General features: G+C 36.8%; 56 protein-coding genes and 1 riboswitch (2 of these 57 running past the window's edge). Of the genes, 36 read left to right on the top strand and 20 right to left on the bottom strand.

The window, feature by feature from the left end:
- A protein-coding gene (locus tag AB8P06_RS08540; RefSeq protein WP_369840479.1) for a TetR/AcrR family transcriptional regulator crosses the window boundary here: on the bottom strand, positions 1-468 show its 5' portion. The gene continues 117 nt to the left of window position 1, outside the view; the window shows 468 of its 585 coding nt (coding positions 1-468); its start codon is at positions 466-468; its stop codon lies beyond the left edge, outside the window.
- A gap of 93 nt (positions 469-561) precedes the next feature.
- Positions 562-1101 carry a GNAT family N-acetyltransferase gene (locus tag AB8P06_RS08535; protein WP_369840477.1) on the bottom strand — a complete coding sequence of 180 codons (540 nt, stop codon included), beginning with the start codon at positions 1099-1101 and terminating at the stop codon, positions 562-564.
- A gap of 144 nt (positions 1102-1245) precedes the next feature.
- On the opposite strand from AB8P06_RS08535, the gene pafA reads away from it, so the two are divergent.
- Complete coding sequence (gene pafA, locus AB8P06_RS08530) at positions 1246-2892, top strand: alkaline phosphatase PafA (protein ID WP_369840475.1); 1647 nt, start codon at positions 1246-1248, stop codon at positions 2890-2892.
- 120 nt (positions 2893-3012) lie between these two features.
- On the opposite strand, the gene AB8P06_RS08525 is transcribed toward pafA, so the two are convergent.
- Both AB8P06_RS08525 and AB8P06_RS08520 read right to left on the bottom strand, forming a co-directional pair.
- Positions 3013-4143 (bottom strand): tetratricopeptide repeat protein, encoded by a 1131-nt coding sequence (locus AB8P06_RS08525; RefSeq protein WP_369840473.1) that lies wholly within the window; start codon positions 4141-4143, stop codon positions 3013-3015.
- Entirely contained in the window at positions 4140-5687 is a 1548-nt protein-coding gene (locus tag AB8P06_RS08520) for a helix-turn-helix domain-containing protein (RefSeq protein ID WP_369840471.1), read from the bottom strand. The genes AB8P06_RS08525 and AB8P06_RS08520 overlap by 4 nt, the downstream gene beginning before the upstream one ends.
- Before the next feature lie 269 nt (positions 5688-5956).
- Here AB8P06_RS08520 and AB8P06_RS08515 point away from each other — a divergent pair, with 269 nt between their 5' ends.
- Positions 5957-7249 carry a T9SS type A sorting domain-containing protein gene (locus AB8P06_RS08515; protein ID WP_369840469.1) on the top strand — a complete coding sequence of 431 codons (1293 nt, stop codon included), beginning with the start codon at positions 5957-5959 and terminating at the stop codon, positions 7247-7249.
- A gap of 92 nt (positions 7250-7341) precedes the next feature.
- On the opposite strand, the gene AB8P06_RS08510 is transcribed toward AB8P06_RS08515, so the two are convergent.
- The 7 genes from AB8P06_RS08510 to AB8P06_RS08480 all read right to left on the bottom strand — a co-directional run bounded on the left by AB8P06_RS08510 (position 7342) and on the right by AB8P06_RS08480 (position 11082).
- A complete protein-coding gene (locus AB8P06_RS08510; RefSeq protein WP_369840467.1) occupies positions 7342-7644 on the bottom strand; it encodes a barstar family protein in 303 nt (100 codons plus the stop codon).
- A gap of 112 nt (positions 7645-7756) precedes the next feature.
- Positions 7757-7978: a GIY-YIG nuclease family protein gene (locus AB8P06_RS08505; protein WP_369840968.1), complete on the bottom strand. Its 222-nt coding sequence runs from the start codon at positions 7976-7978 to the stop codon at positions 7757-7759.
- Positions 7979-8053: 75 nt separating this feature from the next.
- Positions 8054-8560: a ribonuclease domain-containing protein gene (locus AB8P06_RS08500; protein WP_369840465.1), complete on the bottom strand. Its 507-nt coding sequence runs from the start codon at positions 8558-8560 to the stop codon at positions 8054-8056.
- 10 nt (positions 8561-8570) lie between these two features.
- The gene (gene nadE / locus AB8P06_RS08495) at positions 8571-9362 is read right to left on the bottom strand and encodes an NAD(+) synthase (protein ID WP_369840463.1); all 792 of its coding nucleotides are present in this window, start codon (positions 9360-9362) and stop codon (positions 8571-8573) included.
- A 15-nt stretch (positions 9363-9377) separates the two neighbouring features.
- A complete protein-coding gene (locus tag AB8P06_RS08490) occupies positions 9378-9905 on the bottom strand; it encodes a GNAT family N-acetyltransferase (protein ID WP_369840461.1) in 528 nt (175 codons plus the stop codon).
- On the bottom strand, positions 9902-10435 hold the full coding sequence (locus AB8P06_RS08485; protein ID WP_369840459.1) for a GNAT family N-acetyltransferase: 534 nt from the start codon (positions 10433-10435) through the stop codon (positions 9902-9904). Before AB8P06_RS08485 ends, AB8P06_RS08490 begins: the two co-directional genes overlap by 4 nt.
- A gap of 8 nt (positions 10436-10443) precedes the next feature.
- The gene (locus AB8P06_RS08480; protein ID WP_369840457.1) at positions 10444-11082 is read right to left on the bottom strand and encodes a leucine-rich repeat domain-containing protein; all 639 of its coding nucleotides are present in this window, start codon (positions 11080-11082) and stop codon (positions 10444-10446) included.
- Positions 11083-11134: 52 nt separating this feature from the next.
- Here AB8P06_RS08480 and gldB point away from each other — a divergent pair, with 52 nt between their 5' ends.
- The 11 genes from gldB (at position 11135) to AB8P06_RS08425 (ending at position 21352) form a co-directional block, all read left to right on the top strand.
- Positions 11135-12121, top strand: coding sequence for a gliding motility lipoprotein GldB (gene gldB, locus AB8P06_RS08475; protein ID WP_369840455.1), 987 nt, complete (start codon positions 11135-11137; stop codon positions 12119-12121).
- Positions 12122-12203: 82 nt separating this feature from the next.
- Positions 12204-13106 (top strand): ABC transporter ATP-binding protein, encoded by a 903-nt coding sequence (locus AB8P06_RS08470; RefSeq protein WP_369840453.1) that lies wholly within the window; start codon positions 12204-12206, stop codon positions 13104-13106.
- A gap of 9 nt (positions 13107-13115) precedes the next feature.
- The gene (locus tag AB8P06_RS08465; protein WP_369840451.1) at positions 13116-15317 is read left to right on the top strand and encodes a thioredoxin-like domain-containing protein; all 2202 of its coding nucleotides are present in this window, start codon (positions 13116-13118) and stop codon (positions 15315-15317) included.
- Positions 15318-15341: 24 nt separating this feature from the next.
- Positions 15342-15668: a gliding motility protein GldC gene (gldC, locus tag AB8P06_RS08460; RefSeq protein WP_007842349.1), complete on the top strand. Its 327-nt coding sequence runs from the start codon at positions 15342-15344 to the stop codon at positions 15666-15668.
- Positions 15669-15681: 13 nt separating this feature from the next.
- Positions 15682-16821 (top strand): cystathionine gamma-synthase, encoded by a 1140-nt coding sequence (locus tag AB8P06_RS08455; protein WP_369840449.1) that lies wholly within the window; start codon positions 15682-15684, stop codon positions 16819-16821.
- Between the two features lie 114 nt (positions 16822-16935).
- On the top strand, positions 16936-17412 hold the full coding sequence (locus AB8P06_RS08450; RefSeq protein WP_369840447.1) for a nuclear transport factor 2 family protein: 477 nt from the start codon (positions 16936-16938) through the stop codon (positions 17410-17412).
- A 12-nt stretch (positions 17413-17424) separates the two neighbouring features.
- Positions 17425-17889, top strand: a complete 465-nt coding sequence (locus AB8P06_RS08445; RefSeq protein WP_369840445.1) for a GNAT family N-acetyltransferase — start codon at positions 17425-17427, stop codon at positions 17887-17889.
- A gap of 79 nt (positions 17890-17968) precedes the next feature.
- Positions 17969-18472 (top strand): DinB family protein, encoded by a 504-nt coding sequence (locus AB8P06_RS08440; protein ID WP_369840443.1) that lies wholly within the window; start codon positions 17969-17971, stop codon positions 18470-18472.
- 102 nt (positions 18473-18574) lie between these two features.
- A complete protein-coding gene (gene tnpA, locus AB8P06_RS08435) occupies positions 18575-19000 on the top strand; it encodes an IS200/IS605 family transposase (RefSeq protein WP_369840441.1) in 426 nt (141 codons plus the stop codon).
- A 270-nt stretch (positions 19001-19270) separates the two neighbouring features.
- Positions 19271-19819 (top strand): L-threonylcarbamoyladenylate synthase, encoded by a 549-nt coding sequence (locus AB8P06_RS08430; protein WP_007842337.1) that lies wholly within the window; start codon positions 19271-19273, stop codon positions 19817-19819.
- A gap of 114 nt (positions 19820-19933) precedes the next feature.
- Entirely contained in the window at positions 19934-21352 is a 1419-nt protein-coding gene (locus AB8P06_RS08425) for a CCA tRNA nucleotidyltransferase (RefSeq protein WP_369840438.1), read from the top strand.
- Between the two features lie 154 nt (positions 21353-21506).
- On the opposite strand, the gene AB8P06_RS08420 is transcribed toward AB8P06_RS08425, so the two are convergent.
- The 3 genes from AB8P06_RS08420 to AB8P06_RS08410 form a co-directional block, all read right to left on the bottom strand.
- Positions 21507-22565, bottom strand: coding sequence for a DUF5074 domain-containing protein (locus tag AB8P06_RS08420; RefSeq protein WP_369840436.1), 1059 nt, complete (start codon positions 22563-22565; stop codon positions 21507-21509).
- Between the two features lie 19 nt (positions 22566-22584).
- Positions 22585-24411: a TonB-dependent receptor plug domain-containing protein gene (locus AB8P06_RS08415; protein ID WP_369840434.1), complete on the bottom strand. Its 1827-nt coding sequence runs from the start codon at positions 24409-24411 to the stop codon at positions 22585-22587.
- A 34-nt stretch (positions 24412-24445) separates the two neighbouring features.
- Positions 24446-24622: riboswitch (cobalamin riboswitch) on the bottom strand.
- A gap of 90 nt (positions 24623-24712) precedes the next feature.
- Complete coding sequence (locus tag AB8P06_RS08410) at positions 24713-25195, bottom strand: cytidine deaminase (protein WP_369840433.1); 483 nt, start codon at positions 25193-25195, stop codon at positions 24713-24715.
- Between the two features lie 101 nt (positions 25196-25296).
- Here AB8P06_RS08410 and namA point away from each other — a divergent pair, with 101 nt between their 5' ends.
- The 4 genes from namA (at position 25297) to AB8P06_RS08390 (ending at position 28199) form a co-directional block, all read left to right on the top strand.
- A complete protein-coding gene (gene namA / locus AB8P06_RS08405) occupies positions 25297-26349 on the top strand; it encodes an NADPH dehydrogenase NamA (protein ID WP_369840432.1) in 1053 nt (350 codons plus the stop codon).
- 35 nt (positions 26350-26384) lie between these two features.
- Positions 26385-26675, top strand: coding sequence for a DUF2752 domain-containing protein (locus AB8P06_RS08400; RefSeq protein ID WP_369840430.1), 291 nt, complete (start codon positions 26385-26387; stop codon positions 26673-26675).
- Positions 26676-26700: 25 nt separating this feature from the next.
- A complete protein-coding gene (locus AB8P06_RS08395) occupies positions 26701-27033 on the top strand; it encodes a CCC motif membrane protein (RefSeq protein WP_369840428.1) in 333 nt (110 codons plus the stop codon).
- A gap of 140 nt (positions 27034-27173) precedes the next feature.
- Positions 27174-28199, top strand: a complete 1026-nt coding sequence (locus AB8P06_RS08390; protein ID WP_369840426.1) for an NAD(P)-dependent alcohol dehydrogenase — start codon at positions 27174-27176, stop codon at positions 28197-28199.
- Positions 28200-28273: 74 nt separating this feature from the next.
- Here the strand turns inward: AB8P06_RS08390 and AB8P06_RS08385 are convergent, their stop codons facing one another.
- From AB8P06_RS08385 to AB8P06_RS08375, 3 genes are all read right to left on the bottom strand, one after another.
- Positions 28274-30073, bottom strand: a complete 1800-nt coding sequence (locus AB8P06_RS08385) for an endonuclease (RefSeq protein ID WP_369840424.1) — start codon at positions 30071-30073, stop codon at positions 28274-28276.
- A gap of 221 nt (positions 30074-30294) precedes the next feature.
- Complete coding sequence (locus AB8P06_RS08380; RefSeq protein ID WP_369840422.1) at positions 30295-30822, bottom strand: DUF4136 domain-containing protein; 528 nt, start codon at positions 30820-30822, stop codon at positions 30295-30297.
- 1 nt (position 30823) lies between these two features.
- On the bottom strand, positions 30824-31006 hold the full coding sequence (locus AB8P06_RS08375) for a C1orf53 family protein (RefSeq protein WP_048502239.1): 183 nt from the start codon (positions 31004-31006) through the stop codon (positions 30824-30826).
- Between the two features lie 40 nt (positions 31007-31046).
- On the opposite strand from AB8P06_RS08375, the gene AB8P06_RS08370 reads away from it, so the two are divergent.
- The 8 genes from AB8P06_RS08370 to AB8P06_RS08335 all read left to right on the top strand — a co-directional run bounded on the left by AB8P06_RS08370 (position 31047) and on the right by AB8P06_RS08335 (position 39448).
- On the top strand, positions 31047-31373 hold the full coding sequence (locus tag AB8P06_RS08370; RefSeq protein WP_369840420.1) for a hypothetical protein: 327 nt from the start codon (positions 31047-31049) through the stop codon (positions 31371-31373).
- 235 nt (positions 31374-31608) lie between these two features.
- A complete protein-coding gene (locus AB8P06_RS08365; protein WP_369840418.1) occupies positions 31609-32517 on the top strand; it encodes a 1-aminocyclopropane-1-carboxylate deaminase/D-cysteine desulfhydrase in 909 nt (302 codons plus the stop codon).
- Between the two features lie 16 nt (positions 32518-32533).
- The gene (locus AB8P06_RS08360; protein ID WP_369840416.1) at positions 32534-33586 is read left to right on the top strand and encodes a glucosaminidase domain-containing protein; all 1053 of its coding nucleotides are present in this window, start codon (positions 32534-32536) and stop codon (positions 33584-33586) included.
- A gap of 81 nt (positions 33587-33667) precedes the next feature.
- Positions 33668-34954 (top strand): glutamate-1-semialdehyde 2,1-aminomutase, encoded by a 1287-nt coding sequence (gene hemL, locus AB8P06_RS08355; protein WP_369840414.1) that lies wholly within the window; start codon positions 33668-33670, stop codon positions 34952-34954.
- A gap of 135 nt (positions 34955-35089) precedes the next feature.
- A complete protein-coding gene (locus AB8P06_RS08350) occupies positions 35090-36421 on the top strand; it encodes an amidohydrolase (RefSeq protein WP_369840412.1) in 1332 nt (443 codons plus the stop codon).
- A gap of 59 nt (positions 36422-36480) precedes the next feature.
- A complete protein-coding gene (locus AB8P06_RS08345) occupies positions 36481-37326 on the top strand; it encodes a helix-turn-helix domain-containing protein (RefSeq protein WP_369840410.1) in 846 nt (281 codons plus the stop codon).
- A 78-nt stretch (positions 37327-37404) separates the two neighbouring features.
- A complete protein-coding gene (locus AB8P06_RS08340) occupies positions 37405-38643 on the top strand; it encodes an amidohydrolase (RefSeq protein ID WP_369840408.1) in 1239 nt (412 codons plus the stop codon).
- 286 nt (positions 38644-38929) lie between these two features.
- Complete coding sequence (locus AB8P06_RS08335; RefSeq protein ID WP_369840406.1) at positions 38930-39448, top strand: hypothetical protein; 519 nt, start codon at positions 38930-38932, stop codon at positions 39446-39448.
- 221 nt (positions 39449-39669) lie between these two features.
- Here AB8P06_RS08335 and AB8P06_RS08330 read toward each other — a convergent pair whose 3' ends face one another.
- Together AB8P06_RS08330 and AB8P06_RS08325 are read right to left on the bottom strand one after the other, a co-directional pair.
- Positions 39670-40872 (bottom strand): beta-helix domain-containing protein, encoded by a 1203-nt coding sequence (locus AB8P06_RS08330; protein WP_369840404.1) that lies wholly within the window; start codon positions 40870-40872, stop codon positions 39670-39672.
- A gap of 23 nt (positions 40873-40895) precedes the next feature.
- A complete protein-coding gene (locus AB8P06_RS08325; RefSeq protein WP_369840402.1) occupies positions 40896-43364 on the bottom strand; it encodes a TonB-dependent receptor domain-containing protein in 2469 nt (822 codons plus the stop codon).
- Between the two features lie 189 nt (positions 43365-43553).
- Between AB8P06_RS08325 and AB8P06_RS08320 the strand changes: the two genes are divergently transcribed.
- The 10 genes from AB8P06_RS08320 (at position 43554) to AB8P06_RS08275 (ending at position 56308) form a co-directional block, all read left to right on the top strand.
- On the top strand, positions 43554-44231 hold the full coding sequence (locus tag AB8P06_RS08320) for a response regulator transcription factor (protein ID WP_007842309.1): 678 nt from the start codon (positions 43554-43556) through the stop codon (positions 44229-44231).
- 50 nt (positions 44232-44281) lie between these two features.
- A complete protein-coding gene (locus AB8P06_RS08315; protein ID WP_369840399.1) occupies positions 44282-45313 on the top strand; it encodes a sensor histidine kinase in 1032 nt (343 codons plus the stop codon).
- Between the two features lie 132 nt (positions 45314-45445).
- Entirely contained in the window at positions 45446-46042 is a 597-nt protein-coding gene (locus AB8P06_RS08310; RefSeq protein ID WP_369840397.1) for an IS1096 element passenger TnpR family protein, read from the top strand.
- A gap of 219 nt (positions 46043-46261) precedes the next feature.
- Positions 46262-47608, top strand: coding sequence for an alpha-amylase family glycosyl hydrolase (locus AB8P06_RS08305; protein WP_369840395.1), 1347 nt, complete (start codon positions 46262-46264; stop codon positions 47606-47608).
- Positions 47609-47746: 138 nt separating this feature from the next.
- Complete coding sequence (locus AB8P06_RS08300) at positions 47747-48187, top strand: hypothetical protein (RefSeq protein WP_369840394.1); 441 nt, start codon at positions 47747-47749, stop codon at positions 48185-48187.
- Positions 48188-48509: 322 nt separating this feature from the next.
- Positions 48510-51275, top strand: a complete 2766-nt coding sequence (locus tag AB8P06_RS08295; protein ID WP_369840392.1) for a M4 family metallopeptidase — start codon at positions 48510-48512, stop codon at positions 51273-51275.
- A 99-nt stretch (positions 51276-51374) separates the two neighbouring features.
- Complete coding sequence (locus AB8P06_RS08290) at positions 51375-52169, top strand: thymidylate synthase (RefSeq protein WP_369840390.1); 795 nt, start codon at positions 51375-51377, stop codon at positions 52167-52169.
- A 74-nt stretch (positions 52170-52243) separates the two neighbouring features.
- Positions 52244-53563 (top strand): serine hydrolase domain-containing protein, encoded by a 1320-nt coding sequence (locus AB8P06_RS08285; protein ID WP_369840388.1) that lies wholly within the window; start codon positions 52244-52246, stop codon positions 53561-53563.
- 4 nt (positions 53564-53567) lie between these two features.
- Positions 53568-53798: a hypothetical protein gene (locus tag AB8P06_RS08280; RefSeq protein ID WP_369840386.1), complete on the top strand. Its 231-nt coding sequence runs from the start codon at positions 53568-53570 to the stop codon at positions 53796-53798.
- Positions 53798-56308, top strand: a complete 2511-nt coding sequence (locus AB8P06_RS08275) for a M1 family metallopeptidase (protein ID WP_369840385.1) — start codon at positions 53798-53800, stop codon at positions 56306-56308. The genes AB8P06_RS08280 and AB8P06_RS08275 overlap by 1 nt, the downstream gene beginning before the upstream one ends.
- Before the next feature lie 55 nt (positions 56309-56363).
- On the opposite strand, the gene AB8P06_RS08270 is transcribed toward AB8P06_RS08275, so the two are convergent.
- A complete protein-coding gene (locus AB8P06_RS08270) occupies positions 56364-57095 on the bottom strand; it encodes a class I SAM-dependent methyltransferase (protein WP_369840383.1) in 732 nt (243 codons plus the stop codon).
- An 86-nt stretch (positions 57096-57181) separates the two neighbouring features.
- Here AB8P06_RS08270 and AB8P06_RS08265 point away from each other — a divergent pair, with 86 nt between their 5' ends.
- A protein-coding gene (locus AB8P06_RS08265; RefSeq protein WP_369840381.1) for a hydroxymethylglutaryl-CoA synthase family protein crosses the window boundary here: on the top strand, positions 57182-57671 show its beginning. 839 nt of this gene lie beyond the right edge of the window; the window shows 490 of its 1329 coding nt (coding positions 1-490); it begins with the start codon at positions 57182-57184; the stop codon falls past the right edge of the window.

Below are 57671 nucleotides of genomic sequence, written 5' to 3'. Positions count from 1 at the left end.
TTCAGCATCTGTGGTATTTTTAATTTCTCTGTTATATTGTGCTTTTCTGATGGCTTTTGCAAAAATCTGCTGTAGATTTTTTAATGATTCGGCAGAAATCTGTTTTACATTATTATCTTTTTCTGAAAGCTGTACGAGAGCATTTCCCAGATAGCAGCCGCGTTCTTGATCACAATCGTGAGCTTCTGCCAGCTTTAAAAAAAACTGTCTGATAAAGTCAATCTCATTGTCGGATCTGGAAAGCTGCTCTGAAAAGCTTTTATAGAAACTTTGTGAAAACTGTTCAAGAGACCGGATGTAGAGTTCCTGTTTTCCACCTTTAAAAGCAAGATAAAAACTTCCTTTTCCTATACCCATTGCGTTCAGCAATTCGTCTGCCGAAGCATTATCATAACCTTTATCCCTGAAAACCTGAGTTGCTTTCTCAATCGCCTGATGCTCGTCGAATATTTTAGGTCTTCCTGCCATGATCTTTGATTTTGATGAAACAAAGGTATATAATTGTACTATTCGGTACAAAATTAAATTTGAAATATCTTTGATTGATTTTGTCGATAAAGCTTAGATTTCAAAACTCATGTATAGGGCAGTTTCTACAGAATCATTATACAGTTTGGTATTGATTCCGGTAATATTGAATCCCACATTCCGATAAAACCTGATCGCAGGATAATTGGTGTTCTGGGTTTCGAGCTCAACGATTCTGCATCCGAGGTCTCTGGCTTCCCGGCTGATGCTTTTGATTAACAGTCTTCCGATATTCTGTCCTCTGAATTTTTCACTGACCAGTATATTTTCAATGAAAAGGCTGTTGTTCCATTCCCTGAAATCACAGATGATCCAGCCTATTAATTCATCATTGTTAAATGCTCCAAAGGAATGTCCTTGTTCAATGATTTCGTTAAGCTCTGCAATATCATCAGGCCTGGTTTCCCAGTTTTTTGTATACTTTTGGTTTTTCTCTCTTAATTTAAATTCAAAAGAATCAGCTGTTTCAATAGCGGAAACAACAAAGATTTTGTCAGTTTCATATCCGTTGAGGTCCCAATTGAGTGTTGGATTACCGGTAAGTTTTTCCAGTTTTCTGATCTCGATCATCATTCACAAATTAGACTGATACATATAGAATTATTCTGTAGTTTTTTTCAAAGAATGTAAAATATGAATCAATCTCAAATTTAAATAAAATTTCACATTCTAAAACTTTCAAAACATGTAAATTTGTGGTCAATAAAAATTTACCAGATGCTTAGGAAAATTTCAATTGCGGCGCTTACTTTTTTGTCCGTGGTTACAATCGATGCTCAGAAGAATAAAAATTCTCAATTAGAGAGGCCCAAATTAGTGGTAGGCTTAGTGGTAGACCAGATGCGTTGGGATTATCTGTACCGTTTTTACAGTAAATATGGGAATGACGGTTTCAAAAGACTACTAAATACAGGCTATTCACTCAATAATGTACATATCAATTATGTTCCTACGGTTACGGCTTTAGGTCATACTTGTATTTATACAGGTTCGGTTCCAGCTATTCACGGCATTGCAGGAAATGACTGGACAGATAAGGAGACAGGGAAAAATGTGTATTGTACGACAGATGAAAGTGTTCAGCCTGTAGGTACAACCAATACAAAAATCGGAAGCCATTCTCCGAAAAATCTCTGGTCTACAACAGTTACAGACGAGTTGAGATTAGCAACGAATTTCCAGTCAAAAGTAATTGGGGTTTCTTTAAAAGACCGTGCTTCGATTCTTCCTGCAGGTCATACACCGAACGGAGCTTTCTGGTTTGATGATTCTAACGGGAATTTCGTGACAAGTAGCTGGTATATGAATGATTTACCTCAATGGGTGAAATCTTTCAACGCCCATAAGCTGCCTGAAAAACTGGTTGCCAACGGATGGAATACTCTATTACCCATCAATCAATACACGGAAAGTTCACCGGATAACTCCGCCTGGGAAGGACTCCTGGGAAATTCAAAAACACCTACTTTCCCTTACAGTAACTTAGCAAAAGATTATCAGGAGAAAAAAGATAATATCCGTTATACTCCTTTTGGAAATACCTTAACATTGAAATTAGCTGAAGCTTCCGTAGAAGGAGAAAAACTGGGAAGCGATGATATCACCGACTTCCTTGCGATCAATCTGGCATCAACAGATTATGCAGGTCACAAATTCGGTCCGAATTCTATTGAAGTAGAAGATGTATATTTAAGATTAGATCAGGATCTTGCTGAATTTTTCAACTATCTTGATTCTAAAGTCGGAAAAGGGGAGTACACGGTTTTCCTTTCTGCCGATCATGGTGGAGCGCATTCTGTAGGATTTTTACAGGAACATAAAATTACCACAGGTTTCTTTGGTGAAGGAATGGAAAAAGATATCAATCAGAAGCTGAAAGATAAGTTCGGAGTAGATAAACTGATCAATGCTGTGGATAATTACCAGATCTATTTCGACAGAAAATTATTAAAAGACAATAAGCTCGAATTGGATGACGTAAGAGATTTTACCATCCAGGAGGTTGAAAAAGACCCGACTGTTTTATATGCCGTCTCTGTAAAAGATGTTCAGGAAGCAACAATTCCCGAGCCGATCAAGCAGAGAATCATCAACGGAATCAACAGACAGAGAAGTGGTGACATCCAATTGATCTCTCACGATTCCATGCTTCCGCCTTATGCAAAAACAGGAACAACACACAGCGTGTGGAATTCTTATGACTCTCACATTCCGTTATTGTTTATGGGTTGGGGAATTCAGCATGGAGAAAGCAATAAACCATATAACATGACCGATATTGCACCTACGGTTTCTGCATTATTGAAAATTCAGTTCCCAAGCGGAAATATCGGAAATCCGATCACTGAAGCAATAGGAAAATAATCCGGCATACAATAAATAGAAAAGCATTCCTGAGAAGGGATGTTTTTTTATTTGCTGTAACTTATAATAAATGATAAGCGGTGAATGATTTGAAATTATATACCGAAAATAATGATAACATCAGGATCTGATCAATTGTTGAATATCCTTCCTGTATTTCCCGTTCTGTTTCCTGATTTTCAAAATAAAGTATGACAGAATGATAATGATCACCATACCTGCTATAATCATTAAAATTGTAAGAGAATTGTAACAGGCTGTAAGTTCCTGAGCTTTCTTTAATGTCTCTTTATTGTGGTTATTAATGGAATGATTGATGGAATTTAATTCGTTCTGTTCCCGTTTAAAGCGCATTTCAAAATACTTTTTATTATATGCCTGATACAGCCCGGAATTACCCATAGCAAGATAATTATCAGCCATTTCTTTATAAATGCCTTCGTTGAGGATGATGTCGCCCGTATTTTTACAAAGGCTTTCGGCCCTGATCAGAAGGTTTAATGCTTCCTGATTTTTACGGTTTTGTTTATGCATTTCTGCCATCCCTTTTAAAGCAAATGCCTCAAGACTTTTAGCGTTTACTTTCTGAGCATAATCAACAGATTGTGTGAATGCCCGCTGTGCCTTTTCTGTTTGATTAAGATTAAGGTAGCAATAGGCGATGTTGTAATAGACGACGCTCATATTGGCATAGGTAGCCTTCTTTTTCTCTACTTTTTCAAAATTCTGAACAGCAAGTAAAAATTTTTCAAGGGCAATTTCCGAATTCGACTGACTTTTATAGATCATTCCGCGGATGGCATAGCTTCTGGCAGTTTCTATGAGCCTTTCCGAAGAATCTGCCGGAAGTTTTTTAAGGTAAATGTCTGCTTCATTAAGGGTTTCCAGGCTTTTGCTGAAAAGCTCCATCTGCTGATACTGGATGGCAACGGAGATCAGAACGTTGGTCTGCGTTTTTATATCATTGGTTTTTTGTACCAGTTCTTTTGCTTTTAAAATGTATTGCAACGATTGATCAAAATTTCTTTTGGCAATATTGGCTGTTGAGAGAAGCAAATAAATTCCGATAGACTTATTGATGTCTGTTTCTTTTTTAAGCAGGCTTTTCCCGATATCAATCGTATGATCCGGATTGTCATAAATTTCCAGGCGTGCTTTTTTCATCAGTGAATCATCTGAAATTTTCTGACCGTTTACCGACAACTGACAGATTAAAAACATCCATATCATTATTTTAGCGGTTATTCTCATACTGTTTTGTTTTTGCTGATTTCCTGGATATACGTGTTGGGTGACATTCCCGTTATCGATTTAAAGACCGTAGTAAATGCACTGTGCGAAGAAAACCCTGAAAACTCAGCAAGATAGCTTACTTTGTAATTAAGGTAGGCAGGCTCTGTCTTTAATAAGTGGGCGATATGGTTGATTCTTAACTCATTAATGTAACCGTTGAAATTTTTTCCTTTGGTATTATTGATGACTTCCGAGAGGTATTTTGTATTGACACCCATTTGTGCAGAAAGCATCGAAAGCGACATACTTTTATTTAAATACCGGTCAGACTGCTCCCATTCTTCCAGTTTAAGCAGAATTTCATCTTCTTTTTCCTTTGAGATTTTATTAGGTTCTTTATCAGTGTTTTTATCAGGGGAAATTTCTTCTTTTGACATAGGTACAGGATCAATTTTTTCTCTTTTATTTTGCTTTTCAAAAAATTCAAACTGTTTTTTTAAATCTTCGTTCCTGCTTTTTTCAATCAGGAAATAAATCACCAGGCTGATTATGAGAATGATAGCTACTGAGCAAAGGATCCAGAATTTCTTTGATTGATTTTGTCTCTGAAATTCAAGGCTGGTGTTCTGATTGGTTTCCACCAGTTTTACAATATACCGTATTCCGTCTTTTTTGTTGGTGTCTAGTTTTGATCTTGATTCCGTATAAATTTTGTTGTATTGATGGTATTGCGTGTCATCATTCAAAGCCAGATAGCTTTTTGCCAGGGATTCGTAAATTTTTGTCTTAAGGCTGTTATAGGGAAGGTTCTCAATAAATGAAAGGCTTTTTTCCAGGATTTCAATACTGGCTTTATAATCTTCTTTCTGGAAATAATATCTGGATAAATTTTCGTAGGCAAAAGCAGAAAGAAATGGTTGGTTTGAAGACTTTTTTAAGTCCGAAATGACCTCTTCCAGCATTTTTCTGGCTTCATCTGCCTGATTCTGTCTCATCAGGTAAGAAGAGCGGAAGATCTTATTTTCCAAGCCAATGATTTTATTTTCTGCATTATGACGGTCAATAAACTGATCACTTTTGTTGAGGTTTCCGATGGCAGAATGATAATCTCTTGTAATCCCGGAATTGATCGCCTGAAGCTGATAAAGCTTGGCAATGGTTATTTTTGATTTCGGATCATCATTTTTATAAAGCTTCTTGTCGGCCAAAAGAACGGAGATAATATTTTGCGACTGACTATACAATCCCAGGTTCTGGTACTGGTCTGCAAGATTGTATTCCCCGAAGAGCTGCATAAAATAAGACAGCTTTTCAGATTCTCCCGAGCTTTCTTTCTGTCCCGATGTATTTAAAGACTGTACATAATCTCCTTTCATCACGTAAGCTTGTGAAATGATGTTCTGCAAAATGATTTTATGCTCGGTATTCTGATCACTGATCAGCAGGCTTTGTGAATAATTGATACAGTCGTCAGGGTTCTGATATAATTTTTCAAAAGCCTTATCTGCAAGAATAGTAAAATCAGGACCGGATTGACCGTTAATAAAAACTGAACAGATCAATATGAACCCTATTGATAAGAAGCTGTCGAATACTTTTTTATGAAATAATGAATTTTTTCTTTGTTTTTTTTCTGGCGTCTTAAAATCTGTCCTCAAAGTTGAATTTTTGTAAAATGTTGATTTTTAATTATTTGTTTTTTTAATTCTTTTAAATTTCATGAATTATGTAAGTCAATTTCTTTTGAATAGGTAAATATAATATTAATATTGTTTTCGCCAATTCAAAATATTAAATCCAAAGAAATATGAAAAAGTTTTACAAAATTTCAATGAAAGCTATATACGTTTGTTCTTTGTTGAACTTATCTGTGCTGGCAAATGCTCAACTCACAGTGATGGGCATTGGAAATTATACGGTGGGTGCTGTTTCTGACAATGGGATTGTGAGTATGCATACCAGCGGTGGCGGAATTTTTAAATGGGATGCCGTAAACGGAATTGTTCAGATCGGAGCATTAACGAATGGGTATCCTGCAGCCGGCAGAACACTGGTTTCCAATGACGGGACAAAGATCGCATCTTCCACCACCAACGCGACCACCAATTTCAACGAGATTTCTACTTATGATATGGCAACTTCTACCTGGACAACGCAAGGCGGCCTTGTTCCTACAGGATGGGACGGCAGTGTGAGTTCTACCTGGGGAATGACACCCAATGGAAATACGGTGGTAGGGCTAGGTTGGCTGACTGCCGCAAATGCCCATGCCGTAAAATGGGATGCCCAGAATGGAGTAACAGATCTTGGAAGCAGTATTCAGGGGAGAAGCTCAAGAGCAAACGCTGTGAATGCAGATGGAACCGTTATCGTTGGATGGCAGGATGAATCAGACGGAACAAGAAGCGGTGCAAAATGGGTAAACGGAACCGAAAGTTTCATTACCGATGGCAACGGAAATAATGTTGGTGAAGCAGGAGCGGTTTCTGCGGACGGGAACACGATTATAGGATCAAGCATGCCCAACCCGTATGTCTGGAAAAATACAACGGGGCTTACATATATTACACATCCAAATTCCTCAGCCTTCTTCAGAGGTGGAGCAACCGGGGTTTCTGCTGATGGTGGAACGGTAATTGGTTACTTCAGGCCGTTCCCCGGGCCTCCGATGACTGGAGAAGGCTTTATCTGGACTGCCGCAGGCGGGCGGGTGAACTTAAATGATTATGCGACGGGATTAGGAATAAACACTCAGGGAGTAACAATGTCTTTGCCCTTGGCTATTTCCCAGGATGGAAAAAAAATGGCCGGAATAGGAATGAATTCTTCCAATCAGGTTGTAGCATTTTATCTTGATCTTACCCAATATCTCTCGAACCATGAAAATACTAAATATAAAACCTCAATAAGCATTTATCCTAATCCTGTAAAAGATATGATCTATATCAAAGGGACTGAAGCCATTGAGAAAGCTGAAATTTACAATATGGTCGGTCAAAAAGTAATTTCATCTGATGCCGTGAAGCAACAGATCAATGTATCATCACTGTCAAAAGGAAATTACATATTGCAAATTTTTGTGAAAGGGGAAATTTCACAGAATTTTAAATTCATAAAACAGTAAATAAAAAATTGGACACTTTTTAACACTGACACCGACCAAAAAAACTCGCAGATTTCTGCGAGTTTTTACTTTATAATAAATTTTTTAGATGTTTATTTTTCAGTTCCGTCTTCATCATCTTCATATTGCTCAAGATAGTAGGTAAACGTAAAATCTTCCAGCTGTTCTTCTGCATCTTCCAGAGTGGTCAGCAGGTCTTCGAAAATTTCAAGCTGATCTACGGTCATGTTTACAAATTCCAGATCTAAAGGCATTTCCAGATCTCCGGTGATCACATCATAAAGTGCATCCAGATTATCTCCGAAATGCTCCGGAAGAGTGATTTTTTCTTTTAACTGCGTATAGAAATCATCATAATCTCCGATCTCTGTAAAATCTATGTATATTGTTTTCATATTGAATTATTTATTTGTCATTGCGAGGAACGAAGTGACGAAGCAATCTCAATAAGATGTCGTCAAATCTTTAATATCCTCTGTTAAATCTTCCCATTCCGGATTCAAAGAATTAATCAGATTTAATTTTTTTTGTCTTGAACCTGCTTTTATTTGTTTTTCCCTGTAAATAGCATCTCCAATTTCCTGAAAGGCTTCCCAGTAAACGAGTTTCTGGAGATTGTATTTTGAGGTAAAGCTTTGCTGAATAATATTTGTCCTTATGCTGCAGAACGCGCTGATACAAATTTGAAGTTACCCCTGTATAAAGAGTAGTATTATTTTTATTGGTCATAATATAAATAAAACCGGCTTTCATTTATTGAGAGATTGCTTCGTCACTTCGTTCCTCGCAATGACATATTAACAGCTACTGCTTTTCAAAACTTTTATAATGGTTTTTAGTAAGATAAACATCTCCGTTTTTTGTGAAAATAATCCGGTCTGCATTTCTGTTGCCGCAATTGTAGTTGACATCGGCTTCGAAATAATGATCATCTTTAGGTAACTTGCCTTCGCGGTTACTAAAATGATCTCCACCAATGGCTTTTCCCGGCAAAACCTCACAAAGATTTCCTTTCGAAGGATTCCAGCCTTGCTTTCTGGCTTCGTTTTTTGTAATATAATAATCAGGAAGCTGATGATTTTTTTTCACATAACCGATTACGGTCTTTTCCGCAGTAAGCTGATCAATAGACTGCTGGTATGAAGAACTATTGGCAGCCGAATCAGAAGAAGTACTACCATATTCTACTTTGGGTTGATGGGCAGAAGTGTCCTTTTTTTCAGAAGTGAAATGATTATAGAGATTCATCACAAGCATTCCGAAAAGAAGCCCTAAAAAAGCAAAAAAAGCAGGTCTTAATTTATTATTCATAACTCTTGATTTAATCTCTCCACTCTTCAGGAATATCGCAAATAGGAATAGGATTTATTTTATGCTGTGCAGCTTTATTCATCCGCTCAAAAATTAAATACACTTCCTTATCACGGCCTTCATAATCGTCAGCTGTTTTGGTACCATATTCCTTTTGGATTTTTTCAAGTTCCGGATATGTAGCCCCGATCTGGTCTTCATCAGTCCTTTCAGCATCCCAGAGCCCGTCTGTAGGAATGGCTTTCTGAATACTTTCGATAAGGTTTAGTTCCTTTGCCAGTTCATATACTTCTGTTTTATACAGATCAGCGATGGGAGATACATCTACACCTCCGTCACCGTATTTGGTGTAAAATCCGATTCCGAAATCTTCTACTTTATTTCCGGTTCCGCAAACTAAAAGCCCGTGAAGCTGTCCGAAATAATATAATGTCAGCATTCTGAAGCGTGATCTGGTATTGGCCAGTGCAAGGTTGTTACTCCATCTCCCTTCAACATGATCATGTACGGTTTGCTCAAAAGTTTCGAAAACAGGCGTCAGGTTCACGGTTTCGCCCTGAACGTTCGGGAATCTTCTTTTAAGGTCTTCGATATGATCCTGGGCACGGTTGACCTGGTCTTCTTTTTGGCGGATAGGCATTTCAAGCAGCAAAACTTCAAGCCCGGTCATGGCACAAAGCGTTGAAACCACACCTGAGTCCACACCTCCTGAAACCCCGATTACATACCCTTTTACATTAGCCTTGATCGCATAATCCTTTAGCCAGCTTACAATATGATCAATTACTTTTTGTGTCTGCATTGTTTTATTATTTTTTTAGTCTGTTTCAAATTCTTTGGGATATTTTACAATCCCGGTTATGTTTTTTAATCCATCTTCTACCAGTTCTATGGCCATCCCGTTTTCTTCGGGAATGTCAAATGGAAATGAGATTCCAAAATTACTGCATTTTTCGTATCCAAACTTAGGATAATAGTTTTCATGACCAATTAAAATCACAGAATGATATCCCAGTCCCTTTGCAATGATGTGTCCGAAGATGATGAGCTGGGAACCGATTCCTTTATTTTGAAAGTCCGGCATTATGGAAACAGGTGCCAATGCCAGAGATTCGAAAGACTCCGAACCGTTTTCAATAGTGATTTTTGTGAATAAGATATGCCCGACAATCTTATCGCCGATTTCTGCAACGATAGATAATTCCGGGATAAATGCATCGGATTTTCTCAGCCTTTCTACCAGAAACTGTTCCCGGTGATCACTGTGTTCCATACTTCTGAAAGCTTCTTCAATAAGTTGAAATACTTTCTGATGATCGCGGTTTTCTTCCTGTCTTATTGTCATGAGGCAAGATAATTTTCACGTTTTAACTCATACCAGAAGCAGATTCCGTCAGGCTCAATAAATTCTCCTGTTTTCTGAAAGCCTAATTTTTTTAAAATATGATTGGAGCCCTCATTTTCAGAATGGGCATGTGCATAAATAGTTTCTGCATCCAGATCATTAAATCCGAAATCAAGAGAAGCTTTAGCCGATTCCAATGCATAGCCGTTTCCCCAAGATTCAGGTAAAAAACGGTAACCCAGATCATACACATTTACATAGCCGTTAATTTCCTGGGTAAGCAACTTTAAGCCGCTCCAACCGATCAGAAGACCACTTTCTTTTTCAACCACCGCAAGCCTGCCGACACCGTTGTCAGTATACTGTTGCTGAATCATTCTGATTACGTTTTCAGATTCTTTGATGTCGGTTAAAGGAGCCATGCCGATATATTTCATGACTTCAGGATCAGAGTCAAGCAGGAACATTCGCCCAACATCTGTTTCTTTAAATTTTCTTAAGATCAATCTTTCTGTTTCCAGGTGCATCATTTGTATTTTTAAGGTTCTGTTCCGAAAATGGTCACATCGGTTTTCATTCCTTTTTTAATATCGGTTTCTTTTATTTTATTTCCACCTACATTTAAGGTTTGCAGCGCTTCATTTCCGGAAATATCCAGTTGTTGTAATTGATTGTGTTCAAGATTGAGATGCTTTAAATTTCTCAACTCTTTTACCTCAATAAACTTTAATTTATTTAAAGATAATGTTAATTGGTCAATTCTTGGAATCGCTCTCAATGAAATTTTTTCAATAAGATTGTTGTCAAGATAAATTGAAGTAAGTTTTTTAAGATTTTCCGCGTTAAAAGTTGAAATTTGACAGCCGGTACATGAAAAAAATTCAAGTTGATTCATATTTTTCATGGAGATTCCAGGAATAGGATTGTCATCGGCAAGTACCATTTTTACATTCGGAAATAAACTTAAGTCCTCCAAAGTAGTAACTCCCTTTTTAACAATAAATAACCGGGTTAATTTTGAAGCTTCTTCTTTATCAATAAAACCGTTTTTATCAAGATCATGATTTTCAAGAACTGCTTTTTCAAGATTTTTATCCCTGAATTTCAAGGCCTGCCCCTGAAAAAATATACAGGTTATGAAGGTGGAAAGGATGATAAATATTTTATTTTTCACCATTACATTGTGTTTAAATTCTTATGTTTGTAAACTTAAATTTCATGTAAAAATAATGAAGATTTTTAGAATTATTGCGCTTTCTTCCATTTTAGTTGCAGGGCTGAATTCCTGTAAAAAAGAAACTCAGAACCCATGGAAGGTTGAAGTTAAAACTCCGGCAGAAAAAGTTGAGCTGACCGATATTTCCAAAGAATTTTATGATCAGAATATTCCGCTGGATCAGTTTAAAGCTAAATTTCCGTGGTTCCAGGGAACGGTTTCTGATGAAGATTTCGGGAAAAGGAGAGTGGATGCCGGTGAGATCAAAATTTATAAAGAAGCTGAGTCTAAAATAGACCAGCAGAAGCTTCAGAACGAACTTCAGGATTTGTTTACCCACATCAAATACTATTTTCCTAAATTCAAAAGTCCTAAAGTATACCTTTTTTCATCGGCTTTACAGATGATTCAGGATCCTATTTTTTATGACGAAAAAGGAAACCTTCTGTTTATTGATATTACAGGTTTTATGGGAGACAAAAACCCTAATTACAAAGGTTTGGAGCTGTATTTCCAGAAGTCTATGAACCCGAATAACATCGTTCCCAAAGTGTCTAGAATGTTTGCCGAGAACATTGCTCCGTTTTCCACAGATCATCAGAAATTTATCGATATGTTGATTTACCAGGGAAAAATTATGATTCTTCAGGATGCTTTTTTACCGGATACTCCGGATTATCTGAAAATGAATTATACCAAGCAGCAATATGACTGGGCGGTTTCAAATGAAGGTAACGTCTGGAATTATCTTGTAGAAAATGACCTGATTTTCGGATCTGATTCCAGGTTGTTGGAAAGATTTATCACACCTGGGCCGTTTTCTAAATTCTATACGGAAATCGATAACGAATCTTCACCGCAGATCGGTGTTTTTACAGGATGGCAGATTTGTAAATCTTATCTGAAGCAGAAGCCGGAAACCAAGCTGGTGGATTTCCTGAAATTAGATGCAACAGCAATATTTAATCAGTCAGGATATAAACCTGATGTAACAAAATAGAGTATTTTTCATACCAATAAAAGGTCTTTTGCAGTGCAGAAGATCTTTTTTGTTTTCAAAACCTGCAAGCACAATACATTATATGGAAAATTCAATTACTATCCGGAATTTAAACTTTGGATTCACTCAGAACAAACCCATTCTGAAAAACGTAAACCTTACGGTTCCCAAGGGAAGTGTCTTTGGTTTTCTGGGAGCCAACGGTGCCGGAAAATCAACGACGATGAAGCTGCTGTTGGGTAGCCTTCCTGACGACAACCATGCTGTTGAGATTTTTAATAAAAACCTGACCCGGCTTTATCCTGAAGGATTTCAGAAAATCGGCAGCCTGATAGACAGTCCTGCTTTTTATGACCATTTATCGGGCTGGGATAATCTTGTCATCCTTTCCAAACTGAGAAATCTTCCCGATTCGGAATGCGAAAGGGTTTTAAACCTGGTAGATCTCTGGGACAACCGGAAAATGAAGATGAAAAAATATTCTCTGGGGATGAAGCAAAGACTGGCCATTGCCATGACCTTATTGGGAAACCCGGAGCTTTTAATTCTGGATGAACCTGTCAATGGACTGGATCCTAACGGAATGCTCGAAATCCGGGAGCTGCTCCTTAAACTCAATAAAGAACAGGGAATTACCATCTTTATTTCAAGTCATCTGTTGCAGGAAGTGGAAAAAATGGTGACCCATCTGGCAATTATTTCCAACGGTGTGATTAAATTTTCCGGAAGTGTGGAAGAATTAAATGCTCATTACCGGTACAATCATATAAGAATAGGATTGAATAAGGCCTCACTTTTTATCAGCAATATTCCTGAGCATTATTCTGCGGTAATGATCGACGAAAACACGATAGAGGTAACGGTGCAGTCTAAAGAGGATATCATTAAGCTTACTAAAATGCTGGTCATGAATGAAGCTGAGGTTTTTGAGATAAAAAACAGTGCCGGATTGGAAGACTGGTTCATGGAAATAACAAAAAAATAATCAACACCAATGAAAAAAATGATAACATTAGTCAATACAGAATGGCTTAAAATAAAAGGCCTTGGATTGGTTTACCTGGCATTGATCTTAGGTGCTTTGATTCCGTTGTTGGGATTTGCGGGGCAGGTATTTAGTCCGCAGTTTATTGCTTCAGAAGATCTTCCGTATTCCGTTTTCGAAAAAACAATAGTAGATAATTTTAAAGCTTTTGCTATTTTCTTCCTGTTGCTTTTTATTGTGATTGCAGCCAACAGGATTGCACAGATCGATCATAAAAATAATGGCTGGCAACTTATGGAAACCCAGCCGATCAGTAAATTACAGTTATACTTTTCAAAATATATTGTTTTATTGATTTTAAGTTTTTTATGCATTGCTTCTTATATCGGGTTTAATATCCTTTTCTCCTTATTGGATTATTATATCAATCCTAATGAAGTAAAATTGCTGACTTTTGACGGATTGTGGGTCCTGAAGACATTCCTAAGATTATGTGTGGCAGTGTTGGGCGTTGCAGCAGTGCAATTATGTATTTCAGTTGCGTTTCCGGGCTTTATCTGGGCTTTTCTTGTAGGAATTCTGGGGCTTATCGTCAATATGTATTCTTTGATTTCGAAAAATGATTTCCCGTACTGTCCTTATAATTCCCTGTATATTTTATGTAAATCTCCCAATATAAAGAACCTGAATCATTTTATTACCTACAGTGAATATTTAAGTATTTTCTGGGCAATAGTTTTTCTGACCGCAGGATATTTCTGGTACAAAGGAAAAGGCTTTAAGACGGCTTTCCTTAAAAATAAAAAACAGATTGTTTTTTCAACTGTATTTTTAGTGGTGGCAACGGGAGCATTTTACCTTTTACAGAAACCAAAAGTTTATAAAAGTGAAGGCGAAGGAATTATCATTACCGGAAAGCTGAATACCTCTCTTAAGCTAGATTCCATAAAGATTTTCTCAAAAGACTTCCATAAGAAAATAGGAAGTGCAGCAGTGAAAAACGGAGCATTTGTATGGGAAACAAAAAAAGAAATACCGTTTGATGAATACAGCCTTGAATTCGGAAATAAAAGAATTGACCTGGTGATGGGTAGTGGTGATAGATTTGATTTTGATATTCAGTACAATGCGGTGAAAATGAATTATTTTGTAAAATCAAACAGATACGCTGAGCAGATTTATAAAAACCAGGAAGACAGCTTTGGATATGAATTTGATTATGCCGTTGAAGAACAGAAATATAATGATGATCCTGCGAAATTCTATAGTTTGGCTCAGGCTGACTGGGAAGACAGTATCGACAGGCTGGAAAATTATACGGATTCTGAAAATAATGCGCTTTCCGATGAATATAAAGCCTACAGGAAACAATTATTGGCGATACAATATCTGAACGAAATCAATAATTACAGAAAGATGACCTCATTTGATGATCCGAAGTTTGCTCCTCCCAAGCCGTTTTTAAATGAATTGAATGAAAAGATTAATATCCCTACGATCCTGTTGAGTAAAAATGACGAGTACATGAAATACAAACTCGATCAGATGCTTACCGATAAAGATCGGCTGACCCGTAACCCGGACAGTATTCTTTTTATAAAATTAAATGCTTTACCGGCTGGAATTAATAAAGACCGTTTACTTACAAAACATCTTGTGAAAAGTATGGAGTTGGAAACAGACAGCATTTCACGGAACCAATTATTTGCAAGGGAAATTAAAGGTTTAGAAAATACAGATTATAAAAAACTGGTCACCTCAAGGCTGGAGCAGATTACGATTTCTCAAAAAGGATCACCGTTTTCAGATCTGGAACTTGTAGATCATAAAGGCAATGCATATAAGCTGTCGAAGTACAGGGGAAAATATGTGGTCATCGATTTATGGGCGACCTGGTGTGGACCTTGCAAGCAGATCCGGCCGATATTTGATACGAGAAGTAACCAGTATTCCCATTACAGCAATATCCAGTTTATCTCGATCAGTCTGGATGAAGATAAAACAAAATGGCTGAATTATTTAAAAACAAAACCTTCCAAAGTTCCACAGTATTGGTTAGCCAATGCAGGTCAGTTTATGAATACCTATAAAATCCAGTCGATTCCGAGGTTTATCATTATAGATCCTGAAGGAAAAGTATTTAATCTTAACACACCGTTTCCGGATGAAGATAATTTCGTAGAAATTTTAGATAAGCTCAAGAAGTATTAACTTTGTGAAAAATTTAAAATTGATATGAGAAAGACTCAGATAACGATAGACGTTGAATTAGATGAAAACCACATTCCTGAAAATATTACCTGGAATGCACAGGATGGAGGTGTTGAAAAAGAAGAAACTAAGGCAACGATGATTTCTGTTTGGGATGATAAAGCCATGGAAGCTTTGAGAATTGACCTTTGGACGAAAGAAATGCCGGTGGATCAGATGAAAATGTTTATTCATCAGATTTTGGTTTCTTTGGGAAATACTTACCAGAGAGCAACAGGAGAAGAAGATGTGGCACAATGGTTGGAGCAGATTGCAGAAGAATTTGCAGTGAAGTCTGCGATAAAAATGTAAATTATAAAATATTATGAATTTTAATACAAAAGTGATACACGGAGGGCAGCATCATGAGTCTGCTACAGGATCTGTAAATGTTCCGGTATTTTTAACCTCTACCTTTGCACAAAAAAGCCCCGGAGTACATTCCGGTTATGAATATTCAAGAGCTGCCAATCCTACAAGACAGGCTTTGGAAGATTCTCTGGCAAGTATTGAAAACGGAGCCAGAGGCCTTGCTTTCGGATCGGGTCTCGCTGCAATCGACTGTGTTTTAAAATTATTGAATCCCGGTGATGAAGTAATTGCTGTAGATGATTTATATGGCGGTACTTACAGGATGTTTACAAAGCTTTTTGAAAAATATCAGTTGAAATTCACTTTCGTGAACTTTGACGATGTTTCTAAAATTGCTGAGGTGATCACTGATAAAACAAAGCTGATCTGGGTAGAAACCCCTACCAATCCTTTAATGAAGCTGGTGGATATCAAAGCTGTTGTTGAGATCGCAAAAGGAAAAGATATTCTGGTAGCGGTTGACAATACATTTGCGACGCCTTATATTCAGAGACCGATTGATCTTGGAGCTGATATTGTAATGCATTCGGCTACAAAATATTTAGGCGGACATTCAGATGTTATTGCCGGAGCTCTTATCGCAAAAGATGCGGAATTAGGTGAGAAATTGCATTTCATTCAGTTTGCAAGCGGTGGGATTTTAGGACCTCACGATTCTTATCTTGTATTGAGAGGAATTAAAACCCTGGCATTGAGAATGCAGAGACATTCCGATAACGGATTGGAAGTTGCAAGATATCTTGAAACTCATCCAGCAGTAGACAAAGTAATTTATCCCGGATTGGAATCTCACCCGCAATATGAATTGGCAAAATCCCAGATGAAAGAATCCGGCGGAATGGTTTCTTTTACTTTCAAATCCGGTAAAAAAGAAGATGCCATTAAATTTTTGGAAAAAGTGAAAGTATTTACTCTTGCTGAATCTTTGGGAGGTGTGGAATCTTTGGCCAATCACCCGGCTTTAATGACTCATGCTTCTATTCCTGCTGAAAAACGTGCTGAATTGGGTATTACTGACGATTTAGTTCGTTTAAGCGTTGGAATTGAAGATAAGGAAGACCTTATTGCCGATCTGGAAAGAGCTTTTTCTTAAATTAAGTTGAATTTATAATAAATACTATGTCATTCTGAAACGAAGAATCTGTTGTTATTTAAAAGCGATTCTTCCTGACGTCAGAATAACAAAGCATAAAAAAATTAAAATATAATGAGAAAGATTCAGATTTTATTATGGTTAATCTTAAGCCAGATAGCATATTCTCAGGTAAAAACCACCGACGAATTATATAAAACGGCAAAGAAATTAGATAGTCTGATATTTGATATAGGATTTAATCAATGTGATCTTTCTCATTATAATTCCATTATCAGTAACGACCTTGAATTTTATCATGATAAAGGCGGGATTACTGATGGAAAGGCAGCATTTATAGCATCCATTAAAAATAATATCTGCGGTGGGCCAAACAAGGTAAAACGTGAGCTTATTCCCGACAGCATGAAAGTTTATCCTTTGTATGATAAAAATAAATTGTATGCTTTTATACAGGAAGGAGTACATGAATTCTTTGAATTTTACGACGGAAAATGGCACAAAGGAAGCCGCGCAAAATTTACTATCCTGTGGATTTCAGAAGATAATCAGTGGAAAATGAAACGTGTCCTAAGTTACGATCATCAATAAAATTCTCGCTTCATGAAAAACACCAGAAAAGCAACTATTGAAGATATTCCGCAACTATCAGAATTGTTTGACCAATACAGAATTTTCTATCATAAGAATTCAGATATTCCAGCTGCAGAACATTTTTTAAAAGAAAGAATTGAAAATAAAGATTCTGAAATTTTTGTTGCTGAAAATAATAACCGGTTAGTCGGATTTGTTCAGTTGTATCCAATATTTTCTTCAACCAGAATGCAGAGATACTGGTTGCTAAATGATCTCTACGTGAATGAAAACCATAGAGGAAAAGGCTATTCCAAAGAACTGATCGAAGAAGCCAAGGAAGTCTGCAGATCATCCAAAGCCTGCGGCGTATTACTGGAAACAGGGAAGAGCAATGATGTAGGCAATCAATTATATCCATCCACAGGTTTCGAATTATATGATTCCGTAAATTTCTATGAATGGACAAACCCGGGGAACAAACATAAGCAATAAGTAATGAGAATTAGTAATTGATTAGTTTCCATTACCATTACCCATAATTTATAACTCATCACTCATAACTATATTTAACATGTCAGATTTTCAAAAATACATACAAAGATATTTAGATCAGATCCCTTCCGGAAACTGGATGGAGGAAATGAAAAAAACCGGAAATAAAACCACCGATATCTATTCTAAACTTACAGAAGAACAATCTCATTTTGCTTATGCAGAAGGAAAATGGACTCTGAAAGAGCTGCTTTTACATCTCTCGGATACAGAAAGGGTATTTCAATACCGTATTTTAGCTTTTGCAAGAGGCGAACAGGCAGGATTGCCGGGTTTCGATGAAAACGAATATGCTAAACAGTCTTTTGCCAATGAAAGAAGCTTAGAATCTTTACTGGAAGAATATAAGCTGGTAAGAAAGTCATCTCAGATTTTAGTGGAAAACCTTAACCCCAAAGCTTTACATAATACAGGAAAAGCTAATGGAAATGAGATTTCTGTAGAAACCATCGGGAAACTGATTGTAGGACACAATTACCATCATTTGAATATTATAGAGGAAAGATATTTGCCGGGGTTGTAAGGTGTTCAATAGGAACGGGCTTTAGCCCGTTTAAATAATAAAATTTTCAAATGGCTTTAGCCAAAACTTATATTGGAAATTCCTATTTTTGATAAAAACACAATGTCCTTTATCAAAATTTATATTCATCTTGTATTTTCCACGAAAAATAGAATCCCACATTTCAATACATTTGACCTGAGAATCAAAGTTTGGAAACACATAAAAGAAAATGCTTCAGAAAAAGGTATTTTTTTAGATATGGTAAATGGTTATGCAGATCATTGCCATTGTTTGCTTTCTTTAGGTTCTAACCAAAATATTGAAAAAATTGTCCAGTTACTAAAAGGAGAATCTTCTTATTGGATTAATAAAAACCAGTTAACAAAAGAAAAATTTTTCTGGCAGGATGAATATTTTGCAGTTTCGGTCTCAGAGTCAAAGATTGATTCAGTCAGAAACTATATTAAAAATCAAGAAAGGCATCATCAGAAAAAAACGTTTATAGAAGAATATCAGGAGTTTATTGAGAAATATAATCTAAAATAAATTTTGGCTAAAGCCAGAGGATTTTTATTTTTTTGCAGGTGGGCTAAAGCCCACCCCTATTGAATAAATGAAAGCAATAAATTCTAAGGTGTAAATCAAAAGTAAAGTTGATGTCTATAACAATTTCTATTCAATAGAAACGGGCTTTAGCCCGTTTTAAAATGTAATCTTCTCAATTGGCTTTAGCCGAAACCTAATGAAAAATCCTTATTTTTGACAAGGTAAAATACAGCTCTTATATTGGCTTTTTCTTATCCTATAAAAATTAAAATGGAAAACATTATCAACATATTAAAATCCGGCGGAACCATCCTTTATCCTACAGATACCATTTGGGGAATAGGTTGTGATGCCACAAATATAGAAGCGGTTAATAAAATATTTGACATTAAAAAACGCGAGAAAAACAAATCGATGATTATTCTGGTAGAATCTGAGAAGAGGCTGCAGGATCTGGTTGATGTTCCGGAAATGGCGTGGGAAATTATTGACCTTAGTGAAAAACCGGTAACCATTGTTTATGAAAATCCAAGAGGCCTTCCTAAGGAATTACTTGCCGAAGACGGAAGCATCGGGATCAGGCTGGTGAAGAATGATTTCTGTAAAAAACTGATTACAAAACTGAATAAACCATTAGTGTCTACTTCTGCCAATTTCAGTGGAGATAAAAGTCCGCTTAAATTTTCCGATATTTCTCCTGAAATGATCAAGCTGGTAGATTATGCCGTGGAAGAAGACCGTGAGAAAGTTTCAAAATATTCCGGTTCTTCAGTGATAAAAATATGGAGTGACAACAGAATAAAAGTTCTTCGGGAATAGAAAAAAAGATTTTAATTATCTTTGCAAAATCATTTAACCATTAAGAGATAAAGAATGCTGAGCGACCCGCTTAATACACTTCATTTCTTAGTGGTTTTACATTAAATAATAAATATGTTCATCAATCTTAATCAAAATAAAAATCTAAAGCTTTTCAAAATAATCTCGGAAGTGGCAGCCCGGAATAACCAGTCGGTATACATTGTCGGCGGATATGTTCGGGACCTGTTGATGAAGAGAAAAGCTTCTACGGATATTGATTTTGTGACTGAACAAAATGGGATAGAGCTTGCCCAGAGTGTTGCTCTGGAAATTGATCCTAAATTAAAGGTTTCTGTTTTCAAAACATATGGTACGGCAATGGTCAAATACAAAGATCTGGAGCTTGAATTTGTGGGAGCAAGAAAAGAAAGCTATAATGAAAACAGCAGAAAGCCGGATGTAGAAGGCGGAACCCTTGAAGATGATCAGAAAAGAAGAGATTTTACCATCAATGCGATGGCGATTTCTTTGAATAAAGATAATTTCGGAGAACTGATTGACCCGTTTAACGGAGTTGAAGATCTGGAGAATAAGATCTTAAGAACCCCTTTAGAACCTGCTCAGACGTATTCTGATGATCCGTTGAGAATGATGAGGGCTGTTCGTTTTGCATCAACTCTGCAATTTACGATAGAAGAAAATTCGCTTGCGGCGATTAAGCAGGAAGCAGAAAGAATCAAGATTGTTTCTATGGAAAGGGTCATGGTGGAATTTAACAAGATCATGCTTTCCGAAAAGCCATCGACAGGCTTAAGACTGATGGAGGAAACCGGACTGATGAAACTGATTATTCCCGAGCTGATAGAACTGAAAGGAGTAGAGGAAGTCGAAGGCCAGACTCATAAAGATAATTTTTATCATACCCTGGAAGTGGTAGACAACATCTCGGTAAATACAGATAATCTCTGGTTGCGTTGGTCTGCATTGCTTCACGATATCGGAAAGGCTCCGACAAAAAAATTCGTTGAAGGAACGGGCTGGACTTTCCATGGGCACGAGTTTTTAGGCTCAAAAATGGTGAAATCATTATTCCAGAAACTGAAATTACCCTTGGGAAATGATATGAAGTATGTACAGAAAATGGTTAAGCTTTCATCGCGTCCCATTGCTTTGATTACCGATGATGCTTCAGACTCGGCTTTGAGAAGATTGCTATTTGATGCCGGGGAAAACCTTGAAGACCTGTTTACACTCTGTAAGGCCGATATTACCACCAAGAATGCCAGAAAGCAGGAAAAATTCATCAGAAATTTTGAATATGTTGCTGTAAAAATAAAAGAAGTTGAAGAGAAAGACCAGGTAAGAAATTTTCAGCCGCCAATTTCAGGCGAAGAAATCATGACGATGTTTGATCTTAAACCTGGCCGTGAAATCGGTATCCTTAAAGAAAAAGTGAAAGAAGCCATTCTGGAAGGTGAAATCCTTAATGATCATGAAGAAGCTAAAAAATTTGTGATCGGTGAAGCTGAAAAACTGGGCTTGAAAATCTAGATATAAATTCAAATATGAATAAAAATGAGTTCCCGAAATTAATTTGAGAACTCATTTTTTATTAGGATTGAAATGAATCCGAGCGGCTTCGAAGAAGCCGCCCGGAACACAAATGATGAAAAAATTAAAATTTTATACGCTTGATGCGCAATTCTTAGTTTTTATAGAATCCGCTTGTCCCGATTCCTGTAGTAAAAGATTTTAACAATGAACCGTTGCTGGCATTGTAAACATTTACTTTACTATCCGCTGTAAAGCTCGCATCAGAAGCATAAATTCTACCGTCAATCACGTTGAATCCGTAAAGATTTCCCGGTGTTGTAACGATCGGAGCAGAAGGAAGGGTAGAATCTACGTTCATTGAATAGATTTTGTTACCGTTATCTGAGAAATAAAATTTATTTCCATCAGCTCTTAGCTTTTGTACCTGTGGAAGTCCGGTGATTGTTGCTGTTGTAAAAGTCCCGGTCGATGGGTTGATTTTATAGATATATGAGTTGGTGTTACTGGATGCAAGTACATAAGCACTTCCGTTGTATGAAATCAGGTCTCTGATGATCCCGTTGCTTGGTAAGGTAACGGTTTTATCCACTGTATTGGTAGATGGTTTTACAATGGTAATCGTGTATCCTGTAGCTAATTCGTTATAAGGCGGAGTTGTCTCATACGTTATACCATCGGTTTGTACTACAATATTTCCGCCGGCTTCCACTACTTTTTCAGCAGATCTGTCAAAACTGATGCTCTTTACAAAAGAATTATCATTATTGTAAACATTCAGTTTCATTACGTCGAAAAAATTATTGTTGGTCACGTAATACTGGTTCCCGGAAAAAGCAATGTATCTCGGATTACTAAGATTAGCTGTTACCGTAGCTTGTTTCTTAAAAGAATAACGGTTGACAATGTCAATTTTATTCGGAACATTGGAAACAAGATAAGCGTTGTCTCCGTTAAAACCTATGGTTTGTAAGACATTACCCAATATTTCATTGCTGTTATTTCTGGCGTAGATTTTATTGTCAAGAGTTCCCAAATCATTACTGATAAAAGAAACCTCTGACGTAGGTGTTGAAAATCCACCTTCATTTACGATAAATATTCCGTTTTCATAGGTTCCTTTCGAATCTATAACGTAGTCGTTATTGTCGTCACTACAGGCGACATTAAAAAGTAAAGCCGAAGCAAATACAAGAGATAAAATTTTTCTCATTTTCATTACTATATTTATTTTAAAAATTGATATTCAGATTGATACTGTAATTTCTTTTGGGCATTGGATAATAAGCCACTGTCTTATAAACCTGGTCAAAAATATTATTGACCTTGATTCCTACAGTATAATTCTTAAGAATTGTTGCAGACAATCCGGCATTCATTACAAAATACGGATCCAGGGCATCGCTTCTTTTTTCATTGGTATCGGTATAGGTAAGTCCGTTAAACATTCCCTGCACGTATAATCTCATAAAATCATACTGATAATCGATATTTCCAAAGAATTTGTGATAAGGGACATACATCAGCTGTTTTTGGAGTTCAAGATTGGTAGATCGGGTATAAGAATACCCTACATTGGCCTTTAAACTATGCTTCCCAAACTTTTTATAATATTCTATCTGGGATTCCAATCCATAAGATTCCACTTCATAGGTATTGGTTGCCTGGTAATATCCTGAAGAAGAAGGTAGCCAGGTGATCATATCACGGATTTTCATGTAATACGGAGTTACCGAAAGTTTGATGTCAGCAACTTTAAACTGACTTCTCAGTTCAAACTGATAAGAAGTTTCCGGTCTTAAATTAACATTTCCTCCCGATTGCCAGTACAGGTCATTAAAAGATGGGAAACGGAAATTTCTTGATACATTCAGATCAACCGTATACCATTTTAAAGCATTCCATGCTCCTGAAAAAGAAAATAACAGGGGCGAACTGATATCCTCAACAAAATCTTTTTTTACACCACCTTCAAAACGTAAATCTTTCGTAGCAAAATAACGTACCAATCCGGAAACAGAGCCCACATTTCTGCTTACATCTCCAATTCCTGACTGATAGCCTTCTCCTTTATTCACCTGAAATTCAGTGATGAGGTTGATATTCCATTTTGGACTTAAAAAATAATTGAAGTCATTTTTTAAAATATAATTTTTTCCTGTCCCGCCGCTCGTTTTGGGTTCATTGATATTTCCGTAATACTGAAAGTTTTCTTCCGTATAGGCAGCTTTAAATGAATTCCTGAATTTTGAGTTATTCCAGTCCCAGGAAATCAGACTGCGTATATTCTGGGTTTCATATTTTGTTCTTGTCTGGCTGTCGAAAAAAACAGGGTAATGTTGATTTCCGTTAAAAAACTCTGAAATCCATGAAATTTGCTGATGTGGGGCAATTTTATAAGCAGCTGCAAAATTGAAATTCGTATTTGAATACTTTCCGTTACGGTTGATATAATTCTGTGATTCCTTTACCTCATAATCATTTTCACTGATTGCATGATTCCCCGAAAATTTAAAGCTCAGCTTATCATTGCTGTATGAAGCTCTTGCAAAATTATTATAAGTATTAAATGACGCAGCCTCTGAAAATAAAGAAGCATGAAACCCGCTGTTAAAATCCAGATTATTGTTTAAATGAATGCTTCCCCCAATTGCTCCGCTTCCGTAAATAACACTTCCGCCACCTGCTTTTATATCAAGCTGGTCATAACCGAACAACGGGATATTATTAACATCGCCTTGACCAAGAAAGTTTGAATTAATATTGATCCCGTTCCAGACAAAAGCGGTCTGTTGTGCCGTCGTTCCTCTGAAAGAAGGGGAAGATACGGCTCCACGCCCGTTTTCCTTAATATAAACGCTGGTTTGGAAACGTAAAAGCTCTGAAAGGTTGGTAGAGTTTTTCTCAACATCCTGAGGAGTGATGGTTGTAACCTTATGAAAAAGTTTAACCTTGTTCATCTGGTTGTCAAAAATATAGACCGTATCAATGGTCTTCTCCTGTCCGAAACAAAGAAAATAACTGTATGACGATAAAAAAAGTACTAAAGATCTTTTCATTACTATTTTACTTTTCCTCCGAAAGCAATATATTTTTTAAATTTTAATTCTGGCAGGTCTCCTGACTTTCACTTTTCCATACCTTCCCGTTTTCACAGTGGTTTATTATGGAAGTTTTTATTGTGATCTACAGTTGCGGGGACAGTTTGGGAGTCACACCCAATTCCCTTTTCATTTCAATAGATTGAAAACCAAAATTTTTGCAAATATAAGTTTTTAAAAAGAATAGACAATTTTATTTGTAAAATGGCAAAAAAGCTGAAAAGCAAAAATCAAACTTGCTCTTCATCCTTATCGATGATTACAGAAAAGTAGCGTCAAAATAAAACGGAAGCAGATCTTTAATGGCGTGTACTTTGACTACTTCATCATTCATGCTTGAAAAATAAAGATCAATATTTTCATTTTGCTTGGTCTCATATTCCATTAAGCTTTGTCTGCAGGCTCCACAAGGCGGGATTGGCGGATTTTTTTTATGAAATTCTCTTGGGCCTCCCACTACGAAGATCTTTTTGATTTTCTGATCCGGAAAATTAGCAGCCACCCAGAATAAAGTTGTTCTCTCAGCACAAAGTCCTGATGGGAAAGCAGCATTCTCCTGATTGTTTCCGGAAAATATTTCTCCGTTTTCCAAAAGAACAGAGCAGCCCACCAAAAATTGGGAATAAGGAGCGTATGCATTTTCCCTGGCTTGTTTGGCCCTGTCGAGAAGTTTTTTCTCAATATCGCTTAATTCACTGCTATTTTTAAAATATTCGTAATCGATCTGTATGTCTTTTTTCATATATTGTGAAACTAAAAAAGGGGGATAAAATTAGTTCTTTTTAATAACGTGGACAACTCTATTTATCCTTCATAATTTTAATTTCAAAATTCAATTCGGAAATGTTATATACTTCAATAAAATTCAGAAATGTTGAACTGAAAAACAGATGGGTAATGTCCCCGATGTGCATGTATTCATGTGAAAACGGAATAGCAAATGATTTCCATTTTGTGCATTACGGAAGCAGATCACAGGGCGGAACCGGTTTAATTATGGTGGAAGCAACAGGCGTGGAGCCCCGCGGAAGAATTACCAATCACTGTATGGGAATATGGAATGATGAGCAGGCAGATAAACTTCAGGGAATTGTTGAATTTATCCATTCAAATTCAGAAAGTAAAATAGGGATCCAACTGGCTCATGCCGGAAGGAAAGGTTCTACATGGAATAATATCCAGATTCCGGTTGAAGAAGGATGGGAGACAGTAGCGCCAAGCCCGATTCCTTATCACCCTACAGAAAGGATTCCTCATGTGCTGACTGTTGAAGAAATTAAAAATCAGGTACAAAACTTTAAAGAAGCAGCAAAACGGGCGGTTAAAGCAGGTTTTGATGTGATTGAAATTCATGGAGCGCATGGTTACCTGGTTCATCAGTTTTTATCACCTTTATCCAACATCAGGACTGATGAATACGGCGGAAGCTTTGAAAACAGAATCAGGTTTTTACTGGAAATTGTGGATGCGGTGAATGAAGAGCTTAATGAAAATGTAGCCTTATTCGTAAGGATCTCAGGAACGGAATATGCAGAAAACGGCTGGAGTATTGAAGATAGTGTAGCATTGGCAAAAGAGCTGAAAAAACATGCGGTTGATTTGGTGGATGTTTCCAGTGGCGGAAATATACATGGAGCAAAAATCCCTGTTTTTGACGGTTATCAGGTTCCTTTTTCTTCAGAAGTAAGGAATGGAGCAGATGTAAAAACCGGAGCAGTAGGATTGATTACAAAAATTGGACAGGCTGAAGAAATTCTGCAAAAAGGTGATGCCGATCTGATATTTATAGCCAGAGAGATTTTAAGAAACCCGTATATTGCGGTACAGGGCTCATTTGAAATGAAAGAAGACTGTTTTTTTCCACATCAGTATTTAAGAGCGAAAATTTCTTCTTAATTTTATCAGCCTGATTTAAATAAAAAATAAAAGAAATGAAGATCGAAGACTTTATGTTGCCGTGCCCAAGCAAAAAATTCTTAGGAATAGAATGCTTTGGCTGTGGTGCTCAAAGAGCGATTGTAATGGTATTTGAAGGAAGGTTTTCCGAAGCGTTCCACATGTTTCCTGCAGTGTATACCTTATTGCTTTTTTTATTTACGGTAGGACTCAACTTTATTGACAGAAAAAGAAATTATGGAAATGTAATTATTTTTTTAGCCGTTATTAATTCGGTTATAATGGTAATTGCTTACTTTTACAAACATTTTTTTATCTATATATAATTAATAAACATTAAAATCATAAACTATGAATCAACAAAAATTGCCCAATGCTACAGCTGTGCTTGTTTTGGGAATCGTATCGATTATCGGATGTTGCTGTTACGGGATCGTAGGAATTATTACAGGGATTATAGGATTATCCCTTTACAAAAAAGATAATGCCTTATATCAGCAAAATCCTGATCTTTATTCAGATTACAGCAATTTAAGTACCGGTAGAATATTGTGTATCATCGGTATTATTCTGAGCTCATTAAACCTTTTGGCTAATATCGTAATGATTGCAATGTTCGGTTGGGAAGGGATGTCAGATCCTCAGATGATCCAGGAAAGGATGAGAGAAATTATGGGACAGTAATTCAACGTACTATAAAAAACAGAAAGACCGCATATTGCGGTCTTTTTTTGTGAAAGGTCAAACTTATTTAACATAATTTACAGAGTAAAAACAGGATATTGTTCGTAAATTGAAGAATATAACTTAAAAATATTCATCTTATGAAAGCAGTACGTTTTTTCGGGCACAAAGATGTTCGTGTTGTGAATGATATGGAAGTACCAAAACCATCAGGAGAAGAAGTTTTATTGAAGATCGGAGGAGCAGGAGTTTGCCACTCAGATCTTCATATTATTGATGAAGGAACAGTTTCAGGTTCTGTTTTTACGCTGGGACATGAAAATGCAGGTTGGATAGAAGAAATAGGTTCCGGTGTGAAAGGCTATAAAAAAGGAGATGCTGTTTTAGTTTACGGACCATGGGGATGCGGGCATTGCAAACCCTGTCAGCAATCTAAAGAAAATTACTGTGACCATCAGTCTGAAATGGCTTATGGTGGCGGATTAGGACTAAACGGCGGTATGGCGGAATATATGCTTGTTCCATCTTCTCGTCTGTTGGTCCCTATTTATGATCTGGATCCTGTAATTGCAGCTCCGCTTACCGATGCGGCACTTACTCCTTATTCTGCAATAAAGCGGTCACTGCATAAATTAATGGCAGATGAATATGTTGTTGTAATTGGTGTCGGTGGACTTGGACACGTGGCTTTACAGATTTTAAAAGAAATTAGTGGGGCAGAAATTATTGCCTGTGACGTAACCGATGATAAACTGGCGTTTGCCAAAGAATTGGGTGCCTCTTACGTTGTAAACTCAAAAGATGCTGATGCCGCAGAACAGATTCAGAAAATTACAGGAATTAAAAAAGCAAAAGTGGTTTTAGATTTTGTAGGTGCTACCTCCACGATAGAATTAGGGACTAAGATAGTAAGCCTGGATGGTGACCTTACCATCGTAGGCTTAGGCGGTGGGCATTACCAGTATAATATGGCCGGGCTTCCTTTCGGAGTAAGCATGACTAATCCTTATTGGGGTTCAAGAACAGAATTAATGGAGGTGGTAGGCCTGGCAAGACAAAAGAAGATCCATATTGAAATTGAAAAATACAAGCTGGATGAAGCCAATGAAGTTTATGATAAATTGCGGGAAGGAAAAATCAAAGGCAGAGCAGTACTGATTCCCTGATGCCGGATCCTGATAAAATAAAATCCTCCTCTTTTAATTTAAGAGGAGGATTTTTTATGTTTAAATTTCTTTACTTACTTAACAATAAATTTCAAAGTAGAATGATCCAGCTTCAGAAGATAAACTCCCTGCTCTAAACTTTTAATTCTGATTGAATTTCTGCTGTTTTTAAAAGGCTGATCAATTGTCTGCATCACTTTCCCCTGAAGGTTATAAATTTCAGCTTTCTGAATGTTTTTTACATCTCCTTTTACAAAAATCTCCTGGTTGGAAATAGGATTCGGATACACCTGTAAAGTTTCAGTTTCAGCTTTTAATTCAGAAGAAAAAGCATTGCTTTGTTTTGCCGTTCCCGAATAACAAGCCCAGCTTAAATTATCAATTGCCACTCTGTTGCTTGTAGAAGTATTATCCAAAGTTACCACTACATTTCCTGAAACATTAATATTGTTAATAGTTGTTGTTGTAGCTGTAGTGCTGTAAGGAATGGTTCCTACCTGCGTACCGTTTACCAGAACATTAAAAGATCCGTTGCTTCCGGTGAATTTTAATTGGGTAGTTACCGTTAAAGATCCGATACCATTGGCAGAACTGCTTGATTTTAAAGACCCGTCTCTTACTGTGATTGCTTTATTCGAAATAGTCTGATCGGTTCTTGCATCAGTTGCAGTCCATGTAATTCCGCCGTTAGTCCATGTTCTTGTAGAATAACTTGATGAAGTTCCTGTCGGAATGGTTTCAAAAGTTTCGTTTACACAGTTGGTTGGTGGAGTTGTTGTTCCTGAATCTGTCGTTGCGGAGACCGTAGAGCTGTTGGGTGAAGAATTTCCTGCAGCATCTTTTGCTACCACGTAGAAAGTATAAGAGGTAGAAGAGCTTAATCCTGTAACGGTTGTTGAAGTAGAACTTACGGTAGTTTTCAGGCTTCCGTTCATATAAACAGCATATGAAGAAACACCTATGTTATCTGTTGATGCATTCCATGAAAGAGAAACGCTGCTCGATGTTTTTCCTGAAACGGTAAGACCGGTGACAGTTGTCGGAGCCTGAGTATCATTGGAAGGTTGTTGGGATCCCCAGATCAGATCCACATAATTCGGGTTATCGATAAATGGGTTTCTGTTTCCCTGGAAAGTATAAGATGCATTATTTCTCAGGATTTCTGTCTGGGAAACCGGATCCTGGTTATGCCATGCCAGTAGTACGTTCAGTTCCCAGGTCTGTAATCCCGGGAAAGTAGAGCTTCCCAACATATTCCCGGAAGTGAAAGTAGACAGTTTACTTTGATAACGAGTTACAAAATAAAAGATCATACGGGCAACATCTCCTTTAAATTCATCGATAGGCTCGAAAACAGTCCCCGAATATCCTGAAGATATGGAATTTCCTAATTTGGAACCGTTCTGGGAAGTGAAAGTAGCCGTTCCTACCTTTCCGAACGGATAATTAGATCTCATCCCGTTTACTTTTCCATCGGTAGCCCTGATAAAATGAATGTCGGAAACCATTGGAGAAGCCTCACTGAATAAACTCTGAGGAACAATATGTTCACGGTTGTAGCAGTTTCCTTCCACAGAATAAGTTCCGCACTGATTGGTTCCCGGAGTATATTTATAAGGATCGGTTCCACCAGGTTTTTCAGAATAAATATCCATAATAGACCCGTCATTTTCATACGTTTTATCAATGTCTGTGGTTTTATATCCTGTCCAAAGCCCACTGTAGCCTTTGTCCTGATGCCCGTTGGTAATAATTGAACTTAACTCGGTTTTTAAGGACGCTCCCGTTAAGCCGTTAGCAGATGAATAATACCCTGCAGGCGCCTGTGCGTGGGCAAGGCCGGCCCATACAAGAAATAAGATAATTTTTTTCATATAATATAATTTTCCCGTAAGAATACTACATTTTTATGAATAAGAAATGACTTTATTGTTAATTTTAATAGGTTTTGCATTGAATTTTGATTAATATGACTATTTTTATTAATGAAAAATTCCTTAGAGCCATATTAAATTCTATTGTTATTTTTTTGAAAAAATAAAGTCAACACAAAAACTTGTATTGACTTTACATATAATGATTGATTCAAATCGTATTATTTTCTCTGTGGCGGATAATTTTTCATAATCTCAGCCATGATCTCAGGAATTTGTCTTTGTTTAGCTTTTGGAGAATCCACGGAAATTCCGCTTCCGATTCCCTGCCAAACCAGCTTATTGGTTTTTGTGTCGATAAGGTCAACAATTAATGCACCTTCATTATAATTGCTGGTCCATGTTCTGCTCATTCCCACACCCCAGCCGAAAGGACCACCCCAACCATACATTCCGTAAGGAGAATTGTTGGTAATATCTGTTATTTTTTTATGATTGGCTTTTACGTTGACAATTAAATCAGGATTTTCACCCGATGAAAGACCTTTGGTTTGTAATTGTTTTGACAATTCATTTAAAACCCTGTCTTTATCAATATCATTCAGCTTCAGATCATCAATTCTTATCTTATAGGTTTTATAAGAAGTGAAACTTGCTGTTTCTGCATAATCTGAACGCACCTGGAAAGGACTACAGGAAGTTAAACCCAGAGTAGCCGAGGCTAACAAAATAAAAATATATTTTTTCATTTTATTTATTTTTTTTATCGTTTTTAATGAATGTATCAGTCTTTTTGTCGTACCCGTAAGGACAATGTCTGCAGCCGCTTTTACAGCAATATCCTCTTTTCAGATGAAATTTTTCTGTAAAAACCTTGTACCCCTGTTCATTATAGTAAAAGTCTTCACCTTCTTTGATGTCATATTGGGCCATAAGTTAAATCTCTAAGTCAAAAAACTTTATATTTGTTATTATGATAATTGTATGCCAAAAGCCATTAAAAAAATTAAAAATTAACGGTATTGCTCTTTTTCCCTTTATCTTCATTAGGAAACCCGAAGATAAGGAAAATAAAACACTTATCAATCACGAAAAAATCCATTTAAGACAGCAATTTGAATTGTTGATTATCTTCTTTTATATCTTTTATGTCGCAGAATATTATTATTGGTTTTTTAAACTGAAAAACAGCTATCTGGCCTACAAACGAATCTCATTTGAAAGAGAAGCTTACGCAAATGAACATGATCTGAACTATCTCAAAAAAAGACAATTCTGGAATTTCCGGAAATACTTGTAGAAGTTATGAATTATAAGTTATGAATGATGAGTTATGAGTTTTCCTGAGTGTGGCCAAAATTCCCCTTCCCTGAAGGGATGGATTTTTGTGAAACAAAAGGACGGGGTAGTTAAAAAATAAGATACAAATATTTGTGTAAATCTGTGAGATTCGTGGTTAAAAGCAACTCCTTTTTTTAATATCAATGTCCCTGCAAACTTTAAAAAAGTATTATTTTTGTTGAATAAAGTTGAAAATGCTGTTAAAACTTCCAACAGAAACGATTCCCATTCAGGAAATTCCGGTTCATAAAAATGTAAAGCTTTTTATGAAAAGAGAAGACCTCATTCATCCTCAGATTTCAGGGAATAAATATTGGAAACTGTTTTATAATATCAATCATTATTTAGAAACAAATCCTGAAAACCCGTTTATCATCACTTTTGGCGGAGCATTTTCAAATCATATTTCAGCCGTTTCAGCCGTAGGAAAACTATCGGAAGTTCCAACCCTGGGACTTATAAGAGGTGAAGAATTACAGGATAAATGGCGGGATAACCCCACATTACTGTTCGCTAAAAGAAACGGGATGAATTTAAAATTTATTACCCGGGAAGAGTACCGTAATAAAGAAAAACTATCTGAATTTTTGACCCATGAATTTCCGGATGCATTGATTGTCCCGGAAGGCGGAACCAATCAGGAAGCTGTAGAAGGCATAAAAATGATGCTGAATAATGAAACAAAAGATTTTGATTATCTTTGCACCGCAGTGGGAACCGGAGGAACAATTGCCGGAATTTCCAGATTTTGTGAAGATAATCAGAAAGTTATAGGTTTTAAAGCTGTTGATGACTCTTCCTTAGAAAATAAAATCAGAGAATTAACCTTAAGGGAAAATTTTGATCTAATAGATTCAAGTTTTGGAGGTTATGGTAAAATAAAAGATGAAAACATCCGTTTTATCAATGATTTTAAAGAGCGTTACGGTATTCCGCTGGAACCGGTATATACAGGAAAGATGATGCAGAAAGTAATGGAGCTTATTGATGAAGACTATTTTCCTGAAAACAGCAGAATCTTGTGCTTTCACACAGGAGGATTGCAGGGGATAGAAGGAGCAAATTTGCTTTTAGAAAAACAAAACAGAAAATTAATTATATAAGTAAATATTGAAAAACATGAAAAGACTTTTCTTACTCATAAGCCTTTTAGTTTTATCAAAATTCTCAGCCCAGACCTGGGCTACTGAAGATCAATACATTCAGAAATTTGCCCAATACGCAGTAGAAGAGATGGAAAAATATAAAATTCCGGCTTCTATTACCCTTGCCCAGGGACTTTTAGAAACGGGTGGCGGGCAAAGCAGATTGGCTCAGGAAGGCAAAAACCACTTCGGAATTAAATGTAAGGAAGACTGGACCGGCAGAACCATGAAACATACCGATGATGCTCCTAATGAGTGTTTCCGTGTGTATGATGATCCGAGACAGTCTTATGAAGACCATTCTATATTTTTATCAACAAGAAAATATTACACAGGTCTTTTCAATCTTGATATGAAAGATTATAAGGCGTGGGCATATGGATTAAAAAAAGCAGGCTATGCAACCAATCCGCGGTACGCTTCCATTCTGATTGGCAAGATTGAAAGATATAAATTATATGAATTCGATAATGTGAATTCTAAAGAAGTTCTGTACGCAGTTCTTAAAATGTATCCTGATTTAAAAGATGACAGAGCTTTTATGGCACAAATGAATCCTTCCAAAGTGACCCAAAAAGAACAGGTTACCGTTACGGTTCCTTATAAGCAGACATCTTATGCTCAACAACAGAAAAGAGTAGAAAGAATCAAAACAAAAGCTGAAATTCTCAATTCCATACTGGTGAAAAATCATCCCAATGAAGGATTGAAATATATCGTAATTCCTGAAGATACCAATGTGAAATTCATTGCCAACAGATTCAAAATCAGCGAAAGCAAGCTGATGAAATGGAACGAGCTGGAAAGTGAGGTTTTACAGAAAAACGATATTATTTTCCTTGAATCTAAAAATTCCGCCGGAAATACAGCAACCTATAAAGTTGAAAGCGGAGAAGATATGCATGATATCGCCCAGAAATTCGGAATTAAACTAAATAAATTGTACGCCAAAAACAGAATGGATGAAGGACAACAGCCTTCCAACGGACAATTGATTTATCTGATCGATAAAAAACCAAGAAATTAATTTATAGTTTAACAGCTGAGAGTTGAGAGTTGAAAATATGTTCAGCTCTCAACTCTTAACTTTTAACACTCAACTGACCATATGAAATATCAAAGAAGTTCGGCTTTATTCGATGAAGCTTATCAATACATTCCGGGAGGAGTAAATTCTCCGGTACGTGCGTTTAAATCAGTAGGAGGTGTTCCTGTTTTCATGAAATCTGCCAAAGGAGCTTACCTTACCGATGCAGATGACAATACCTATATTGACTACATTAATTCGTGGGGACCTGCTATTCTGGGACATACGCACCCGGAAGTTCTGGAAGAATTGAAAATTCAGGCGGAAAAAGGTTTCTCTTTCGGGGCTCCGACAGAGCTGGAAACTGAAATCGCTAAATTCATTATAGAAAATGTCCCGAATATTGATCAGATCAGAATGGTCTCTTCAGGTACTGAAGCATGTATGAGCGCTGTAAGACTGGCAAGAGGATATACCGGAAGAGATAAGATCATCAAATTTGAAGGCTGCTATCACGGACATTCCGATTCTTTTTTGATTAAAGCGGGAAGTGGTGCTGCAACATTCGGAAATCCAAATTCTCCGGGGGTCACCCAGGGAACTGCAAAAGATACATTATTAGCCCGTTATAATGATATGGAGCAGGTGGAAGATCTGTTCCGTCATAACCAGGGTGAAATTGCCGCGATAATCGTTGAGCCTGTAGCAGGAAATATGGGCTGTGTCCTTCCTGAAAATGATTTCTTACAAAACCTGAGAAAAATCTGTGATGAAAACGGAGCTTTATTGATTTTTGATGAGGTAATGACCGGCTTCAGACTGGCTTTTGGAGGTGCTCAGGAACTTTATAATGTAAAAGCTGACCTGGTGACTTACGGAAAAGTGATCGGTGGTGGTCTTCCGGTAGGAGCTTTTGCAGGAAGAAATGAAATTATGGATCACCTGGCTCCAAAAGGAGGCGTTTACCAGGCAGGAACATTGAGTGGAAATCCTTTAGCAATGAGAGCAGGTTTGAAAACCCTTCAGATCATTAAAAATGATGAAAACTTCTTCAACAGGCTTAATAAGACAACGGAAACTTTAGATTTTGAGATCGGAAAAATCCTGAACGAAAAAGGAATCGCTCATAAAATCAACAGAAAAGGTTCTATGATGTCTGTTTTCTTCCATATCAACAGGGTTTCTAATTTTGATGAAGCACAACAGGCCAATCATGCCCTGTTCAACAATTTCTTTCATCAGCTATTGACCAGCGGGATATATCTTCCACCAAGTGGATACGAAACATATTTCATCAGTGATGCGATTAAAGACCGGGAAATTGATATGACCCTGGAAGCAGTCAGAAATTTTCAATATGCTAATTAAAATATAATAATAGGATGAGATTTGAATCTCGTCCTATTTTTTGCTTCACAATTCAATAAATAATACAGATATTGTTATAAACCGTACTGCTTATTCAGTTCCTGTCTTTTTAATTTTGTAACAAATAGATTGGAAATGAACATCTCAAACAATATATCACGCAAAAATTTCATTAAAAGTTCAGCATTGGCAATGGCAGGATTAACTTTAGCATCCAACATGATGACGGCAGCTTCAATTTTTGATCATGAAAATGTGCCTTCAACAGGGAAATTAAGCCTTAAAAACGTTCGTCTCGAAACTGGCTTTAATTATGAAGAGGGAGAGGTGATTTCTACCAAAACTAATCTGTTTTATATTGAAATTGAAAATGGGAAGATCTCAAAAATAGCTCCGAACCAACCCAATGCAAAGGCAATTGATGCCAAAGGGTTGTTAATGCTTCCTGCATTTAAAGATATGCATATTCACCTGGATAAAACCTTTTACGGTGATCAGTGGCAGGCGGTCAGAAAAAGGTCCGGCGGCGTTAAAGGGATGATTGCTTTAGAACAGAAAATGCTTCCTGAAATGTTGAAAAATTCAACCTTCAAAGCAGAGAAGATGATTGAATTGTTGCAGTCAAAAGGATCTTCTTTTGCCAGAAGTCATGTGAATATAGAACCTACTTCCAAACTTGATTCTCTGAAAAATCTGCAGAAAGCTTTGGAGAATAAAAAGAAAACTTTCGGAGCCGAGCTGGTTGCTTTTCCTCAGCATGGCGTGTTTTATACAGATTCAGTCCCGTATCTGAAAGAGGCTGCAGCGATGGATATTGATTTTATTGGTGGAGTAGATCCATTTACGATTGACGGAGCCATTGAAAAAATAGTTGATTTTACAGTTCAGCTGGCTTTGGATCATAAAAAAGGGATTGATATCCATCTGCATGAAAGTGGAGAATCAGGGCTGAAAACAGTAGAATATTTAATTGATAAGGTAAATGAAAATCCTGTGTTAAAGGGAAAAACCTATTTGAGCCACTGTTTTGTCTTAGGAAAACTGGATAAAACAAAGCAGGAAGAAGTTATTGAAAAATTAGCCGGGGCACAGATCGGAGTTGTCTCTACCATCCCGTTTGGAGGCCTGATAATGCCAATCCCTCTTTTGTACAAACATAAGGTAACGGTAATGACGGGCAACGACAGTATTGTTGATCACTGGAATACTTTCGGAATAGGAAGCGTGTTGCAGAAAGCCAATTTAACGGCTCAGCTGTACGGTTATTCAACAGAATTTTTATTGTCAAGAAGCTTAAAACTGGCGACAGCTGATATTCTGCCGTTAGATGACCAGGGAAAGCAACAGTGGCCGAAAACGGGAAATAATGCTGACTTGGTTTTTGTGGATGCAAGCTGTTCTGCCGAAGCGGTTTCAAGAATTTCTGCAGTTAAATCATTAATTCATCAGGGAAATATTGTTTTTTAAAGAAAGGTGACAGCCGCTCTTGTAAAATTTGCTTATTTTAGAAAGTAAATTAGAGTAGAATGAGCCATCAGTCCGACCATTTTCCCGTTTTAGGAATTCAGGAATTTAATGAAAACAAATCACCTGTCTGCCATCTGCTTTTTAATGAATTGCACGGGGAAAGGTCTATTGATGAACCCCATAAGCATGATTTTTTTATCATCAACCTGTTTGAGACCGGGAAAGGTTCGCATACCATTGATTTTGTAAAATATGCGGTGGAAGATCACCAGATTCATGTGGTTTTTCCTGATCAGGTACATCAGTGGGTGATTGAAAAAGAAACGATCGGATATCAGCTGATGATCAGCCGGGAATGGTTTGAAAGTTTTCTTCCGGCTCTGAGGTTTTCGGCTTCTTATTATCAGAATCATCCTGTTATTCACCTTTCCGGAGAAATTTATCAGTTGCTTTTATACGAATTCCGGGCGATTCAGAGAGAACTGAACGGAGGAAATATATTTTGGGAGCTCATTCAGAAAAGGAGTGAGCTGATCGGTTTGTTGATAAGTAAATCGGTAGAAGGCGTTTTTAAAGATTTTGAGATGTATCATTCCAACCCGATTATTTCCAGATTTTTAAATTTAATTGATGTGCATTTTAAGGAGGAACGTTCCGTATCCTTTTATGCAGATAAACTGAATATTTCACCCAATTATCTGAATATTGTCTGCAAAAAAAATCTTAAAGCTTCTGCATCTTCTCTCATTCAGAATCGTATTTTATTGGAGGCCAAACGCTTGCTCAAAGTTTCGGAAATGTCGGTAAAAGATATTGTTTACGACCTCGGGTTTTACGATCATGCCAGCTTCTCAAAATTCTTTAAAGCCCAGACAGGAATGACCCCATCACAATTTAAAGAATAATTCATACAAAACATGAAACGATTTATACACCTCTGAAAAATCAGACTGCGGTAACTTTGCAGTATTAAAATCAGAATTATGTCATTACCATCCGATAATATAGCCAAAGATCATTACACATTAAAAAACGTTCGTCTGGAAACAGGGTTCGAATATGATAACAATGATATTGTTAAAACCAAAACAGATTTATTTCGTATCGAAATTGAAGCGGGAAAAATAAAAGCTGTAAAACCTAATGATGTACATGCAGATGCTGTAGATGCCAAAGGGAAACTGATGTTACCAGCATTTAAAGATATGCACATTCATCTTGATAAAACATTGTACGGATTACCATGGCAGGCACTTTCGCCCAAAAGGAAAACCGTGAAGGATATGATTGCCTACGAGCAGGAGATCATTCCTGAACTTCTGACCACTTCGGTAGAACGGGCGGAACAGCTGATCGACTTACTGCAAAATTACGGGACAGGTTTTGCAAGGACTCATTTTAATATCGATCCTACTTCGGGTCTTAAATCTTTAGAACACCTGGAAAAAGCACTGGAAAACAAAAAAGATTCCTTTGGTGCTGAATTGGTTGCTTTTCCGCAACACGGTCTATATTATACGGATTCAGCTCCTTTGATGAAAGAAGTAGCACAGATGAAAAGTGTCGGTTTTATCGGAGGTTTAGATCCGTTCAGCATAGACGGAAATATTGAAAAGGTAATGGATTTTACGGTTCAGCTGGCATTAGATAACAATAAAGGTATTGACATTCATTTGCACGAAGCAGGTGATTCCGGAATGAAAACAATTCATTATTTAATAGATAAGGTAAATGAAAACCCTCAGCTTCAGGGAAAGACGTTTGTAAGCCATGCTTTTGCATTAGGACATCTTTCTTCAGGCGAGACCGAGGAAATTGCAGAAAAACTGGCACTGTCAAAAGTGGGTATTGCTTCTTCCGTGCCGTTCAGGGGAACAATTATGCCAATCCCTGTGCTGAAAAAACATGGCGTTGAGGTTTTGATCGGAAATGATAATGTACAGGATTATTGGAGTACTTTCGGCTCCGGTAATATGCTGCAGAAAGCAAATCTGATCGCTGAGCTATACGGCTATGAAACAGAATTTGAGCTTTCAAGGACATTGCAGTTTGCTACACAGGATATTCTTCCGTTGGATGATAAAGGAAATCAGCAATGGCCAAAAGCCGGAGACCAGGCAGATATTGTTTTAATCAATGCAGGTTGTTCGGCAGAAGCAGTTTCCAGAATATCAAAAGTTGAAGCCTTGATGCATAAGGGAAATCTGCTATGGAAAAATTAAAGTTTTTTACTATTTATTGCGCCCATTGAAAAATATTTTTTCAATGGGTATTTTTTTATTTTTTATTTTTCATTAATTTTGAAAAAATCTTGTTAACATAATGTTAATAATAAATTTAAATAATAAAAAGCTTTTATAGTTTAGAAAAAAATAAATTCGCGCAGATATTGTTTGGAAATGTGTAATGGGTAAATGTGCAGTCTTTTAGTATCTTTTTTACATAAAGATCAGTATTTTACTTTTTCAAAATTAGATAATATTGAATGGCCTATAAATATAAAGTAGCATGAATTATTCAAAATTGAGTTATAAAGAAATGCTTTTCCTCTATGCTTTTTTGAGGCAGATGGATTTGTCGCTGGACAGAAGCAGATGGACTTCTGTGAAAGAACTCCAGGATTATTATCTGGATAGAATATCTCCTGAGCAGATGATCAACTATTTGAACTCAAAGTTGAATCTTTCTTCTGAAGATTTAAATCATCTGAATGAGCCAACTGAAATTTCCTTTAAAGATAAATTGAAATTGTTCTTTAACAAAAACCTCCTGACAAAAAAGGAAGCTACCGACCTTTATCATCTTTTATTATTATTTGATCAACATCTTAAATCCGGTTCAAAAGAATATACTGTAGAAACAGAAGGATTAAGAATGGATATAGGACGATTCTACTCAAGGGTTCTGAAACCAAGGATTTCTAAAAGAAGTGTGAAAAGGCTGATGAAAATAGAACATTATGAACAAAACCGATTGATCAAAACGACAGAGTTAAAAAAAGTGGTTCCGAAAGATTTTTTTAAATGACAGGAAATAAGCAACAAAATATTACTTAATTGAACAGAAGTATAAAATTCTTTCATGAGTTCTTTTAAGTAGAAAATTAAGCTAGCTCCCCCGGAAAATATTTCCGGGGGAGTTTTTATAGCAGAGTTAGCCGGATAAGCATTATTGAAAATCAAATCCCCTCGGAAAATTCTTTCCGAGGGGATTTTTTAATTTGATATGAAGAAACTAATTACTTAATTTTAGTTCATTGCATCACCAGTATCGTAGCTGGATAGACCGGTCCATCCTTTAGCCCAATCAGGTAAAGCAGTACCGCTTCCCGCACCTAATGCAGCAGGATTGGTAGTGAATACACCAGACATATCCGGAGCCGGAGCTTTAGCTTTCCAAGGTGTTGTTACGTTTACTAATTTTACGTTTTTAATGTAAGATCCACTTGTAAACCAGTTGTACGTTCTGTCAGTTTCAAAATCAAGACCAGTTGAGTAGTTAGCAATTACGATATTATCGAATTTACCGTTAGAACCAGCTCTGATTTTTAATCCCTGAGATTCAGAACCTCCAGAGTTTCCTAAGAAAGTAGCATTGGTGATTGTAGGGTTAGAAACTCCGTTTCCGTTTGTTGTATTAGGATCTGTATCCTGAGTATCAGCTTCAATACCTCTGTTTCCTGGCTCAGCAGCATTTTGGTATTGTTTTTTTCTGGCAACATACAGGAAGTTTGCAGTTCCTTTGTAACCTTCTGTCCAGTCAAAACCATCATCTCCAACTCCTGTTACTACGATATGGTCTACATTCGGGCTACCTCCGAAACATTCTACACCGTCATCAGCACCGTCAGTTACATATACATAAGAAATTGTAGTTCCGCTACCAACTCCGAATAAAGAAAGTCCGTTAAATTCTTTCTCAGGGTTATATTTAAAACCACTGTCTTTGATGATTACATATTTAATAACACCAGAGTTGTCATTGTTATCATTACCTCCATAGATCAAGTCTCCTAATTCTGAAGTAGAAGTTCCTGAAGCACTTCTGTTTGATGGAGCATTACCTAAAAGAACGATTCCTCCCCAGTGACCTTGTTTGTGTGAAGTTCCTTCAAATGTTACAGGGCTTGTTGCTGTACCATTGATGAAAAGTTTACCACCTCTGTCAACGATCAGATAGTTGGCACCTTCAGCTACAGTGATTCTTGTTCCTGCAGGGATGATAAGGTTTGCACCATTTTCTACTAATACTCTTCCAGTGATTGTATATACTTTTGTTGGGTCTAAAGTTACCGTAGTTCCGGCAGCAATTTTTCCCTGGAAGTTACTTGGGTCTACAGAAGACGGGTTGTCTATTGTTTCGTCATCAGAACTGCTACATGAAATTGCTGTTGATGAAAACGCTGCCACTAAAGAAAGACAAAAAGCGGCTCTTAAAATTGTTTTTTTCATAACTTTATCAGATTTAAATTATATTAAAATTTGTATGACAGGCTTAATCCAACCTGACGTCCTTTTGTGTAATCTTTGTGAATGAATGTTGCGCCTGTGTTTTGTTGTTCTATTTTATAATGCGGGTTCAGTAAGTTCTTAGCAGAAATACCGATTCCGATTTTATCTAATGTGAAGTTTAAGTTGGCATCAAGGATATTTCTTGCCACTTCATAGAAATTTCCGATTCCTCCGGTTCCTACAGTATAAAGGTTTTTTCCTACACGTGAATAAGAAGCTACAAAGTCTAAGCTGTTCACATTATTCCACTTGTAGTTATATCCTAAATTAACATTGGCAATGAAATCGGCAACCCCTTGCATATCATCTTTTTTCTTAGAGAAAACAATGGTTTTACCGCCGTTTTCTTTAGCTAATTCTGTTTCAGATTTAAATTCCTGTTCAGAATGCATATAGGTTCCGTTGATGAAAGTATAGATTTTAGAGTTGCTCCAAGAATAAAGATCTTTTCTGAATTCCAATTCAGCTCCGTAAATATAACCCCAGTTCGCAATATTGAAATACGTCATATCACTTGGTGCAGAAGTAGCATAAGTGGTTCTTGCAATCGGATTCTGGATGTATTTTCCGAAAGCCGTAACAGACAATACTTCACCTGATTTAGGGAATAATTCCCATTTTAAATCAACATTGTAATTATCTGACGGGTAAAGGTATTGGTTACCATAGGTATTGGTAGTTACATCATAATAAGCAATCGGGATGATCTCTTTTGCCTGTGGTAATGTATAAGTTTTTGAGAAAGCAAGTCTTAAATTCTGCTTATCATTGATGCTGTATTTTGCATTTAAAGCAGGTAAGAATTTATTGTATTGCTTATTCTTTTTACCTTCTCCGAAAGTAGAATCTGTCCAGTGCATTTTCATATCGATATAATCGAAACGGCCTCCTACCTGAACGATGAATTTATCAGAAAGGGTGATATCTACATTTGCAAGCCCTGACTGGATATTCTGTTTTACCGTATAGAAGAAAGGTGTGAATAATTTATTGCTGGGCTGGAAAGTCTGATAACTGAATAAAGGATTGTTTTCAGCATTAATGAATGCATCAATATTCTCAGGATCCACCGGTGTTACAAAATTAAAGTTCATACCGATAGTGGTATTCTCAAATTTTCTGTCTTTATACTGACCGTCGTATCCTATAGTTATCTTAAATCTTTCAAGATTTTTGGTAAGATAAGCGTGTCCTAAAACCGTGTTATCTTTTAATTCATCAAAATACCTGTGGTTATTGATGGCACTTCCTGCAATTAGCTGTAAGTTTTCAGCATCAATAGTATTCTGCATACGGTCAGGTCTTTTGCTGTTCAGCATGTTGTACCCAACTGCCCAGTCTGCATTCCAGGTATCACCCAATTTGTGAGTACCCAATAACTGGTTTACCCAGGTGCTTGTAATTTTGTTATCCCCTCTGTTAATGATTACATTTCTGTCAACATCATAAGAATAACCTTTAAATATTTTAGCGGTCTGATCAGAAGAGTGGATGAAATTGGAAGTGAAATTAATTTTGTTATTACTGTTGAATTTGTAACCTAAATTCACTAAAGCAGTAGTATTCGTTTTATAATTGGAACGTTGTACGTCTGTGAAATTTTTACTCGCAGTACCGTCTCTGAAGTAGAAACCTTCCTGCCCTTCACTGAATTCATATGAGTTTTCATATCCTGCATATCCGAAGAAAGAGAACTTACCGAAGCTTGCCCCGCCTTCAATATTCATATCTGTATTGAATGGGTTGTCTGCATTTTTAAAGTTCCATTTTGTTTGGAAAGGATATTTTTGATAAGGATTTCCTTTAGTGAATTTAGTTTCTTTAAATCCGAAGAATCCCGGAGCTCCGTCCTGTACCTTGAAATTGTTGTTATCAAAAGTCTGCAGGTTGATGCTGCTTCCCAAACCTATTTTGAAATAAGGTTTTCCCGTGTGCTCCTTAGAAACGATATTTACATTTGCCCCTCCGAAGTCACCAAGAATTCTGGGATTGTATACTTTATCTAATGAAATATATTCAATCATTGAAGTTTTGAAAATCTCAAGATTGACGTTTTTATTTTCAGGATCGTCAGACGGAATAGGTAATCCGTTTAAAGTGGTGCTGTTATATCTGTCACCTAAACCTCTTACAAAGATCTGTCCGCTTCCTTCCTGCTTTTGAGTTCCGGTAGCTTTTGTTACGGCAGTAGCGGCATCACCTACACCTTGCTTGGCAAGCTGTACGGATCCTACACGCTCAATAACTTCTACAGACTTCTTTTGTAAATTAATAAGGTTAGCTTCGGTTCCTTTTTTAGTAGATCCTTTGATAACTACACCTTCGATCTTTTTTTCGTTCTTTACAGAATCTTTTTTGGTCTCTTGAGCGTAAAGTAGAGTTCCTGATGTTGTCAAAAACAAAACTGCGATACTCAGTTTTCTAAAATTCATTTTCTTTTTTACTATATTCTTTCGCTGCAAAGGAATGAAAGATTAAGGGTGTAAATGGTTTAGTAAAATTTAATTTTTTCTTAACTAAATATTAATAAAACAATATAATTGTTAATTTTATATGAACGATAGCCGTTTTGTTAAACTGTGATTTAAAAATTATTAACTTTGACTCAGTAAAAATTAAAAATGAACCAAAAGAAAATCCTTTTAATAGACGATGAGCTGGATATTTTAGAGATTCTGTCTTACAATTTAGAAAAAGAAGGTTACGACATCTATACCGCTACCAATGGTAATGAAGGAATAGATAAGGCAAAGGAAATTGTTCCCGATCTTATCTTATTAGATGTAATGATGCCTGAAAAAGACGGAATTGAAACCTGCCAGGAACTTCGTAAAATAAAAGAGCTTCAAAAAACACTGATTGTTTTCCTTTCCGCAAGAAGTGAAGAATTTTCTCAATTAGCCGGTTTTCAGGCAGGAGCCAATGATTACATTGTAAAACTGATCAAACCGAAAATCCTTATCTCTAAAGTAAATGCTTTATTACAATTGACTTCTCAGGTTTCCGATAATGCCAAATTAATCGAAATCGGAGATCTTGTAATTGATAAAGACAACTTCAGAGTCTCAAAAAGCGGACAGCAGTTTTTGCTTCCTAAAAAAGAATTTGATCTGTTGTATTTACTGGCTTCCAATACGGAGAAAGTTTTCAAAAGAGAAGAGATCCTTGAGAAAGTCTGGGGGAATGATGTAATCGTAGGAGAAAGAACGATAGACGTTCATATCAGAAGATTAAGAGAAAAATTAGGAATCAATACCATTCAGACATTAAAAGGAATAGGGTATAAGCTGATCGTTTAATACGATTAAAATACCTACCTTTACTTTATAACCCATAAAAAATTGTAAAATTGAAATTTTACAGGCTTACCCTTGTCGCATCATGTCTTCTGACATTGGTGATGTTTCTGCTAGTAATCATTTTTGATTCACTGAAGGATATCTATTATAAGACTCCTTTTTTTAAAATCGGATTCTTTTTATGCATCATCTTTATTTTCATTGTTAATTATGTAGTTCTCGAACTTCTCTTCAACTATTACGGTAAAAAGCAGGTTCGTGGGCTTTCCCAGCTATTGCCACAGGAAATAGTTCATGATAATGATGAAAATATCACGATCAAGGAACTGGGTGAAAGGTTTTCAGATCTTAACCAGCAGAAGGTTACCGAGATCGACATGATGAAAGAGATGGAAAGCTACCGTAAAGAATATATCGGAAATGTTTCCCATGAGCTTAAAACTCCATTGTTTTCAATTCAGGGATATGTGGAAACCTTACGTGAAGGTGGTGTTGAAAATATGACCATCCGGGATAAATATCTGGAAAGGATAGATATTTCCGTGGAAAGGCTGATTGCCATTGTTACAGACTTGGATATGATTAACAGGCTGGAAGCCGGGGAAATCAATCTTACCGTCTCTAAATTTGATGTTAACCTTTTAATAAAAGAAATTTTCGACCTGCTTGATCTTGAGGCGGTGAAGCATAATACAACGCTGCAGATTCAGACTTTGCATCCTCAGATTTTTGTAGATGCTGATAAACAGAAAATTTCACAGGTTTTCATCAATCTTGTTTCTAATGCGATTCACTATGCCAACAGACAGGAAGCAAAAGTGGTGGTAAAAACAAGTGTTCTGAAAAATAAAGTCCTGATAGAAGTCATAGATAACGGGATGGGAATAAAACAGGAAATCTTACCGAGGATTTTCGAAAGATTCTATCGTGTGGAAACCAGCAGAAGCCGTAGAGAAGGAGGTTCCGGCTTAGGATTGGCGATTGTAAAGCATATTCTTGAAGCTCATAATGAAAATATTACGGTAGAGAGTGTCTATCTTGAAGGAACGAAATTCAGTTTTATGCTGGAAAAAAGCAAATGATTTCGGCAAAATTTAAGAAAAAAAAATATTTTAAAAAATCCTGAAATATTTTTTTGTCACATCTCATTTATTATATATTTGCAATAGAGATTTATCATAATAACTAAGGCAAAAAGTAATTTAAAAACTGATATGGTTTACAAAATCCGCGTAATATTAGATGCGAAAGAAGATATTTTCCGTGATATCGAAATTAAAGGAAAACAGACGCTATGGAACTTACATTTAGGAATTAAAAGTGCGTTCAGCTTGCAGGGAGATGAGCTTTCAACTTTTAATTTACTTGAAGAAGATGGAACAATAGTAAAAAGTGTTCCGTTAGAAGATATGAGTGACGATGGCGATGGCGAGATTATGTCGGATGTGTATATCGATGAGGCATTTGAAAAAGCAGGAGATAAGGCTCAGTTCCAGTATGGTCTTTTAGACCTTTGGGAATTCTTCTGTGAGCTTATTGAAGTAATTGAAGAAACAAAAGGGGTTAATTATCCTATTACAGTCTACAGATTTGGAAATGTTCCCTTGAAAGCACCAAGCAAAAGCGGAAGTTCAGGAGGGTCAAAAAAGAAATCTGCAATGCCTTTAATGGATGATGATTTCAGTTTTGATGATGATTTTGGAGGAAGCAGCAGCTTTGAAGATGAAGATGACAGCTTCGATGACGAGGAAGAAGAAGACTACAATGATGATGTTTTCGATGATGAAGATGACGATAACGAAGAAAGATAAAATTTCAACATAAAATAAGTACAGCCCCGGATAAAAGTCCGGGGCCTTTTTGTAGAGGAAGATTTCAGGATGAAATCATAAAAGCTACTGATTTAATTGACCTGCAAAGCAAAATTCACCATTCACCATTCACAATTTTACAATTCAACAGTTTAGCAATTTCACCCTTTCACCCTTCTGTTATTAAAAACAATTCCTATTTTTGTTAAAAAGAGATCAATGAGAAAATTAATATTATTAGCTGTAATTGGTCTGGGAATTGTTTCCTGTACTACTCAAAATATGAATAAAACTATGGATTTGCCGAAAGACTGGAAGCATACTACAAATATTTACGAAGTCAATATCAGACAATATACTCAGGAAGGAACCTTCAAAGCATTTGAAAAAGAAATGCCCCGACTGAAATCAATGGGAGTGAAAACACTCTGGTTTATGCCGATTACTCCTATTGCCCAACAAAATAAAAAAGGAAGTCTCGGAAGCCCTTATGCGGCGGCAGATTACACCTCCATTAATCCGGAGTTCGGGACGATGGATGATTTTAAACACATGGTAAATGAAGCTCACCGGTTGGGTTTCAGGGTGATTATCGACTGGGTGGCCAACCATACAGGCTGGGATCATATCTGGACAAAAACCCATCCTGAATTTTATCTGAAAGATCCGGACGGGAAATTTCATATCGCTTCCGGAATGGACGATATCATCGAATTGGATTACAAAAACCGGGAAATGAGAAAAGCAATGATTGATGCCATGAAATTCTGGGTGAAAGAAACCGGCATTGATGGCTTCAGATGTGATCTGGCTTCCTGGGTGGAAGTGGATTTCTGGGAACAGGCGCGTCCCGAAGTTGAAACGATAAAACCTCTTTTCTGGTTGGGCGAATTTGATGAATTGGAAACCCCTGAATACGGGAAAATCTTCGATGCAAGCTATTCATGGACCTGGATGCATAAATCTGAGGATTATTATAAAAAAAATCTTCCCTTACAGGATTTAAAAGACCTGTTGATCAGGTATTCCAATATTGGCGATGCTTCTATGAGGGCATGGTTTACAACGAATCACGATGAAAATTCATGGAACGGAACGGAATATGAAAAATACGGAGTAATCACAAAACCTATGGCTGTATTTTCTGCAACGTGGAATGGGGTTCCGTTATTATACTCAGGTCAGGAACTGCCCAATATGAAGAGATTGGAGTTCTTTGAAAAAGATGCTATTAAATGGACTAATACCTATCAAATGGCTGATTTTTATAAAACCTTATTCAGTTTGAAATCTTCAAACCCTGCTTTAAAAGGAGGGGATTCTAATGTTACCACCTATCTTTTAAATACTACCGCCAACGATAAAATCTTAGCCTACGTACGCAAGAATGGAAAGGATGAAGTGCTGATTGTTTTGAATATGTCAAAAGAGGCTGTGGATTTCAGCATCCAGGATGATCATTTATCCGGAATATTTAAAAATATATTTGACGGAACCAAAAGAGATTTTAATACCGGAAAAGATTTCAATTTTAAAGTTTCGGATTACGCTGTATTTGAAAAATGAATGGGAAGACCAATTAAATTCTGGTTGAAAATGTAGTCTTAATTATTAAACAAAAGGTTATAAACTTAAACAGATCGATAAAAGCGGGCTTTAGCCCGCTTTTTAATTCAAAAATAAAGGCTTTAGCCAAACTTTAAAATGAATAAACAAAATATATTAAACACTGTAAAAACGAAAATCGCAGAAAAAATCGAAACCTTTGAAAATCTGATTGCAGAAACCCGGGCTTCCAACAATGATACTAAAAGCTCCATGGGGGATAAATACGAAACAGGTCGCGAAATGCTTCAGCAGGAAATCAACAATCTTCAGCGACAACTTAATGAAGTGCTGAATCAACAGGCGATTACACAAAAAATAACTTCAGAACCATCAGTGAAAGTCCAGAACGGGGCTTTGGTGAAAACAGATAAAGGGCTTTTTTATATTTCAGTTTCTTTAGGGATAATCATAGTTGATAATCAAAAAATAATGACAGTATCCGAAGAAGCTCCACTGGCAAAAATAATGACGAGGATGAAAGAAGGTCAGACATTTTCTCTTAACAATACCAGTCAGACTATTGAAAAAATTTGGTGATTATTTTTAAATTTCAATGAATATATGGATGTTTGATGAAATCGAAAATAATAAAGTGATTTTAGCTTTTTTTTATTCATATTCTATTGTTTCGCTGTTTAAAATTCAGTTATAATTAAATATTTTTGTGAAATAATTTATGATAATTACTTTGTTTTATTAATATAAAATTATTAAGTGTTTATTTTTAATTATTTATTAAATTGATAACATTTGTTGTTTAATTGTGATTTTTTCGCAATAAAATTAAATATTTTTTGATTTTGTGTTTTTATTATTTTTATATTTGAAGTGATTTAATAACACACCAAATATAATTTTTATGAAAAACAAATTGATTTTTGCGTTTTTTATTCCACTTTTGGTAAGCGGAGTAAGCGTACAGGCTCAGCGGTATGTACAACAAAGAATAAACAGTGAAGATGGCAGATCATCACTTATTCTTTTTAATTCGGGAACGGCAGCCAGGGATCTGGCATTGTCTGACAATGGAAAATTCTTTTCAGAAATTTTAAATCTTCCTGCCGGGTCTAAGATGGTTAAAACTGAATCTGCAAAATTGTTCAGTGATTTTTCCGATGAAAAGTATCAGCTTTACCATCAGGGAATTAAGGTTGAATTTGCCAATTACATATTGCATTATATAAAAGGCAATCTCGTAAGTATGAGTGGCGAAATCTACAATACCGGAGATGTAAATACCCATGCAGATCTCTCAGAATCTGTGGCACTTAATAAAGCGGTAAAGTACATAGGTGCAAAAGTTTTAATGACGAATACAGAACATGGGAAAGATATTGGTTATCAGCCGAAAGGAGAGCTTGTGCTGATTCCTGTTCAGGCTTCGGATGGGAACTACCGACTCTTATTATCCTATAAATTTGATATTTTTTCAGCGGAACCTTTTGTAAGGTCTCACATTTATGTAGATGCCAATTCCGGTGACATCCTGTTTGATGACCCGATTATGAAACATGCAGGTGAAAATGCCCACGGAAAGCTGGCAAATAATATTACTCCTGTCGGTGCGGAAAATAAACCGAAATCAGATTTACTGTCTGTTTTTGTTGCCGGAAGTGCTCAGACAAGATACAGTGGAACAAAATCTATTGAAACCACTCTTTTGAACGGGAAATATGTTTTAAGAGACAATACCAGAGGTGGAGGAGTAAATACCTATACCAATAATAACGGAAATTATACCAATCTTGTAAAAACAGATATTACGGATACCGATAATAACTGGACAACAGCAGAGCATTCTTCAACAGGTAACGATGTAGCGCTGGATGTACAGTGGGGAGTGGAAAAAACATATGATTATTTTAAAAATACATTCAATAGAAACAGCTATGATAATCAGGGAGCAGTACTTAATAACTATGTACATGTAGGAAACTCCTGGGAAAATGCGGCCTGGACCGGAAATGCAATGGTGTATGGCGATGGGGCAACAACTTTTAAACCCCTTGGAGCATTTGATGTTACAGCTCACGAATTGGGACATGCAGTATGTCAGACAACGGCTCAGCTCGCATATCAAAGAGAATCCGGAGCTTTGAATGAAGGCTTTTCCGATATCTGGGGAGCAGTGGTTGAGAATGCATATGCCCCTGAAAAGCAAAATTTCTTGATTGGTGAAGAGATCACCAAAGTATCACCCAATTATTTAAGATCTCTCAGTAATCCGAATTCAGGACTGTCTAAACAGCCGGATACCTATAAAGGAACTTACTGGAAAGATGCGTCAACTACCGGATGTGCAGTTCCAAGCCAGACGCAGAATGATTATTGTGGCGTTCATACCAATAGCGGAGTTATAAACTATTGGTTTTATCTCCTGGTAATGGGCGGTACCGGAACAAATGATATCGGAAACAGCTTTAACGTTACCGGAATAGGGTTTGAAAAAGCGGCAAAAATCGCATACAGACTGGAGACTTCTTACCTTACGGCCAACTCCAATTATACCAATGCAATGACTTACGGGATCCAGGCTGCAAAAGACCTTTTTGGGACTGATTCTGCAGAACATAAAGCGACTCAAAATGCTTTTTATGCAGTAGGATTAGGAACAGCTTATAGCGGCGGAACTCCTGTAACCGATACTCAGGCTCCTACAGCACCTCAGTTGGCAGCATCTTCTACAACGCAAAACTCTACAGCATTATCTTGGAGCGGATCTACGGATAATGTAGGTGTAACAGGATATGATGTCTATAAAGGAACAAGCCTTCTAGGTTCTACCTCTGCAACAACGTATTCAGTAACAGGGCTTTCACCTTCTACGTCATACAGTTTCACGGTAAAAGCGAAAGATGCAGCAGGAAATATTTCATTGGCAAGTAACAGTGTAAGTATAACTACGTCACCGGCTTCTACAGCAACTTACTGTACTTCTTCCGGAAATTCTACAGCAGACGAGCGTATCAGTAATGTGGTATTCGCAAATATCAATAAAGCATCCACAGGTACTTCAGGATATGAGGATTTCACTTCTGTTGTCGGAAATGTAACAAAAGGAAGTTCTTATGCTATTACTATAACGCCGTACTGGTCATCTGTAAAATATAGTGAAGCTTATGCTGTGTATATTGACTTTAACGGTGATGGAGACTTTACAGATGCCGGAGAATTGGCATGGTCAAAAGCAGCAAGCACAACCTCTCCTGTATCTGGAAATATAACCATTCCAACGACTGCCGCAACAGGAGATACAAGAATGAGAGTAATCATGAAATACAGCTCATTGCCTACATCAGCATGCGGAACATTCAATTACGGGCAGGTGGAAGATTATACCTTAAGAATAGCTGCTTCAGGCGCTATTTCATCGCTGACTTCCGACATTTTAGCAGATAACAATACCATCAGCGTTTATCCGAACCCGGTGAATGATGTGATCAATATCAAATCCCGTTCAGGTTTGGAATTCAGATATCAGCTTGTTGATAGTCTTGGAAAAGTGGTTCTTTCCGGAGAAACAAAATCCCAGTCAGTCAATGTAGGATCACTGCTTCCTGGAGTATATGTTCTGTCATTGGATAACGGGAAAGAGAAAAGTACTCAGAAAATTATTAAAAAATAATCCATAATTTTTTGATGAAATAAAACAGCTGTGAAGAGAATTTCACAGCTGTTTTTTTATTAACTTTGAAGTCTGTTATAATTTATTTAAATTCTCAAAATGCAAAATTACCTAGACCTTTTACAGCATATTTTAGACAACGGAACAGATAAAACCGACAGAACAGGTACCGGAACCAGAAGTGTTTTCGGGTATCAGCTGAGATATGACCTTTCAAAAGGCTTTCCTTTGGTAACGACGAAAAAAGTGCATTTAAAATCTATTATTTATGAATTGCTTTGGTTTCTTAAAGGAGATACCAATATCAAATATCTTAATGATAACGGAGTAAGCATCTGGGATGAATGGGCAGATGAAAACGGAGATTTAGGCCCTGTTTACGGAGCCCAGTGGAGAAGCTGGACCGGGGCAGATCATAAAGTGGTAGACCAGATTTCAGAGGTCATTGACCAGATTAAGAAAAATCCGGATTCGAGAAGACTGATTGTTTCAGCATGGAATGTTGCTGAAATCCCGAATATGGCTCTGGCTCCATGTCATGCATTATTCCAGTTTTATGTAGCAGACGGAAAATTGTCTTTACAGCTGTATCAGAGAAGTGCCGATGTTTTCCTTGGGGTTCCGTTCAATATTGCGAGCTATGCATTACTGCTGATGATGGTGGCGCAGGTTTGTGGCCTTGAAGTAGGGGATTATGTTCACAGCTTCGGAGATGTACACATTTACAACAATCATTTCGAGCAGGTGAATAAGCAGCTGGCAAGAGAGCCGAAAGCACTTCCGGTAATGAAACTGAATCCTGATATTAAAGATATTTTCAGCTTCAATTTTGAAGATTTTACCTTAGAAAACTACGATCCGCATCCTGGAATTAAAGCCCCTGTTGCTGTTTAAATTTTACTGAAATTAAAGGATATCTGATGTAACAAATTCTTTTGTTTCATTACTTATTAATGAAATTCATCAGTATGTTTAAAAAAATACTTTTTAGTGTTGCCATTGGAGTTTTTAATCTGAATTTTGCTCAGAATATTGATAAGCAGAAATTAGATAACTACTTCAAAACCCTAGATGATAACCATAAAATAATGGGAAGCTTTGCCATTGCCGACAAAGGAAAGATCATTTACACGAATGCGATTGGGTTTTCTGATGTTGAAAGTAAAAAGAAGGCAGATATCAATACCATTTACAGAATCGGTTCTATAACCAAAACTTTTACAGCCGTTTTAATCATGAAAGCGGTGGAGGATAAAAAATTGACGTTAGAAACCAAACTGAGCAGTTTTTTTCCTCAAATAAAAAATGCAGATAAAATTACGATTGAAAACCTCCTGAATCACAGAAGCGGAATTCACAATTATACTGACGATGAATCGTATATGACTTATTATACACAACCTGTTTCAGAGCAGAAATTGGTTGATATTATTCAAAAGGCAGGTTCCGATTTTGAACCCGGAACAAAATTCAGTTACAGCAATTCCAATTATACTTTACTTACCTATATTTTAGAAAAAGTTTTTAAAAAATCCTATTCTGAACTGATAGAAAAGTACATTACCCAGCCTTTGAATTTAAAGAATACAAAAGTCGGCGGGAAGATTGATGTTTCGAAAAATAATGCCCACTCATATACATACGAAAATGATGCATATGTAAAAAGTACTGAAACAGATATGTCTGTTCCGAGTGGCGCCGGATGCATGGTTTCCACTCCTTCGGATCTTATTTCTTTTATGAATGGCTTAACGTCAGGGAAACTTGGATCCAAAGAAAGCTTTGAGAAAATGAAGCAGTTTAAAGACCATTACGGTTTTGCACTGAGTGAAGTTCCTTTTTATGGCAAGAAGGGTTTTGGCCACAACGGAGGTATCGATCATTTCAATTCCACTTTATATTATTTTCCCGATGGTGAAAAAACTTTTGCCATGATTTCCAACCAGACCAGTTATAACAATAATAACATTGCTATCGTAGCTTTAAGTGCTGCTTATGGAAAAGATTTTGACCTTCCGGATTTTAATGTTCTTACCCTTTCCGAAGCAGATTTAAAGCCTTATGAAGGAACTTATTCTGCGCAGGGAGTTCCTTTAAAAATTAATATCTTTATCAAGGACAAAACATTGATGGCCCAGGCTACAGGGCAAAGCGCATTTCCTTTGGAGGCCACCTCAAAAACAAGTTTTAAATTTGATGCAGCAGGAATTACCATTGATTTTAATGCTGCGAAAAAAGAATTCGTCATTTCACAGGGAGGAACTAAAACCACATTCACAAAAGAATAATACAATGAAATATTTAAAAATAAATACCGAAGAAAAAGCAGATCTTGAAGTATTGAAAAACGCCATACTTCAATTGAAAGGCGTAGATTCAGTAGACATCATTGATGAAGAAAACCCGGAAAGTGAGCTTAAAAAAGCTTTTGCGAAAACAAAAGAACAGCTTAAAAAAGGAGATTACGAAACCGTAGTCAATGATATTTTCGACCTATTAATAAAAGATAATTCTAAAAAATAATGAAAAAAGCCATTTTATCTGTTACCCTACTTGGAATTTTATTTTCTGTCAATGTATCGGCACAAACCGAAACTTCAGGCAGGGAAAAAATATACAGAGCAACGCATACCAAAGTAACAGAACTGAAACACACCAAGCTTAAGGTTAACTTCGATTATCAGAAAGAACAGATGAACGGAGAAGAATGGTTAACAGCTTCACCTTACTTTTATCCTACCGGCGAATTGACCCTTGAGGCAAAAAGCATGCTGATTCATGAAGTGGCTTTAGATCAGAATGGTAAAAAAACACCATTAAAATATGAATACAAAGACGATGTTTTAAAAATCAGTCTTGATAAAACCTATCAGAAAAATCAGGATTATACCGTTTACATCAAATATACTGCCCGTCCGAATGAAGTAAAACAGGAAGGCAGCATGGCAATCAGTGATGCCAAAGGATTGTATTTCATCAATGCGCAGGGAACAGAAGCAGATAAGCCTACCCAGATCTGGACACAAGGCGAAACCGAATCTTCTTCAGCATGGTTCCCGACAATTGATAAACCGAATCAGAAAACGACCCAGGAAATCTATATGACGGTTCCTGATAAATATGTTACCCTTTCCAACGGACTTTTAAAAGATTCCCAGAAAGAATCAAACGGCCTGAGAACTGATCACTGGGTGATGGATAAACCTCATTCTACCTATCTGTTTTTTATGGGAGTAGGAGATTATGCCATCGTGAAAGATAAATGGAAAAATATTGCGGTAGACTATTATATTGAAAAAGAATATGAGCCTTATGCAAAACAGATCTACGGAAATACACCCGAAATGATCGAGTTTTTCTCCAAAAAAATGAACTACGATTATCCTTGGGCAAAATATGCACAGATTTCCGGAAGAGATTACGTGAGTGGAGCGATGGAAAATACAACAGCAACCCTTCACGGAAGCGATATTTTACAGAAACCGGGCCAGCTGATTGATGAAAATAAATGGGAAGATACCATTGCCCACGAATTATTCCACCATTGGTTTGGAGACCTGGTAACGGCAGAAAGCTGGAGTAACCTGACCGTAAATGAATCTTTCGCCAATTATTCCGAATACCTATGGAATGAATATAAATACGGAAAAGACCAGGCAGATTACCATCAGATGAGCGATGTGAATATGTACATTCATAATCCTTCAGATTTCAAGAAAAACCTGGTAAGATTCAATTATGATTCCCGTGAAGATGTTTTCGATCTGGTAACCTATCAGAAAGGAGGCGGAATCCTTCACATGCTGAGAAATTATTTAGGTGATGATGCATTCTTCGCAGGAATGAATGATTATCTAAAAACCAATGAATACAAAAACGCTGAAGCTCACCAGCTAAGATTATCCTTTGAGAAAGTTTCTGGTAAAGATTTAAACTGGTTCTTTAATCAGTGGTATTTCGGAAGCGGAAACCCGAAGCTGAATTATTCTTACACCTTTGAGCCGGTTAAAAAACAGGTTACCGTAATCATCAATCAGTCTCAGGATCAGCCGTTCGAATTCCCATTGGCAATCGATGTATATGACAACGGAAAACCGAAAAGATATAACGTATGGGTAAATGCAGAAGCAAAAAATACATTTAATTTCGATGTTTCAAAAACTCCGGATCTGGTAAATATCAATGCAGACGGGATCTTATTGGCGGATATCACCGATACGAAAACACCGGAGCAATATCTGATGCAGTATACGGGTTCTAAAGAGCTTAAGAGCAGATACAACGCATTGAAAAGCATAAAAGATCAGGTAGGAAAAAGCCCTGCAGCAACAAAATTACTTTTTGCAGCTCTGAAAGATCCGTATTTCAGAGTAAGAATGAAAGCATTGGATCTGATGGATCTGTCAAACCCTGAACAGTTAAAAGCACTAGGTGCTGATGTTGAAAAGCTGGCGTCCAACGATCCTAAAACATTGGTTCAGGCTTCTGCCATTGCTGCCCTCGCAAAAACAAAAGATAAAAAATACATCCCGCTTTTTGAAAAAGGAATCAATGCCGTTTCCAACTCAGTAAGAGGAAACTCTTTAGGCGCTATTGTTACGATTGATCCGTCAAAAGCGACTGCAATGGCTGACAAAATTAACCTGGAAGATGCTTCAGAAGATTTAGTGGCACAATTGTTACCTATTGTTGTTAAAAATAAAATAACTTCCCAGATGGCTAATATTGCCTCGTATGCGGCATTTTACCCGTTCGTAAAATTCCAGAACCCTGAATTAGGGAAAGCAGCAGAAGACGGTTTTAACTGGATCATGACCTCCGATAACCTGAAAGCTACGGAAAGTATCACCAAAATTTTAGGCCAGGCCAAAAGCCAGGTTGGACAAAATCCACAGGCGAAAATGATGATCTCCCAAATGTTGAAGGACGGCTTAAGCAAAAAAATGGAATTGCTGAAACAAAACCCTCAAAGCGCAGCAAGCATCAATAAACAGATCGATGCCCTGAACAAAGCTATTGAAGATTATAAATAATGAGTACAGTAAATACTCCATAAGAAAAGCGCACTTTTTAAAGTGCGCTTTTTATTTATTTTTTACAGATGATAATTGTTTCCAGAGGTGAAAAACCCTGATAGTCATCCTTTTCAAAGACTTTAATTTCTGTTTGAAATCCTGCTTTCTGTAATCGGTCAGCCAATCCTTCCACGGAATAAATCCGTACATGGTCTTCCTGTCCGAAATGTTTTAAACGTTCTTCAGTAGATTTGATTTCAAAGTTTTCATAAATATCCCCGGTCTTAAAAGGAGTCTGAATCAAAGCAGTTCCCTCTTTTTTCAGAACCCTGTATAATTCATTCATTGCAGCAGTGTCATTTTCAATATGCTCAAGAATGTGATAGCACAGAATAAGATTAAACCTATCCGGTTCAGAATCTATTTTTGTGATGTCGAAATGATAATCTGCTAAGAACTCATCTTCGTAATCCGTTGGGAAATATTGAATATCCCTTCTTTTTTTCAATGCCCGGAAAATGGCTCTTGAAGGTGAAAAGTCCAATATTGAAAGACCGGCTTTCAGATAATTTTCATTCAGGATTTTATAAAGCCTTCTTGATCTTGGTAAGCTCCCGCAAACAGGGCAAAGCAGATTTCCGTTGTCTAATCTTATAAAATGTTTGAGCCGGGAATGGCAGATATTACACTCACAATTATTTCCCCTGTAAAAAGGATATAAACTTTTCCTGAAAAGCATCTCGTTTTCAAAAAGAAATTTTTGCGGTAGGATTTTTCGAATAATATTTTTTGCAGCAGAATACATCAGTGACTGCAATTTAATAATACTAATCGAAATATGCGGTGTTGTGGCTAATAATTTTTAAATTCGTGTTTTATAATTTTTAACGTATGAGTTTTGGAATAGAAGCGGCTAGTTATTACGTGCCTTCATTGTATCTTGAAATAAAAGATTTAGCTGAAAAAAGAGGAATAGAACCTGCAAAACTGGAAAAAGGATTAGGCCTGCATAAAATGGGCTTCCCGGATGTTCATGAAGATGCAGCTACCTTTGCAGCAGAAGCCTTATTAAAATTAATAAATGATTATACGATTAATCCGAAAGACATATCCAGAATTTATCTGGGAACGGAAAGCGCACTGGATGCAGCAAAGCCAACAGCTTCTTATGTCATGCTGATGGTGGAAAAAGCTCTGGAAAAAGAATTCGGAGAACGGTGTTTCAAAAACTGTGATGTCGTAGATATGACATTTGCCTGTATCGGAGCCGTAGATGCACTTCATAATTCATTGGATTTTGTAAGGTCGAATCCAGATAAAAAAGCGGTTGTCATTGCCAGCGATTACGCAAAATACGAATTGGCTTCGTCCGGAGAATATA

Source organism: Chryseobacterium tongliaonense, from assembly GCF_041224435.1.
Taxonomy (GTDB): domain Bacteria; phylum Bacteroidota; class Bacteroidia; order Flavobacteriales; family Weeksellaceae; genus Chryseobacterium; species Chryseobacterium tongliaoense.
The sequence above is the reverse complement of the archived record's forward strand: the minus strand, read 5'-3'. Positions and strand labels throughout refer to the sequence as shown.

Excerpts from the sequence above, each read along its gene's own strand:
- AB8P06_RS08535 (WP_369840477.1), bottom strand. The coding sequence starts at position 1,101 with ATGATGATCGAGATCAGAAAACTGGAAAAACTTACCGGTAATCCAACA.
- pafA (WP_369840475.1), top strand. The coding sequence starts at position 1,246 with ATGCTTAGGAAAATTTCAATTGCGGCGCTTACTTTTTTGTCCGTGGTT.
- AB8P06_RS08525 (WP_369840473.1), bottom strand. The coding sequence starts at position 4,143 with ATGAGAATAACCGCTAAAATAATGATATGGATGTTTTTAATCTGTCAG.
- AB8P06_RS08515 (WP_369840469.1), top strand. The coding sequence starts at position 5,957 with ATGAAAGCTATATACGTTTGTTCTTTGTTGAACTTATCTGTGCTGGCA.
- AB8P06_RS08510 (WP_369840467.1), bottom strand. The coding sequence starts at position 7,644 with ATGAAAACAATATACATAGATTTTACAGAGATCGGAGATTATGATGAT.
- AB8P06_RS08505 (WP_369840968.1), bottom strand. The coding sequence starts at position 7,978 with ATGACCAATAAAAATAATACTACTCTTTATACAGGGGTAACTTCAAAT.
- AB8P06_RS08500 (WP_369840465.1), bottom strand. The coding sequence starts at position 8,560 with ATGAATAATAAATTAAGACCTGCTTTTTTTGCTTTTTTAGGGCTTCTT.
- nadE (WP_369840463.1), bottom strand. The coding sequence starts at position 9,362 with ATGCAGACACAAAAAGTAATTGATCATATTGTAAGCTGGCTAAAGGAT.
- AB8P06_RS08490 (WP_369840461.1), bottom strand. The coding sequence starts at position 9,905 with ATGACAATAAGACAGGAAGAAAACCGCGATCATCAGAAAGTATTTCAA.
- AB8P06_RS08485 (WP_369840459.1), bottom strand. The coding sequence starts at position 10,435 with ATGATGCACCTGGAAACAGAAAGATTGATCTTAAGAAAATTTAAAGAA.
- AB8P06_RS08480 (WP_369840457.1), bottom strand. The coding sequence starts at position 11,082 with ATGGTGAAAAATAAAATATTTATCATCCTTTCCACCTTCATAACCTGT.
- gldB (WP_369840455.1), top strand. The coding sequence starts at position 11,135 with ATGAAGATTTTTAGAATTATTGCGCTTTCTTCCATTTTAGTTGCAGGG.
- AB8P06_RS08470 (WP_369840453.1), top strand. The coding sequence starts at position 12,204 with ATGGAAAATTCAATTACTATCCGGAATTTAAACTTTGGATTCACTCAG.
- AB8P06_RS08465 (WP_369840451.1), top strand. The coding sequence starts at position 13,116 with ATGAAAAAAATGATAACATTAGTCAATACAGAATGGCTTAAAATAAAA.
- gldC (WP_007842349.1), top strand. The coding sequence starts at position 15,342 with ATGAGAAAGACTCAGATAACGATAGACGTTGAATTAGATGAAAACCAC.
- AB8P06_RS08455 (WP_369840449.1), top strand. The coding sequence starts at position 15,682 with ATGAATTTTAATACAAAAGTGATACACGGAGGGCAGCATCATGAGTCT.
- AB8P06_RS08450 (WP_369840447.1), top strand. The coding sequence starts at position 16,936 with ATGAGAAAGATTCAGATTTTATTATGGTTAATCTTAAGCCAGATAGCA.
- AB8P06_RS08445 (WP_369840445.1), top strand. The coding sequence starts at position 17,425 with ATGAAAAACACCAGAAAAGCAACTATTGAAGATATTCCGCAACTATCA.
- AB8P06_RS08440 (WP_369840443.1), top strand. The coding sequence starts at position 17,969 with ATGTCAGATTTTCAAAAATACATACAAAGATATTTAGATCAGATCCCT.
- tnpA (WP_369840441.1), top strand. The coding sequence starts at position 18,575 with ATGTCCTTTATCAAAATTTATATTCATCTTGTATTTTCCACGAAAAAT.
- AB8P06_RS08430 (WP_007842337.1), top strand. The coding sequence starts at position 19,271 with ATGGAAAACATTATCAACATATTAAAATCCGGCGGAACCATCCTTTAT.
- AB8P06_RS08425 (WP_369840438.1), top strand. The coding sequence starts at position 19,934 with ATGTTCATCAATCTTAATCAAAATAAAAATCTAAAGCTTTTCAAAATA.
- AB8P06_RS08420 (WP_369840436.1), bottom strand. The coding sequence starts at position 22,565 with ATGAGAAAAATTTTATCTCTTGTATTTGCTTCGGCTTTACTTTTTAAT.
- AB8P06_RS08415 (WP_369840434.1), bottom strand. The coding sequence starts at position 24,411 with ATGAAAAGATCTTTAGTACTTTTTTTATCGTCATACAGTTATTTTCTT.
- AB8P06_RS08410 (WP_369840433.1), bottom strand. The coding sequence starts at position 25,195 with ATGAAAAAAGACATACAGATCGATTACGAATATTTTAAAAATAGCAGT.
- namA (WP_369840432.1), top strand. The coding sequence starts at position 25,297 with ATGTTATATACTTCAATAAAATTCAGAAATGTTGAACTGAAAAACAGA.
- AB8P06_RS08400 (WP_369840430.1), top strand. The coding sequence starts at position 26,385 with ATGAAGATCGAAGACTTTATGTTGCCGTGCCCAAGCAAAAAATTCTTA.
- AB8P06_RS08395 (WP_369840428.1), top strand. The coding sequence starts at position 26,701 with ATGAATCAACAAAAATTGCCCAATGCTACAGCTGTGCTTGTTTTGGGA.
- AB8P06_RS08390 (WP_369840426.1), top strand. The coding sequence starts at position 27,174 with ATGAAAGCAGTACGTTTTTTCGGGCACAAAGATGTTCGTGTTGTGAAT.
- AB8P06_RS08385 (WP_369840424.1), bottom strand. The coding sequence starts at position 30,073 with ATGAAAAAAATTATCTTATTTCTTGTATGGGCCGGCCTTGCCCACGCA.
- AB8P06_RS08380 (WP_369840422.1), bottom strand. The coding sequence starts at position 30,822 with ATGAAAAAATATATTTTTATTTTGTTAGCCTCGGCTACTCTGGGTTTA.
- AB8P06_RS08375 (WP_048502239.1), bottom strand. The coding sequence starts at position 31,006 with ATGGCCCAATATGACATCAAAGAAGGTGAAGACTTTTACTATAATGAA.
- AB8P06_RS08370 (WP_369840420.1), top strand. The coding sequence starts at position 31,047 with ATGATAATTGTATGCCAAAAGCCATTAAAAAAATTAAAAATTAACGGT.
- AB8P06_RS08365 (WP_369840418.1), top strand. The coding sequence starts at position 31,609 with ATGCTGTTAAAACTTCCAACAGAAACGATTCCCATTCAGGAAATTCCG.
- AB8P06_RS08360 (WP_369840416.1), top strand. The coding sequence starts at position 32,534 with ATGAAAAGACTTTTCTTACTCATAAGCCTTTTAGTTTTATCAAAATTC.
- hemL (WP_369840414.1), top strand. The coding sequence starts at position 33,668 with ATGAAATATCAAAGAAGTTCGGCTTTATTCGATGAAGCTTATCAATAC.
- AB8P06_RS08350 (WP_369840412.1), top strand. The coding sequence starts at position 35,090 with ATGAACATCTCAAACAATATATCACGCAAAAATTTCATTAAAAGTTCA.
- AB8P06_RS08345 (WP_369840410.1), top strand. The coding sequence starts at position 36,481 with ATGAGCCATCAGTCCGACCATTTTCCCGTTTTAGGAATTCAGGAATTT.
- AB8P06_RS08340 (WP_369840408.1), top strand. The coding sequence starts at position 37,405 with ATGTCATTACCATCCGATAATATAGCCAAAGATCATTACACATTAAAA.
- AB8P06_RS08335 (WP_369840406.1), top strand. The coding sequence starts at position 38,930 with ATGAATTATTCAAAATTGAGTTATAAAGAAATGCTTTTCCTCTATGCT.
- AB8P06_RS08330 (WP_369840404.1), bottom strand. The coding sequence starts at position 40,872 with ATGAAAAAAACAATTTTAAGAGCCGCTTTTTGTCTTTCTTTAGTGGCA.
- AB8P06_RS08325 (WP_369840402.1), bottom strand. The coding sequence starts at position 43,364 with ATGAATTTTAGAAAACTGAGTATCGCAGTTTTGTTTTTGACAACATCA.
- AB8P06_RS08320 (WP_007842309.1), top strand. The coding sequence starts at position 43,554 with ATGAACCAAAAGAAAATCCTTTTAATAGACGATGAGCTGGATATTTTA.
- AB8P06_RS08310 (WP_369840397.1), top strand. The coding sequence starts at position 45,446 with ATGGTTTACAAAATCCGCGTAATATTAGATGCGAAAGAAGATATTTTC.
- AB8P06_RS08305 (WP_369840395.1), top strand. The coding sequence starts at position 46,262 with ATGAGAAAATTAATATTATTAGCTGTAATTGGTCTGGGAATTGTTTCC.
- AB8P06_RS08300 (WP_369840394.1), top strand. The coding sequence starts at position 47,747 with ATGAATAAACAAAATATATTAAACACTGTAAAAACGAAAATCGCAGAA.
- AB8P06_RS08295 (WP_369840392.1), top strand. The coding sequence starts at position 48,510 with ATGAAAAACAAATTGATTTTTGCGTTTTTTATTCCACTTTTGGTAAGC.
- AB8P06_RS08290 (WP_369840390.1), top strand. The coding sequence starts at position 51,375 with ATGCAAAATTACCTAGACCTTTTACAGCATATTTTAGACAACGGAACA.
- AB8P06_RS08285 (WP_369840388.1), top strand. The coding sequence starts at position 52,244 with ATGTTTAAAAAAATACTTTTTAGTGTTGCCATTGGAGTTTTTAATCTG.
- AB8P06_RS08280 (WP_369840386.1), top strand. The coding sequence starts at position 53,568 with ATGAAATATTTAAAAATAAATACCGAAGAAAAAGCAGATCTTGAAGTA.
- AB8P06_RS08275 (WP_369840385.1), top strand. The coding sequence starts at position 53,798 with ATGAAAAAAGCCATTTTATCTGTTACCCTACTTGGAATTTTATTTTCT.
- AB8P06_RS08270 (WP_369840383.1), bottom strand. The coding sequence starts at position 57,095 with ATGTATTCTGCTGCAAAAAATATTATTCGAAAAATCCTACCGCAAAAA.